Annotated in this window: 57 protein-coding genes and 1 pseudogene (1 of these 58 cut by a window edge); 24 read left to right on the top strand and 34 right to left on the bottom strand. The window is 73.3% G+C overall.

Features of this window, described 5'->3' with window-relative positions; translation table 11 throughout:
• Positions 1 to 467, top strand: the 3' portion of a protein-coding gene (locus ACFZAU_RS39130; RefSeq protein WP_500463671.1) for a YbhB/YbcL family Raf kinase inhibitor-like protein. It extends 67 nt beyond the left edge of the window; the window shows 467 of its 534 coding nt (coding positions 68-534); the start codon falls outside the window, past its left edge; the stop codon is at positions 465 to 467.
• Between the two features lie 411 nt (positions 468 to 878).
• A complete protein-coding gene (locus ACFZAU_RS39125; RefSeq protein ID WP_500556155.1) occupies positions 879 to 1,382 on the top strand; it encodes an HNH endonuclease in 504 nt (167 codons plus the stop codon).
• Between the two features lie 31 nt (positions 1,383 to 1,413).
• Here the strand turns inward: ACFZAU_RS39125 and ACFZAU_RS39120 are convergent, their stop codons facing one another.
• The 4 genes from ACFZAU_RS39120 to ACFZAU_RS39105 form a co-directional block, all read right to left on the bottom strand.
• The gene (locus ACFZAU_RS39120; protein ID WP_500556154.1) at positions 1,414 to 2,181 is read right to left on the bottom strand and encodes a sulfite exporter TauE/SafE family protein; all 768 of its coding nucleotides are present in this window, start codon (positions 2,179 to 2,181) and stop codon (positions 1,414 to 1,416) included.
• A gap of 103 nt (positions 2,182 to 2,284) precedes the next feature.
• Entirely contained in the window at positions 2,285 to 3,226 is a 942-nt protein-coding gene (locus ACFZAU_RS39115; protein ID WP_499606260.1) for an SPFH domain-containing protein, read from the bottom strand.
• 126 nt (positions 3,227 to 3,352) lie between these two features.
• The gene (locus ACFZAU_RS39110) at positions 3,353 to 3,763 is read right to left on the bottom strand and encodes an NfeD family protein (protein WP_500556161.1); all 411 of its coding nucleotides are present in this window, start codon (positions 3,761 to 3,763) and stop codon (positions 3,353 to 3,355) included.
• Between the two features lie 162 nt (positions 3,764 to 3,925).
• Positions 3,926 to 4,717 (bottom strand): ABC transporter ATP-binding protein, encoded by a 792-nt coding sequence (locus ACFZAU_RS39105; RefSeq protein ID WP_499606259.1) that lies wholly within the window; start codon positions 4,715 to 4,717, stop codon positions 3,926 to 3,928.
• A 115-nt stretch (positions 4,718 to 4,832) separates the two neighbouring features.
• Between ACFZAU_RS39105 and ACFZAU_RS39100 the strand changes: the two genes are divergently transcribed.
• Positions 4,833 to 5,630: an Rv1486c family protein gene (locus tag ACFZAU_RS39100; RefSeq protein ID WP_499606258.1), complete on the top strand. Its 798-nt coding sequence runs from the start codon at positions 4,833 to 4,835 to the stop codon at positions 5,628 to 5,630.
• A 64-nt stretch (positions 5,631 to 5,694) separates the two neighbouring features.
• Here ACFZAU_RS39100 and ACFZAU_RS39095 read toward each other — a convergent pair whose 3' ends face one another.
• The 4 genes from ACFZAU_RS39095 to ACFZAU_RS39080 all read right to left on the bottom strand — a co-directional run bounded on the left by ACFZAU_RS39095 (position 5,695) and on the right by ACFZAU_RS39080 (position 8,461).
• A complete protein-coding gene (locus tag ACFZAU_RS39095) occupies positions 5,695 to 5,934 on the bottom strand; it encodes a chaplin (RefSeq protein ID WP_499606256.1) in 240 nt (79 codons plus the stop codon).
• A gap of 247 nt (positions 5,935 to 6,181) precedes the next feature.
• A complete protein-coding gene (locus ACFZAU_RS39090) occupies positions 6,182 to 6,430 on the bottom strand; it encodes a chaplin (RefSeq protein ID WP_361795778.1) in 249 nt (82 codons plus the stop codon).
• 239 nt (positions 6,431 to 6,669) lie between these two features.
• Positions 6,670 to 7,314, bottom strand: a complete 645-nt coding sequence (locus tag ACFZAU_RS39085) for a response regulator (protein WP_500463668.1) — start codon at positions 7,312 to 7,314, stop codon at positions 6,670 to 6,672.
• Positions 7,307 to 8,461, bottom strand: a complete 1,155-nt coding sequence (locus ACFZAU_RS39080; RefSeq protein WP_499606254.1) for a GAF domain-containing sensor histidine kinase — start codon at positions 8,459 to 8,461, stop codon at positions 7,307 to 7,309. The genes ACFZAU_RS39085 and ACFZAU_RS39080 overlap by 8 nt, the downstream gene beginning before the upstream one ends.
• A 188-nt stretch (positions 8,462 to 8,649) precedes the next feature.
• Here ACFZAU_RS39080 and ACFZAU_RS39075 point away from each other — a divergent pair, with 188 nt between their 5' ends.
• The 3 genes from ACFZAU_RS39075 (at position 8,650) to ACFZAU_RS39065 (ending at position 11,452) form a co-directional block, all read left to right on the top strand.
• Complete coding sequence (locus ACFZAU_RS39075; protein ID WP_500556153.1) at positions 8,650 to 9,348, top strand: SDR family NAD(P)-dependent oxidoreductase; 699 nt, start codon at positions 8,650 to 8,652, stop codon at positions 9,346 to 9,348.
• The gene (locus ACFZAU_RS39070; protein WP_500556152.1) at positions 9,345 to 10,403 is read left to right on the top strand and encodes an S-adenosylmethionine:tRNA ribosyltransferase-isomerase; all 1,059 of its coding nucleotides are present in this window, start codon (positions 9,345 to 9,347) and stop codon (positions 10,401 to 10,403) included. The genes ACFZAU_RS39075 and ACFZAU_RS39070 overlap by 4 nt, the downstream gene beginning before the upstream one ends.
• 314 nt (positions 10,404 to 10,717) lie before the next feature.
• A complete protein-coding gene (locus ACFZAU_RS39065; protein WP_500556151.1) occupies positions 10,718 to 11,452 on the top strand; it encodes an aggregation-promoting factor C-terminal-like domain-containing protein in 735 nt (244 codons plus the stop codon).
• Positions 11,453 to 11,540: 88 nt separating this feature from the next.
• Here ACFZAU_RS39065 and ACFZAU_RS39060 read toward each other — a convergent pair whose 3' ends face one another.
• The gene (locus ACFZAU_RS39060) at positions 11,541 to 14,132 is read right to left on the bottom strand and encodes an FHA domain-containing protein (protein WP_500556150.1); all 2,592 of its coding nucleotides are present in this window, start codon (positions 14,130 to 14,132) and stop codon (positions 11,541 to 11,543) included.
• 222 nt (positions 14,133 to 14,354) lie between these two features.
• On the opposite strand from ACFZAU_RS39060, the gene ACFZAU_RS39055 reads away from it, so the two are divergent.
• Both ACFZAU_RS39055 and serB read left to right on the top strand, forming a co-directional pair.
• A complete protein-coding gene (locus ACFZAU_RS39055; protein ID WP_500556160.1) occupies positions 14,355 to 16,088 on the top strand; it encodes a streptophobe family protein in 1,734 nt (577 codons plus the stop codon).
• A 70-nt stretch (positions 16,089 to 16,158) separates the two neighbouring features.
• On the top strand, positions 16,159 to 17,400 hold the full coding sequence (gene serB / locus ACFZAU_RS39050) for a phosphoserine phosphatase SerB (RefSeq protein ID WP_499606248.1): 1,242 nt from the start codon (positions 16,159 to 16,161) through the stop codon (positions 17,398 to 17,400).
• 117 nt (positions 17,401 to 17,517) lie between these two features.
• On the opposite strand, the gene ACFZAU_RS39045 is transcribed toward serB, so the two are convergent.
• From ACFZAU_RS39045 to ACFZAU_RS39030, 4 genes are all read right to left on the bottom strand, one after another.
• The gene (locus ACFZAU_RS39045; RefSeq protein ID WP_499606247.1) at positions 17,518 to 18,039 is read right to left on the bottom strand and encodes a SixA phosphatase family protein; all 522 of its coding nucleotides are present in this window, start codon (positions 18,037 to 18,039) and stop codon (positions 17,518 to 17,520) included.
• Positions 18,040 to 18,111: 72 nt separating this feature from the next.
• Positions 18,112 to 18,354, bottom strand: a complete 243-nt coding sequence (locus ACFZAU_RS39040; protein WP_499606246.1) for a hypothetical protein — start codon at positions 18,352 to 18,354, stop codon at positions 18,112 to 18,114.
• Between the two features lie 189 nt (positions 18,355 to 18,543).
• Positions 18,544 to 18,666, bottom strand: coding sequence for an SGM_5486 family transporter-associated protein (locus tag ACFZAU_RS39035; RefSeq protein WP_500556149.1), 123 nt, complete (start codon positions 18,664 to 18,666; stop codon positions 18,544 to 18,546).
• A gap of 46 nt (positions 18,667 to 18,712) precedes the next feature.
• Positions 18,713 to 19,987, bottom strand: a complete 1,275-nt coding sequence (locus ACFZAU_RS39030; protein ID WP_500556148.1) for a CynX/NimT family MFS transporter — start codon at positions 19,985 to 19,987, stop codon at positions 18,713 to 18,715.
• Between the two features lie 43 nt (positions 19,988 to 20,030).
• On the opposite strand from ACFZAU_RS39030, the gene ACFZAU_RS39025 reads away from it, so the two are divergent.
• Positions 20,031 to 20,711, top strand: a complete 681-nt coding sequence (locus tag ACFZAU_RS39025) for a FadR/GntR family transcriptional regulator (RefSeq protein WP_500463660.1) — start codon at positions 20,031 to 20,033, stop codon at positions 20,709 to 20,711.
• On the opposite strand, the gene ACFZAU_RS39020 is transcribed toward ACFZAU_RS39025, so the two are convergent.
• From ACFZAU_RS39020 to fabG, 3 genes are all read right to left on the bottom strand, one after another.
• Positions 20,692 to 21,015 (bottom strand): hypothetical protein, encoded by a 324-nt coding sequence (locus ACFZAU_RS39020; RefSeq protein WP_500556147.1) that lies wholly within the window; start codon positions 21,013 to 21,015, stop codon positions 20,692 to 20,694. The genes ACFZAU_RS39025 and ACFZAU_RS39020 overlap by 20 nt on opposite strands.
• 185 nt (positions 21,016 to 21,200) lie before the next feature.
• Positions 21,201 to 21,968, bottom strand: coding sequence for an enoyl-ACP reductase FabI (gene fabI / locus ACFZAU_RS39015; protein ID WP_499606241.1), 768 nt, complete (start codon positions 21,966 to 21,968; stop codon positions 21,201 to 21,203).
• A 4-nt stretch (positions 21,969 to 21,972) separates the two neighbouring features.
• Positions 21,973 to 22,677: a 3-oxoacyl-[acyl-carrier-protein] reductase gene (gene fabG / locus ACFZAU_RS39010; protein ID WP_500463657.1), complete on the bottom strand. Its 705-nt coding sequence runs from the start codon at positions 22,675 to 22,677 to the stop codon at positions 21,973 to 21,975.
• Between the two features lie 194 nt (positions 22,678 to 22,871).
• On the opposite strand from fabG, the gene ACFZAU_RS39005 reads away from it, so the two are divergent.
• From ACFZAU_RS39005 to ACFZAU_RS38995, 3 genes are read left to right on the top strand one after another with little or no spacing between them, the layout of a single operon-like run.
• Positions 22,872 to 24,395, top strand: coding sequence for a TldD/PmbA family protein (locus ACFZAU_RS39005; protein WP_500556146.1), 1,524 nt, complete (start codon positions 22,872 to 22,874; stop codon positions 24,393 to 24,395).
• On the top strand, positions 24,392 to 25,783 hold the full coding sequence (locus ACFZAU_RS39000; RefSeq protein ID WP_500556145.1) for a metallopeptidase TldD-related protein: 1,392 nt from the start codon (positions 24,392 to 24,394) through the stop codon (positions 25,781 to 25,783). Before ACFZAU_RS39005 ends, ACFZAU_RS39000 begins: the two co-directional genes overlap by 4 nt.
• A gap of 20 nt (positions 25,784 to 25,803) precedes the next feature.
• The gene (locus tag ACFZAU_RS38995; protein ID WP_500556144.1) at positions 25,804 to 26,355 is read left to right on the top strand and encodes an RNA 2'-phosphotransferase; all 552 of its coding nucleotides are present in this window, start codon (positions 25,804 to 25,806) and stop codon (positions 26,353 to 26,355) included.
• Between the two features lie 34 nt (positions 26,356 to 26,389).
• Here the strand turns inward: ACFZAU_RS38995 and ACFZAU_RS38990 are convergent, their stop codons facing one another.
• Positions 26,390 to 26,671, bottom strand: coding sequence for a GlsB/YeaQ/YmgE family stress response membrane protein (locus ACFZAU_RS38990; RefSeq protein WP_499606235.1), 282 nt, complete (start codon positions 26,669 to 26,671; stop codon positions 26,390 to 26,392).
• 178 nt (positions 26,672 to 26,849) lie between these two features.
• Between ACFZAU_RS38990 and ACFZAU_RS38985 the strand changes: the two genes are divergently transcribed.
• The gene (locus tag ACFZAU_RS38985) at positions 26,850 to 27,221 is read left to right on the top strand and encodes a DUF3099 domain-containing protein (RefSeq protein WP_500556159.1); all 372 of its coding nucleotides are present in this window, start codon (positions 26,850 to 26,852) and stop codon (positions 27,219 to 27,221) included.
• A gap of 182 nt (positions 27,222 to 27,403) precedes the next feature.
• Positions 27,404 to 27,637: a hypothetical protein gene (locus tag ACFZAU_RS38980; protein WP_500463652.1), complete on the top strand. Its 234-nt coding sequence runs from the start codon at positions 27,404 to 27,406 to the stop codon at positions 27,635 to 27,637.
• On the opposite strand, the gene moaA is transcribed toward ACFZAU_RS38980, so the two are convergent.
• The 3 genes from moaA to ACFZAU_RS38965 all read right to left on the bottom strand — a co-directional run bounded on the left by moaA (position 27,620) and on the right by ACFZAU_RS38965 (position 30,734).
• Entirely contained in the window at positions 27,620 to 28,609 is a 990-nt protein-coding gene (gene moaA / locus ACFZAU_RS38975; RefSeq protein ID WP_500556143.1) for a GTP 3',8-cyclase MoaA, read from the bottom strand. The two genes, ACFZAU_RS38980 and moaA, sit on opposite strands and share 18 nt — an antisense overlap.
• A 92-nt stretch (positions 28,610 to 28,701) precedes the next feature.
• The gene (locus ACFZAU_RS38970; protein ID WP_499606230.1) at positions 28,702 to 30,339 is read right to left on the bottom strand and encodes a monocarboxylic acid transporter; all 1,638 of its coding nucleotides are present in this window, start codon (positions 30,337 to 30,339) and stop codon (positions 28,702 to 28,704) included.
• On the bottom strand, positions 30,336 to 30,734 hold the full coding sequence (locus ACFZAU_RS38965; RefSeq protein WP_500556142.1) for a DUF485 domain-containing protein: 399 nt from the start codon (positions 30,732 to 30,734) through the stop codon (positions 30,336 to 30,338). The genes ACFZAU_RS38970 and ACFZAU_RS38965 overlap by 4 nt, the downstream gene beginning before the upstream one ends.
• A 302-nt stretch (positions 30,735 to 31,036) precedes the next feature.
• Here ACFZAU_RS38965 and ACFZAU_RS38960 point away from each other — a divergent pair, with 302 nt between their 5' ends.
• The gene (locus tag ACFZAU_RS38960; RefSeq protein WP_500556141.1) at positions 31,037 to 32,569 is read left to right on the top strand and encodes a S8 family peptidase; all 1,533 of its coding nucleotides are present in this window, start codon (positions 31,037 to 31,039) and stop codon (positions 32,567 to 32,569) included.
• Positions 32,570 to 32,652: 83 nt separating this feature from the next.
• On the opposite strand, the gene ACFZAU_RS38955 is transcribed toward ACFZAU_RS38960, so the two are convergent.
• The 3 genes from ACFZAU_RS38955 to ACFZAU_RS38945 are packed head-to-tail and all read right to left on the bottom strand — an operon-like array spanning position 32,653 to position 35,209.
• Complete coding sequence (locus tag ACFZAU_RS38955) at positions 32,653 to 33,696, bottom strand: zinc-dependent alcohol dehydrogenase family protein (protein WP_499606227.1); 1,044 nt, start codon at positions 33,694 to 33,696, stop codon at positions 32,653 to 32,655.
• Positions 33,681 to 34,364 carry a lysoplasmalogenase family protein gene (locus ACFZAU_RS38950; protein ID WP_500556140.1) on the bottom strand — a complete coding sequence of 228 codons (684 nt, stop codon included), beginning with the start codon at positions 34,362 to 34,364 and terminating at the stop codon, positions 33,681 to 33,683. The genes ACFZAU_RS38955 and ACFZAU_RS38950 overlap by 16 nt, the downstream gene beginning before the upstream one ends.
• Positions 34,361 to 35,209: a sterol desaturase family protein gene (locus tag ACFZAU_RS38945; protein ID WP_500556139.1), complete on the bottom strand. Its 849-nt coding sequence runs from the start codon at positions 35,207 to 35,209 to the stop codon at positions 34,361 to 34,363. The genes ACFZAU_RS38950 and ACFZAU_RS38945 overlap by 4 nt, the downstream gene beginning before the upstream one ends.
• A 270-nt stretch (positions 35,210 to 35,479) precedes the next feature.
• On the opposite strand from ACFZAU_RS38945, the gene ACFZAU_RS38940 reads away from it, so the two are divergent.
• From ACFZAU_RS38940 to ACFZAU_RS38920, 5 genes are all read left to right on the top strand, one after another.
• Positions 35,480 to 36,466: a DEDDh family exonuclease gene (locus tag ACFZAU_RS38940; protein WP_500463646.1), complete on the top strand. Its 987-nt coding sequence runs from the start codon at positions 35,480 to 35,482 to the stop codon at positions 36,464 to 36,466.
• Positions 36,467 to 36,546: 80 nt separating this feature from the next.
• A complete protein-coding gene (locus ACFZAU_RS38935; protein ID WP_431963558.1) occupies positions 36,547 to 36,801 on the top strand; it encodes a metallothionein in 255 nt (84 codons plus the stop codon).
• Between the two features lie 109 nt (positions 36,802 to 36,910).
• Positions 36,911 to 37,741 carry an SURF1 family cytochrome oxidase biogenesis protein gene (locus ACFZAU_RS38930; protein ID WP_500556138.1) on the top strand — a complete coding sequence of 277 codons (831 nt, stop codon included), beginning with the start codon at positions 36,911 to 36,913 and terminating at the stop codon, positions 37,739 to 37,741.
• Positions 37,742 to 37,800: 59 nt separating this feature from the next.
• Complete coding sequence (locus tag ACFZAU_RS38925) at positions 37,801 to 39,594, top strand: glycoside hydrolase family 15 protein (protein ID WP_500556137.1); 1,794 nt, start codon at positions 37,801 to 37,803, stop codon at positions 39,592 to 39,594.
• Positions 39,595 to 39,597: 3 nt separating this feature from the next.
• Complete coding sequence (locus ACFZAU_RS38920) at positions 39,598 to 40,359, top strand: SDR family oxidoreductase (RefSeq protein ID WP_500556136.1); 762 nt, start codon at positions 39,598 to 39,600, stop codon at positions 40,357 to 40,359.
• Positions 40,360 to 40,495: 136 nt separating this feature from the next.
• Here the strand turns inward: ACFZAU_RS38920 and ACFZAU_RS38915 are convergent, their stop codons facing one another.
• Genes ACFZAU_RS38915 through ACFZAU_RS38895 form a run of 5 tightly spaced genes read right to left on the bottom strand, consistent with a single transcriptional unit; the run spans position 40,496 to position 42,782 of the window.
• Complete coding sequence (locus ACFZAU_RS38915) at positions 40,496 to 41,065, bottom strand: alkaline shock response membrane anchor protein AmaP (RefSeq protein WP_500556135.1); 570 nt, start codon at positions 41,063 to 41,065, stop codon at positions 40,496 to 40,498.
• A 6-nt stretch (positions 41,066 to 41,071) separates the two neighbouring features.
• On the bottom strand, positions 41,072 to 41,683 hold the full coding sequence (locus ACFZAU_RS38910) for a DUF6286 domain-containing protein (RefSeq protein ID WP_500556134.1): 612 nt from the start codon (positions 41,681 to 41,683) through the stop codon (positions 41,072 to 41,074).
• Positions 41,680 to 42,069 carry an Asp23/Gls24 family envelope stress response protein gene (locus ACFZAU_RS38905; protein ID WP_500556133.1) on the bottom strand — a complete coding sequence of 130 codons (390 nt, stop codon included), beginning with the start codon at positions 42,067 to 42,069 and terminating at the stop codon, positions 41,680 to 41,682. Before ACFZAU_RS38905 ends, ACFZAU_RS38910 begins: the two co-directional genes overlap by 4 nt.
• A 9-nt stretch (positions 42,070 to 42,078) precedes the next feature.
• Positions 42,079 to 42,261 (bottom strand): hypothetical protein, encoded by a 183-nt coding sequence (locus ACFZAU_RS38900; protein WP_499606216.1) that lies wholly within the window; start codon positions 42,259 to 42,261, stop codon positions 42,079 to 42,081.
• Positions 42,262 to 42,293: 32 nt separating this feature from the next.
• Positions 42,294 to 42,782, bottom strand: coding sequence for an Asp23/Gls24 family envelope stress response protein (locus ACFZAU_RS38895; protein WP_499606215.1), 489 nt, complete (start codon positions 42,780 to 42,782; stop codon positions 42,294 to 42,296).
• A gap of 157 nt (positions 42,783 to 42,939) precedes the next feature.
• Between ACFZAU_RS38895 and ACFZAU_RS38890 the strand changes: the two genes are divergently transcribed.
• Entirely contained in the window at positions 42,940 to 43,650 is a 711-nt protein-coding gene (locus ACFZAU_RS38890; RefSeq protein WP_500556132.1) for a hypothetical protein, read from the top strand.
• Between the two features lie 293 nt (positions 43,651 to 43,943).
• Here the strand turns inward: ACFZAU_RS38890 and ACFZAU_RS38885 are convergent, their stop codons facing one another.
• The 3 genes from ACFZAU_RS38885 to ACFZAU_RS38875 all read right to left on the bottom strand — a co-directional run bounded on the left by ACFZAU_RS38885 (position 43,944) and on the right by ACFZAU_RS38875 (position 47,052).
• On the bottom strand, positions 43,944 to 44,735 hold the full coding sequence (locus ACFZAU_RS38885) for an enoyl-CoA hydratase/isomerase family protein (protein ID WP_500463638.1): 792 nt from the start codon (positions 44,733 to 44,735) through the stop codon (positions 43,944 to 43,946).
• Between the two features lie 119 nt (positions 44,736 to 44,854).
• A complete protein-coding gene (locus ACFZAU_RS38880) occupies positions 44,855 to 45,076 on the bottom strand; it encodes a helix-turn-helix domain-containing protein (RefSeq protein ID WP_499606212.1) in 222 nt (73 codons plus the stop codon).
• 377 nt (positions 45,077 to 45,453) lie between these two features.
• A complete protein-coding gene (locus ACFZAU_RS38875) occupies positions 45,454 to 47,052 on the bottom strand; it encodes an ABC-F family ATP-binding cassette domain-containing protein (RefSeq protein WP_500463637.1) in 1,599 nt (532 codons plus the stop codon).
• Positions 47,053 to 47,281: 229 nt separating this feature from the next.
• On the opposite strand from ACFZAU_RS38875, the gene ypfJ reads away from it, so the two are divergent.
• Positions 47,282 to 48,184 (top strand): KPN_02809 family neutral zinc metallopeptidase, encoded by a 903-nt coding sequence (ypfJ, locus tag ACFZAU_RS38870; protein ID WP_500556131.1) that lies wholly within the window; start codon positions 47,282 to 47,284, stop codon positions 48,182 to 48,184.
• Positions 48,185 to 48,312: 128 nt separating this feature from the next.
• On the top strand, positions 48,313 to 48,723 hold the full coding sequence (locus tag ACFZAU_RS38865; RefSeq protein ID WP_500556130.1) for a VOC family protein: 411 nt from the start codon (positions 48,313 to 48,315) through the stop codon (positions 48,721 to 48,723).
• Positions 48,724 to 48,729: 6 nt separating this feature from the next.
• Here ACFZAU_RS38865 and ACFZAU_RS38860 read toward each other — a convergent pair whose 3' ends face one another.
• The 3 genes and pseudogenes from ACFZAU_RS38860 to ACFZAU_RS38850 form a co-directional block, all read right to left on the bottom strand.
• On the bottom strand, positions 48,730 to 50,112 hold the full coding sequence (locus ACFZAU_RS38860) for a hypothetical protein (RefSeq protein ID WP_499606208.1): 1,383 nt from the start codon (positions 50,110 to 50,112) through the stop codon (positions 48,730 to 48,732).
• Positions 50,113 to 50,237: 125 nt separating this feature from the next.
• Positions 50,238 to 51,350, bottom strand: a complete 1,113-nt coding sequence (locus ACFZAU_RS38855; protein WP_500556129.1) for an alpha/beta hydrolase — start codon at positions 51,348 to 51,350, stop codon at positions 50,238 to 50,240.
• A gap of 230 nt (positions 51,351 to 51,580) precedes the next feature.
• Positions 51,581 to 52,231: pseudogene (locus tag ACFZAU_RS38850) on the bottom strand (class II aldolase/adducin family protein); the annotation flags it as partial.
• A gap of 118 nt (positions 52,232 to 52,349) precedes the next feature.
• Between ACFZAU_RS38850 and ACFZAU_RS38845 the strand changes: the two are divergent.
• The gene (locus ACFZAU_RS38845; RefSeq protein ID WP_500556128.1) at positions 52,350 to 53,741 is read left to right on the top strand and encodes an NAD(P)/FAD-dependent oxidoreductase; all 1,392 of its coding nucleotides are present in this window, start codon (positions 52,350 to 52,352) and stop codon (positions 53,739 to 53,741) included.
• Positions 53,742 to 53,833: the final 92 nt, after the last annotated feature.

The raw sequence follows: 53,833 nt of genomic DNA, 5'->3' as shown, positions 1-53,833 counted from the left end.
TGAGCGACGACATCGAGCCGGGTGGCACGCTGAAGGACGCCCAGGTCTACGCCGAGGGCAACGTCTCGCCGCACCTGCGGTGGGAGGGCTTTCCCGAGGGGACAGGGAGCTTCGCCGTCACGTGTTACGACCCCGACGCGCCCACGGGCAGCGGTTTCTGGCACTGGGTGCTCTTCGACATCCCGGCGTCGGTGACGGAGCTGCCCGCGGGCGCCGGCAGCGAGGGGTTCAAGGGGCTGCCCGAGGGTGCGGTGCACGTGCGCAACGACTACGGCGGCAAGGACTTCGGCGGTGCGGCGCCGCCGCCCGGGGACGGGCCGCACCGGTACGTCTTCACCGTGTACGCGGTGGACCAGGAGAAGCTGGGTCCGGACGGGGACGTGTCGCCCGCCGTGGTCGGCTTCAACCTGCGGTTCCACGCGATCGCACGGGCCAACCTGATCGGCGAGTACGAGAACCCGCAGTAGCAGTGGGGCTCCCGGCTGCGGCCGGGGGTCCGAAATTCCGTTGCGCCCCGGCGCTCCCGCATCGCACTGTGGTGTCTGCCTGGTGACCTGACCGTCACCGGGGGTCGGCACCGCAGTGGCGGGGGCGGCGGGGCGTTCGCGTTGTGCGGTTCTCGCCGCGCGATCCGCCTGCCGTCCGCCGGAGCCCGGTCATGCGCCCGGGTGTCCACGCCGATCGCCGCGCTCCGGGCGCCCGGGCCCCACGGGGGAGGGCGCCCGGGGTGGCCGGCCCCGGGCGGGGGCCACCGTTTCGTTCCCTGTTTCCTCCTGTTCGCTTTGACGTGCGGAAATTGCGTTGTCCGCGCGGGTATGGCCCGGTCACAGTGGAGCCACCTCGCCACGGGGCGGGGACGGACCCGAGGGGTGGGCGACGTGCGTGAGACGCTGGTGCTGAATGCGACCTTCGAGCCGCTGTCGACTGTGTCGCTGCGGCGTGCGGTGGTGCTGGTGATGCAGGACAAGGCCGTGGTCGAGCAGGCTCATCCCGGGCTGCGGATCCGCGCGGCGGCGGTGGAGGTGCCGGTGCCGCAGGTGATCAGGCTCTGCAGGTACGTGCGGGTGCCCTTCCGACAACGGGCCGCGTGGTCGCGGCGGGGTGTGCTGGTCAGGGACCGGCACCGGTGCGCGTACTGCGGCCGGAGGGCGACGACCGTGGACCACGTGCTGCCGCGGTCGCGCGGTGGCGGGGACACGTGGCTGAACACGGTGGCGTCGTGCGCGGAGGACAACCACCGCAAGGCGGACCGTACGCCGGAGCAGGCGGGGATGCAGCTGCTGACCCAGCCGTTCGAGCCGACCCCGGCGGACGCGTTGCTGCTGGCGCTGGGTCTGAAGGACCGTGAGGACGTGCCGGGCTGGATCGCGCTGCCGGCCTGAGCACCGACCGGGGCCCCGGGCGGTCGTCCGGCTACTTCAGCAGGAGCTGGGCGATCGCCACGAGGCCGACGACGACGACGACTGCGCGCAGGGCGACGGGCGGCAGGCCCCGGCCGATGCGGGCGCCGAGGACGCCGCCGAGGGCGGCGCCGGCGGCGATGAGCGCGACGGCGGTCCAGTCGAAGTCGGCGACGAAGAGGAAGAACAGCGCGGCGACGCCGTTGACCGTGAGCGCGAGGACGTTCTTCACGGCGTTGATCCGCTGCCAGGACTCCTCGAGGAGGACGCCCATCAGGGAGAGGTAGACGACTCCCTGGGCGGCGCCGAAGTAGCCGCCGTACATGCTGGCGACGAGGAGTCCGCCGATCAGGGCGGGGCCGCCGTGCTCGGGGACGTGGGTGCCGTTGCCGGAGCGGCGGGCCTGGAGGGCGCGGGAGAGCCGGGGCTGGACGACGACGAGGACGAGGGCGACTCCGATGAGGACCGGCACGATCGTGTCGAAGGCCTCGGAGGGCAGGGTCAGCAGCAGGAAGGCCCCGATGAGTCCGCCGATGAGGGCGGCGGCGCCCAGCCGCAGCAGGCGGGGGCGTTGTCCGGCGAGTTCGCGCCGGTAGCCGATGGCGCCGCTGACGGAGCCGGGGACGAGTCCCAGGGTGTTGGACACGTTGGCGGTGACGGGGGGCAGCCCCACGGCGAGCAGGACGGGGAAGGTGATGAGCGTGCCCGAGCCGACGACGGTGTTGATGGTGCCGGCGCCGACTCCGGCGGCGAACACGGCCAGGGCTTCCCAGTAGGTCATAGGCGTCTCCATGGTCGGTGCGGCTCTTCTCCCCCCGACGGGACCGGGGGGAGCCGGAGCGCACGGATCATGTCATACGCGTTCGCGGTGGTGGCCGCGGTGCTCAGTCCTTGTCGAGCCGGGGGGTCTCGCGGCGGGTGCCGGTCTCGGCGTTGCCGGGGCCGCTGCCGGGAGCGCCGGGGAGGTTGACGATGCCGCCGAGGCCCTTGAGTGCGTCGTTGAGTTCGCTGGGGATGATCCAGAGCTTGTTGGCGTCGCCTTCGGCGATCTTGGGGAGCATCTGCAGGTACTGGTAGGCGAGCAGCTTCTGGTCGGGGTCGCCCGCGTGGATGGACTCGAAGACGGTGCGGATGGCCTGGGCCTCGCCCTCGGCCTTGAGGGCGGCGGCCTTGGCCTCGCCCTCGGCGCGCAGGATCGCGGACTGCTTCTCGCCCTCGGCGGTGAGGATCTGGGACTGCCGGATGCCCTCGGCGGTGAGGATGGCGGCGCGCTTGTCGCGGTCGGCGCGCATCTGCTTCTCCATCGAGTCCTGGATGGAGGTGGGCGGCTCGATGGCCTTGAGCTCGACGCGGTTGACGCGGATGCCCCACTTGCCGGTGGCCTCGTCGAGAACGCCGCGCAGGGCCGCGTTGATCTCCTCGCGGGAGGTCAGGGTCCGTTCCAGGTCCATGCCGCCGATGATGTTGCGGAGGGTGGTGACGGTGAGCTGCTCGATCGCCTGGATGTAGCTGGCGACCTCGTACGTGGCGGCCCGCGCGTCGGTGACCTGGTAGTAGATGACGGTGTCGATGTTGACGACCAGGTTGTCCTGGGTGATCACCGGCTGCGGCGGGAACGGCACGACCTGTTCGCGCAGGTCGATGCGGTTGCGGATGGTGTCGATGAACGGGACCACGATGTTGAGGCCCGCGCTCAGGGTCCTGGTGTAGCGGCCGAAGCGCTCGACGATCGCGGCGCTGGCCTGCGGGATGACCTGGACCGTCTTGATGAGCGCGATGAAGACGAGCACCACCAGGATGATCAGGACGATGATGATCGGCTGCACGTCCACTCCCACGCCGTTTGCCTGTGCCTACCTGTACGAAGACATGATCAAGTCTGGCAGACCCCGCGGGGAGGCGGGCCGGGTTCGGCGAATTCCCGTGCCGTCTCGGGTGCGGGGCGCGCAGGATCACATCACGACGGCCGTCGCGCCTTCGATCTCGACGACGTCCACGCTCTCGCCGGGTTCGAAGGCCCGTCCCGTGTCGAGGGCGCGGGCCGACCAGACCTCGCCGTTGAGCTTGATCCGGCCGCCGTGCCCGTCCACCCGTTCGAGGACGACGGCCTGGCGGCCCTTGAGCGCGTCGATGCCGCTGCGCAGCTCCGGGCGCTGCGCGCGGCTCCTGTTGGCCAGCGGGCGTACGACGGCGATGCCCGCGACCGAGACGATGACGAAGACCAGCACCTGTCCGGTGATGCCGAGGCCGAGGCCGGCAGCGACAGCGGCGGCGACGGCTCCGACCGCGAACATGCCGAACTCGGGCATCGCGGTCACCACGAGCGGAATACCCAGCCCCACGGCGGCGATCAGCCACCACAACCAGTCGTCCACAGGCCCATGGTAGGGGCCCGCAGTGGATCTGTGACAGGGTGCGACGGCTCTGCCGGGCGCTTTCGTCGCGGGACCGGGTGCGCGGGTGTCCTCGGCGGGTCGGTTCGCGGGGTGACGTCACCGGTCGCGCCGGGGGTCACCCCGGGAAGGTCACTTCAGGGGCAGGCCGTTGGCGGTCCAGCGGTCGCCGCGGCGCTCGACGACGAGCGGGAGGCCGAAGCAGAGGGAGAGGTTGCGGGAGCTGAGCTCGGTCTCCATGGGGCCGGCGGCGACCACCTTGCCCTGGCGGATCATCAGGACGTGGGTGAAGCCCGGGGCGATCTCCTCGACGTGGTGGGTGACCATCACCATGGAGGGGGCGATCGGGTCGCGGGCGAGCCGTCCCAGGCGGCGGACGAGGTCCTCGCGGCCGCCCAGGTCGAGGCCGGCGGCGGGCTCGTCGAGCAGGAGCAGCTCGGGGTCGGTCATCATGGCGCGGGCGATGAGGGTGCGCTTGCGCTCGCCCTCGGAGAGGGTGCCGAACCTGCGGTCGAGGTAGTCGCTCATGCCGAGGCGGTCGAGGAAGGCGCGGGCGCGGTCCTCGTCGACCTGCTCGTAGCTCTCCTGCCAGTGCGCGGTCATGCCGTACGCGGCGGTGAGGACGGTCTCCAGCACGGTCTGCTTGCGCGGCAGCTTCTCGGCCAGGGCGACGCCCGCGATGCCGATGCGGGGGCGCAGTTCGAAGACATCGACGCCGCCCATCTTCTCGCCGAGGATCTGGACGGTGCCGGAGGTCGGGAAGAGGTAGCTCGAGGCGATGTTCAGCAAGGTCGTCTTGCCGGCGCCGTTGGGGCCGAGGATGACCCACCGCTCGCCCTCGGCGACCGACCAGGAGACCTGGTCCACCAGAGCCCGGCCGTCTCGGACCACGGATACGTCCACCAGCTCCAGAACATCGCTCATGAGCGTGTTGTCTCCCACTTCCCGATCGCACGTCTGCCGTCGCGAGCACCTGTAGGCGCCGCCCCCAAGGAAATCTACGCCACGCCCGGGCCGCCCCAGTCCTTAGGCTGGGGGGATGCTCGACGAACCTCGCTCAGGACGGCTGGCCGCCTGGGGAAATGCCCTGATTGCCGGACTTGCCGCGCCGGATGACGCCGCTCAGGAAGTGCTCGCCGACGACTCGGTGCACCGGGTCTCCGGACTCCCCGGCGAGGAGGGCCCGGTGGGGCTGACGCTGGGGCTGGGGCGGCTGCGCGCGCTCGGTGTGCGCGGGCTGCGGATCGCGCTGCCGGTGCCGGGGCACCCGCTCGGACTCAGCGGGCCGCCGGAGTTCAACGCGCGGGCCCTGGCGGCGGGCGAGGCGGTCATCGCCGTGGGCGGGCCGGCCGTCGGGCTGGTTCCGGAGGTCACGGAGGCCGGGCCGCGGGGCGACGTGCACGTGTCGGTGGAGTGGCACTGCCTGGAGGTGCGGGACGCGCCGCCGGCGGACGTGCCCTCGCTGGGGGAGGCGGAGCGTGAGCTCGCCGAGGCGTTGCGGGACGCCACGGAGGCGCTGGCGCGGCTGGACGTGGCCGGCGCGGGGCCGACGGCGCAGGCGGCTCTGGAGGCGTACCGGGCGCGGGCGGCGCGTGGGCGCGAGGTGCTGGCGCCGGGGTATCCGCCGCGGGCGGTGCGGGTGCTGGAACTGGCCCAGCGGGTGGGCGCGCTGATCGGGATCGCGACCGGTGCGGGGGCCGGGCACGGGGCGGCGGTCAGCGCCTCGGAGATCGCCGCCCGGGCGGAGTTGCTGCGGCCGGTGGAGCGCACGGCGCGGCGGGCGCAGGTGGCGGCGTACAACGCGTACGTCGAGGAGACGGAGCGGCGCCGGGGCTGAGACCGGCCGGGGACGGGAGAAGGCCCCGCGGACGACGCTGTCCGCAGGGCCTTCCGCGCGCACGTCAGTTGTTGAAGCAGACGTTGCCGACGGCCGGGTTGAGGATGCCGACGGCGTCGATGGTGTTGCCGCAGAGGTTGACCGGGATGTTCACCGGAACCTGGATCACGTTGCCGGAGATCACACCGGGCGACCCGGCGGCCACGGCGCCCGCGTGGGAGTCGGCGAGCGCGGTACCGGCCGAACCGGCGGCGGCCGCACCGGCGGCGGCGATGATCAGGGCGGCCTTCTTGGCGCTGTTCATGAAACTGTTCCTCCTGTGATGGCACGGCCCGGTTCGAGGAGCCGCACTGTGAGGAACGCGGAGCCCGGGGCGTTGACACGGGGAGGGCGCCGGAAACCTTCGTACGGCGGAATCCGCGTGTCGTACCGGCGTGTGCCGCCCGTCGTGCGGGAAGGCGCCGTGGGCCGCACGAACGGACCGGCCCCGGGGCGGCGGAGCGCTCCGGGGCCGGTGGTCACGGCCTTGCCGTGGGGGGTGACGTCCTGGGTCAGCGGTTGACGCAGACGTTCCCGATGGCCGGGTTCAGCAGGCCGATCACGCTGATGGTGTTGCCGCAGACGTTCACCGGGACGTGCACCGGGACCTGGATGACGTTGCCCGAGACCACACCGGGGCTGTTCTTCGCGCCACCGTGGGCCTGGGCGCCACCGGTGTGGGCGGAGGCGGCACCCGCGCCGACCATGGCGAGGCTTCCGGCGACCATGGCGACGGCGGCGGCCTTGTGCAGGTTCTTCACGTTCTTGACCCTCCTTGCATGGGTGCCGCGGCAGTCGCCGCAGCACGCCATGGAGAACGGCCCACGCCCGGCCAGGTTGCGCCATCCGGGCGACATACACCCGACGGTATGAATCTCACTCCGGACCGAGACGATCCGCTTGTCCTACCGCTAAGCGCCCCGGCTTTCGCGTCGGTGGCCCTCTGTATCGGTGGCCTTTCGCGCCGGTGGCCTTTCGCGGCGTCGTCGGCCGCTTCCGTTCAACTCCCGATACCGTGCCGGACCGCCCACAGGGCCGCCTGGGTGCGGTCGGAGAGATCCAGCTTCATCAGGATGTTCGACACGTGGGTCTTCACGGTCTTCTCCGAGAGCACCAGGGCACGGGCGATCTCCCGGTTGGAGCGGCCCTCGGCGATCAGGGACAGCACCTCGCGCTCGCGTTCGGTGAGGGTGCCCCCGCGGCCCTGGCCGGGGGTGGAGTCCTCCTGGGAGAGCAGGGCCTCGGCGACCTCCTGCTGCAGCAGCACGTGTCCGGCGTGCACCGAGCGGATCGCGCCGGCCAGGGCGTCCGGGTCCACGTCCTTGTAGACGTAGCCGGCCGCGCCCGCGCGCAGCGCCGGGACGACCGTGCGCTGCTCGGTGAAGCTGGTGACGACCAGCACGCGGGCCTTGCTGCCGTTGTCGCGCAGCCGCCGCAGGGCCTCGATGCCGTCGACACCGGGCATGCGGACGTCCATGAGGATCACGTCGGGCGCGAGTTCGCCGGCGCGCTCGACGCCCTCCTCACCGTCCCCGGCCTCGCCCACCACCTCGATGTCGGGCTGCACCTCCAGGAAGGTCCGCAGGCCGCGGCGGACCACTTGGTGGTCGTCGACCAGCAGCACGCGAATGGGGCCGTCAGCCACCGGGCACCTCCATCTCGATCACGGTGCCCCTGCCGGGCGCCGAGTCCACCGTCAGTCCGCCGCCGACCCCGTCGGCCCGGTCCCGCATGGAGACCAGTCCCAGGTGGCGGCCGGCCCGGCGCACCGCGGACGGGTCGAAGCCGCGCCCGTCGTCGCGCACCGTGAGCACTGCTCCCCTGCCCCGGCCCTCCAGGCGCACCGTCACCGTGGCGGCGTCCGCGTGGCGCAGCGCGTTGTGCAGGGCCTCCTGGGCGACCCGCAGCACCGCCTCCTCCTGGGCGGCGGGCAGGGCGCGTACGTGGCGGTGGCCGAAGGAGATGTGCGCCGAGTGCGCGCGGTCCAGGACGTCGACCTGGGTGCGCAGGGTGGCCAGCAGGCCGTCCTCGTCGAGCGCGGCGGGGCGCAGCTCCACCACGACCGCGCGCAGTTCGTCGGCGGCCTCGGCGGCGAGCGCGGCGACCTGCCGCAGCTCCTCCCGGGCGCGTTCGGGATCGCGGGCCACCAGGGCGGAGGCCGCCTGGGCGGTGAGCCGCAGCGAGAACAGCTTCTGCGAGACGGCGTCGTGCAACTCGTGGGCGATGCGGGCCCGTTCCCCGGCGAGGGTCAGCTCCCGGCTGCGCTCGTACAGGCGGGCGTTGGTGAGGGCGATGGCGGCGTGCGCGGCCAGGGTGCGCAGCAGTTCCTCGTCCTCCTCGCTGAAGCCGCGGCCGTCCCGCGCGGGGCCGGTGGCGCAGCGCTTGTTGGCGAGGAAGAGGGCGCCCAGGATCTCGTCGCCGTCGACCACGGGCATGCCGAGGAACTCGGCCATGTCGGGGTGGGCGGACGGCCAGCCGCCGAAGCGCGGGTCGCCCTTGACGTCGGTCAGCCGCTGGGGGGTGGCCTCGTGGAGCATCGCGGCGAGGATGCCGTGCTGCCGGGGCAGCGGGCCGATGGCCTTCCACTGCTCGTCGCTGACGCCGTCGACGACGAACTGGGCGAAGCCGCCGTGGTCGTCCGGCACGCCCAGGGCCGCGTACTGGGCCTCGAGCAGTTCGCGGGCGGACGAGACGATGGTCTGCAGGACCTCGCGCACTTCCAGGTGCCGGCTCATCGCGAGGACGGCCGCGCTCACCGCCTCGATGCCGCGTCGGGACGATCGGCTGGACATGTGCTCACCGTACCGGCGGGGTGACGGCGGCGGGATCGGCCCGCTGACCGAGCTCCCCCGGTCCGCGGACCTAGGGCGAAGTTCCTTCCGCCGGTGCTGCGGGCGGCCGAGGTGCGGGGGGCGGGCGCGTTCCTACGGTGGGGGCAGCCGCCGGGCGACGGGCCGGGCGGCCGGTGGGAGGACACGTCATGCCGGTGGCAATCATCACGGGAGCGTCGCGGGGACTGGGGCGGGCCCTCGCCGGGGCGCTCGCGGAGCGGGGCTGGGACCTGGTCGTCGACGCGCGGTCGGCCGGGGCGCTGGAGGAGGCGGAGCGGGAACTGGCGGGCCGGGCCCGGGTGGCCGCGCTGCCGGGTGACGTCACCGATCCGCGGCACCGGGTGGGGCTGGTCTCGGCGGCCTGGAACTTCGGCGGGCTGGACCTGCTGGTGAACAACGCCGGCGCGCTCGGCGCCGAGCCGCTGCGGCCGCTGTCCGAGCATCCGCTGGAGGGGCTGCGGGAGGCGCTGGAGACCAACGTGGTGGCCGCGCTGGGCCTGGTGCAGGAGGCGCTGCCGCTGCTGCGCCGGCGGCGGGGTGCGGTGCTCAACATCAGCTCGGACGCCGCCGTCGAGGCGTACCGCACGTGGGGAGGGTACGGCGCGAGCAAGGCGGCGCTGGAGCGGTTGTCGGCGGTGCTGGCGGTGGAGGAGCCGGAGCTGCGGGTGTGGTGGCTGGACCCGGGGGACATGAGGACGGCGATGTACGCGGCGGCGGTGCCCGGCGACCCTGACGCTGACGCGCGCCCGGAGCCCGCGTCCGTGGTGCCGGCCGTGCTGGGTCTGATCGACGGTGGCGCGGCCAGTGGCCGCTACGTCGCCCCGGCCCTGCTGGAGACCGGGCGGTGACCGCGCTGGGCGCGCTGAGGGTGCCGGCGGAGCTGGCGGCGCGGGTGCCGGCGGAACAGCGCGCGGACGGGGCGGCGGGCCGCGACGGGGTGCGGATGCTGGTGGGCCGGCGGACCCGGGGCGAGGTCGCGCACCACGCCTTCGGTGACCTTCCGGAGTTGCTGCGGGCCGGGGACGTGCTGGTGGTGAACACCTCCGCGACGCTCCCGGCGGCGGTGGACGCCACCCTCGGGGAGTCCGCGGTGGTGGTGCACTTCTCGGGGCTGCTGGACGACGGGCGCTGGGTGGTGGAGCTGCGGACGCCCGACGGGCGGGGCACGACCCGGCCGCGCGCGGGTGGTCCGGCGGGGGTGGCGGTGGCGCTGCCCGGCGGCGAGCGGCTGGTGCTGCAGGAACCGCTGAGCCCCCGTGGGGAGCGGCTGTGGGTGGCGCGGGCGTCGGCGGCGGACGCGGCCGGCTTCCTGCGCCGGCACGGGCGGCCGATCCGGTACGCGTACACCGAGCGGGACCAGCCGGTGGCGGCGTACCGGACGGTGTTCTCGGTGCCGTCGGCGGACGGTCCCGGCTCGGCGGAGATGCCCAGCGCGGCCCGCCCCTTCACGGACGGGCTGGTCACGGCGCTGGTGAGCCGGGGGGTGCAGATCGCGCCGGTGGTGCTGCACACCGGGGTGTCCTCCGGCGAGGCGCACGAGCCGCCGTACCCGGAGCGCTTCTCGGTGCCGGAGAGCACCGCGTGGCTGGTGAACGCCGCCCGGGTGGGCGGCGGGCGGGTCGTGGCGGTGGGCACCACCGCGGTGCGCGCCCTGGAGACGGCGGCCGACGCCCGGGGGCGGGTCACGGCGGCGGGCGGCTGGACGGACCTGGTGGTCACGCCGGAGCGGGGCGTGCGGGCGGTGGACGGCCTCCTCACCGGGCTGCACGACCCGGCGGCCTCGCATGTGCTGATGCTGGAGGCGGTCGCCGGCCGGGAGCTGCTGGGGCGGGTCTACGACGCGGCAGTGGGGGCGCGTTACCTCTGGCACGAGTTCGGGGACGTGAACCTGCTGCTGCCCTGACGGGCCCGCGCGGGGCACCAGGCGTCGCCGGGTGGTCGCGGTGCGCGACACGTCTGTGAGGCGGCGCATAGGGCGTACGTCACGTACGAAGGCGCGTAGTAGGAGGCGGGGCGGCCGGATCGGCAGGGGGCACGGCGTGTGCCGTGCCCGGCCGGTCCGGTCGCTACGACTTCGGGTAGTAATGCGCGGGTTTGGTCGGCGAGTTTCCCGCGGCTAAGAATGCTCGGGTCGCTCCGCGCCGTGTTCGACGCACGGCGCTTCTCCTTGCCCGAGGGCGGAGTGGGGCGCAGCCGAATGGAAGAGGTCACTCCCCCATGCAGCTCCCGACGATCCCGAGGTTCGACCGTCTGACCAAGGCCCACAAGTACTCCGCCGCCGGCATCGCCGCGGCCGGTGTGGGCGTCCTGGCCATCACCGGTGTGACCGGGACCAGCGGGACGGCGCAGGCCACCGGCAAGGCGGCGGAGCAGGTCTCCCCGCAGGCCCGGTCCGCCGCGGCCGAGCGGCACGCCGCGCACGTCGCCCACGTCGCGCACCGGAAGGTGCTCGCCGGGCGGCACGCGGCCCACGTCGCGCACCTGGCCGCCGAGCGCAAGCGCCAGGCGGACGAGCGTGCGCGCGAAGCCGCGCGGGAGGCGCGCGAGCGCCGGGCCGCCGCCAACCGCAGCCACGAGCGCGAGGCCCTCGTCCCGCAGCAGCGGCACGAGGCCTCGGCCCCCGCTCCGCGCGCGGCCGCCCCGAAGGCGCCTGCGGCGCCCTCCGGCACCCCGCAGCAGATGGCGCGGCAGATGATCGGCGACGCGGCGCAGTTCGAGTGCTTCGCCAACATCGTGATGCACGAGAGCACCTGGAACCCGTACGCGGTGAACCCCTCCTCCGGTGCGTACGGCCTGGTCCAGGCGCTGCCGGGCTCCAAGATGGCCTCCGCGGGCGCCGACTGGCGCACCAATGCGGCCACGCAGATCAAGTGGGGCCTCGACTACATGAACGGGCGCTACGGCAGCCCCTGCGGCGCCTGGTCGTTCTGGCAGGCCAACCACTGGTACTGAGCCGTCCGGCGCGGGCCGCGCGGACGTGCGGAAGGCGGCGGTTCCCCTCCTGGGGAGCCGCCGCCTTCCGTTGTCGTACGCGGGGCCGCTACTTGCGCATGACCTCCGGCTCGTGGCGGCGCAGCAGGCGCAGCACGAGGATGCCGCAGACGAGGGCGATGCCGAGCAGGATCCCCATGTCGAAGCCCCACTGGCTCGCGGTGTGCTCCCACAGCGGGTCCAGGTTGTGGGGCTTGGCCTGGTCCCACGGCGGCATCAGGTGAGACAGGTCGAGGGTGGCCCCGATGGCACCGACTGCCCAGCGGGAGGGCATCAGCCAGGCAAACTGCTCCAGGCCGACGGTGCCGAAGATCTGGAAGAGCACGCCGGTGAAGACGACCTGGACGATCGAGAACATCACCAGCAGCGGCATGGTCATCTCGGCGGTCCTCACCAGGGAGGAGATGACCAGGCCGAACATCATCGAGGTGAAGCCCAGGGCGATGACCGCCAAGGTGACCTCGGCCGCGGGGAAGCCCTTGATGACCAGGCCTTCGTCGGGCAGCTTGCGCGCCGACAGGCCGATGGCGCAGATGATGACGCCCTGCAGGGCGCTGACCAGTCCGAGGACGAAGACCTTGGAGAACAGGTACGCCGAACGGGACAGGCCCGTCGCGCGTTCCCGTTCGTAGATAACCCGTTCCTTGATCAGTTCGCGGACCGAGTTGGCGGCTCCCGAGAAGCAGGCGCCTACGGCGATGATCAGCAGGACGGTGCCCGCGTCGGTGTTGAACTTTCCCGGCTCGCCGGGGAGGGTCAGACCGTACTTCGCGGGGATGACGGCGCTCACCAGGCCCAGAACGGCCGGCAGCAGGATCATCAGCCCCATGTACCCCTTGTCGGAGGCGATCACCGACAGGTAGCGGCGGACGAGGGTGACGAACTGCGCCGGCCAGCTCTGCGGCTTGGGAGGCTTGGCCCGCTGCGGGGCCGCGCCTACGGACTGCGGGGCGACCGCGTCCAGGTCCGCGGCGTAGATCTGGTAGTGCTGGGAGCCGCGCCAGCGCCCGGACCAGTCGTAGTCGCGGTAGTTCTCGAAGGCGGAGAAGACGTCGGCCCAGGTTTCGTAGCCGAAGAAGTTCAGCGCCTCCTCGGGCGGGCCGAAGTAGGCCACGGCGCCGCCCGGCGCCATCACCAGCAGCTTGTCGCACAGGGCGAGTTCGGCCACCGAGTGGGTCACGACGAGCACGGTGCGGCCGTCGTCGGCGAGGCCGCGCAGCAGCTTCATGACGTCCCGGTCCATGCCCGGGTCGAGGCCGGAGGTGGGCTCGTCCAGGAAGATCAGCGAGGGCTTGGTCAGCAGTTCCAGGGCGACCGAGACGCGCTTGCGCTGACCTCCGGAGAGCGAGGTGACCCGCTTGTCGGCGTGGACGTCGAGCTTGAGCTCGCGCAGCACCTCGTCGATGCGGGCCTCGCGCTCGGCGGCCTTGGTGTCGCCGGGGAAGCGGAGCTTGGCCGCGTAGCGCAGGGCTCTGCGGATCGTCAGCTCCTTGTGCAGGATGTCGTCCTGCGGGACGAGGCCGATACGCTGCCGCAGCTCCGCGAACTGCTTGTAGAGGTTGCGGCTGTCGTACAGCACCTCGCCCTCCTCGGCCGGCCGGTAGCCGGTCAGGGCGCGCAGCAGCGTCGACTTGCCGGAGCCGGAGGGGCCGATGACGGCGACCAGCGACTTCTCGGGGACGCCGAAGGAGACGTCGTTGAGGATCGTCTTGGTGCCGCTGCCCTGCGGCACCTTCACCGTCAGCCGGCGGGCGGAGAAGGAGATCTCGCCGGTGTCGACGAACTCCTCCAGCTGGTCGCCGACGAGCCGGAAGGTGGAGTGGCCGACGCCCACGATGTCGTTGGGGCCCAGCAGATGACGCTGTATGGGCTGGCCGTTGACGTACGTGCCGTTGTGGCTGCCGAGGTCGACGATCTCGTAGCGGCCGTCGGGGTGCGCCCGGAACTCCGCGTGGAAGCGGGAGACCTGGAGGTCGGAGACGACCAGGTCGTTCTCCAGGGCGCGGCCGATCTTCATGACGCGGCCGAGCACCAGATGGTGGAAGGTGGTCGGGCTGCGGTCGCCGTAGACGGGCGGCGCGCCGGCGCCGCCGGACGGCCCGTGCGGGGCCGGGATGTGCGCCTGCGGCGTCCGCCCGTCGGGGCGCGGGGACGGCTGCGGCACGTGGGCGGCCGGCGCCCCGTTCCCCCAGCCGCCCTGCCGCGGCGGGGCCACGGAGTTCGGCCTCGACTGCGCCGCCGGGCCGGACTTGTGGGCCTGCTGCGGGTTCGCCAGCGCGGTGTCGGCGCTGTAGAGGTCACCGCCGGCCGCGGCGCCGCTGAAGCTCAGGCGCGGGCCGTCGGCGGCGTTGCCGAGGCTGACGGCGGCCCCGGCGGCGACGTCGTAGGCGTGGACGCGCTGGCCCTGGACGTAGGTGCCGTTGGTGCTGCCCAGGTCCTCGATGACCCAACCGCGTTCGCCACGGCGGATGGTGGCGTGCCGCCAGGAGACCCGCGCGTCGTCGAGGACGACGTCCGACTGCGGATCCCGGCCGAGGCTGTACGACCTGGCCGGATCGAGCGCCCAGGTCCGACCGTTCAGTTCGAGTACGAGTTCAGGCACCCCAAGCCCCACAAAGTTGTCCCCCGGGTTGTCCCCCATGAGGGGAGTCTAGGGATTGCGAACACCGGGAGGAACCATTCCCGGCACGCCGACCCGTCAGGACGCCACACCGTTGCGGTGATGTGAACCGTCTTCCGAGAAGCCGTTGACGGCGCCGAAACACCACCGGAGAGTGGTAACCGCCCATGAACCGTGCGGATCATGACGGATCGGGGCACCATGCGGCGCAGGCGGTTCGGACGCGAGACCTCGGGGGCGGGCATGACCGCGTACACCTCCACACCTTCGAACGCGCCCGCGCGCCCGGTCCCGTGGGGCGGCGTGCTGCTCTCGGCGATCGCCGCGGTGAGCTGGGCGTACCTGGGGATGGCGGGGGCCGCCGCGCTGGGCCTGCACCTGCTCGGCGCCGACACCGCGGGCTCCCTGGGGCCGATGACGGCGGCCGTGGTCGCCATGGCGGTGGGCGGCAAGGTCGTCCCCTCGGGTGACGTCGCGGTGTTCGGTCTGGGCGGCGCGGGTGGCGAGGGCCGGCTGGACCTCATGCCGCTGGGCGTCGGCCTGGTGGGCGCCCTGCTGCTGTCCTGGGTGTTCCTGCGGTCGCTGCGCGGGGCCGGACTGACCGTCCCCGGGGGCGAACTCGCCGCGCGGGCCGGTGCGGTGGTGGCGCTCTTCGTGGCGCTGCTGGGCGCCCTGGCGTGGGCCGGGGAGGACACCCTCGCCCTCGACGGCGCCGCGCTGGGCGGGGACGGGGGCGGCGGCCTCACGGACCAGCTGCCGGGCATCGGTGACATCGGCGGGGGGCTCGGGGACGGGCTGCAGGACCTGATCGACGCCAAGGCCTCGGTGAGCTTCCACGTCGCGACCGGCCGCACCCTGCTGGGCGGTCTGCTGTGGGTGCTGGTCGTCCTGCTGCTGGCGCTGCTCACCTCGCGCCGTTCGCCGCTGCCGCCCGCCCTGGAGCCGCTGCACCGGATCGTGCGGCCCGCGGCGTCGGCGCTGCGCTGGGTGCTGCTGCTGGCCGTCCTCGCGGGCTGCGCGGCCGCCGGGTACACGGCGGTGACCGGTGACGAGCCGGGCCGGATCGCCGGGGCGGCCCTGCTGGGGGCGCCCAACGGGGTGTGGCTGGCGGTGCCGCTCGGGCTGTTCGTGTCCTGGCGGGGCACGGCCACCGGGGAGCTGGCCCAGGTGCTGCCGGACCCGCTGGACCGGCTGCTGTCGACCAGCGTGCAGGAACCCGTGACGCCCGCCCGGCTGGCCGAGTACGACCAGCGGGTGTGGCTGCTGACCCTCGCCGCGGCGCTGATGATGCTGGCCGCGGGGGCGCTGGCGGCGGCCCGCACCCCGCTGTGGGGGTCGACGCGGGCCGGGTTCGCGGGCCGCTGCGCACTACGGCTCGGCCTGGTCACCGCGCTCGCCTTCCCGCTGCTGGTGTGGGTGACCGGCGTCTCCGTGGACGCGGGCGTCTCGGTCTTCGGCTTCGACGCGGTGGGCGCCGGGGTGGACCTGCACGGCAGCCTCCCCCTGGCGTTCCCGCTGGGCGCCGCCTGGGGGGCGGCGGCCGGCGGCGCGGGGGCGCTGCTGGCACTGCTGACGGGCACGGCCGGGCGCCGGGTGTCGCCGTACGCGCTGCGCCGGGCGGCCGAGGCGGCGGCCGGGGAGAGCAGCTCGCGCACCTACCCGGGCATCGCCTGCCAGCCCGGTCCCTACCTCCCGAGCCCCGGCTACGGCCCGCCGGAAGCCGGGCCCAACCCCTATCGGCAAACCCCGCACGGCAGGGCGCCGCAGGGCCAGGTGCCGCAGGGCCCGCCGAACGGCGCCCCGCCGCAGGGCCGCGGGCCGCACTCCGCCCGGACCGTCACCGGGGCGCCGCTGCCCCCGCCGCCCGGGCCGCCGCCCGGTCCTCCTCCGGTGCCTCCGCCGGTGCCTCCCCCGGGACCGCCGCCCGGCCCCTCGCGCGGGGGCCCGCCGCCCGGCGCGCCCGGGGGCCGCCGCTGACCACGGACGGTGTCCGGCAGGCGGAACACATGTCCGTCCCCGGCACGGTGCCCGATACGGTGGAGGCACCATGAACGACGCATCGCAGGCGACCGCTGCCACCGCCGCCAATGTGCCGACTCTGCTGGTCAAGATCTTCGGTAAGGACCGGCCGGGGATCACCGCCGGGCTCTTCGAGACGCTGGCCCGCTTCCAGGTGAACGTCATCGACATCGAGCAGGTCGTCACCCGGGGACGCATCGTGCTCTGCGCCCTGGTACCCGCCCCCGCCGGCCGTCCCATGGAGGGCGAGCTGCGTGCGACGGTGCACGCGTGGGCGGAGTCGATGCGCCTGCAGGCCGAGATCATCTCCGGCATCGGTGACAACCGGCCGCGCGGTGAGGGCCGCTCCCATGTGACGGTGCTGGGGCACCCGCTGACGGCGGAGTCCACGGCGGCCATAGCGGCCAGGATCACCGGCGCGGGCGGCAACATCGACCGTATCTTCCGGCTCGCGAAGTACCCGGTGACGGCGGTGGAGTTCGCCGTCTCCGGCGTCGCCACCGACACGCTGCGCCCGGCGCTGGCCCTGGAGGCCCACGAGCGCGGCGTCGACGTGGCCGTGGTGTCGGCGGGCCTGCACCGCCGGGCGCAGCGCCTGGTGGTCATGGACGTGGACTCCACCGTCATCCAGGACGAGGTGATCGAGCTCTTCGCGGCGCACGCGGGCTGCGAGGACCAGGTGGCCGAGGTCACGGCCGCGGCGATGCGCGGCGAGCTGGACTTCGAGCAGTCCCTGCACGCGCGGGTCGCCCTGCTCGAGGGGCTGGACGAGTCGGTGGTGGACAAGGTCCGCCAGGAGGTGCGGCTGACGGCCGGGGCGCGCACGCTGATCCGTACGCTCAAGCGGATGGGTTACCAGGTGGGCGTGGTCTCCGGGGGCTTCACGCAGGTCACCGACGACCTCAAGGAGCGGCTGGGGCTGGACTTCGCCGCCGCCAACACCCTGGAGATCGTGGACGGCAGGCTCACCGGGCGGGTGACCGGCGAGATCGTGGACCGGGCGGGCAAGGCCCGGCTGCTGCGGCGCTTCGCGGCGGAGGCCGGGGTGCCGCTCAGCCAGACCGTCGCCATCGGCGACGGCGCCAACGACCTGGACATGCTCAACGCGGCGGGCCTCGGGGTCGCCTTCAACGCCAAGCCGGTGGTGCGCCGGGCCGCGGACGCCGCCGTCAACGTGCCGTTCCTGGACACCGTGCTCTACCTGCTGGGCATCACGCGCGAGGAGGTCGAGGCGGCCGACGCCGACGACGGCTCCGCCGCCGGGGACTGACCGGCGCACCCACGGGCACCCCACGAGCACGGCGAGGGCCCCGGAGCACCGGCTCCGGGGCCCTCGCCGTGCCGTCCCGGGCCCCGCGGCGCCGCCGGACCGCGGCCGGGATGCGGCTCAGTCGTGCGGCGACCAGAAGTCGACGAGGCGGCCGACGCCGTGCTCGACCGTCTTCCACGGGCCCGAGAAGGTGATCACGGCGATGGCCGCCGTCGGGAAGCCGGTGCGGTTCATCCGCGCGCGGGCGTCCCCGTCGCTCTCCCCCGCGAGCGCGTCGGCGAGCGCGTGGATGGCCGGGTTGTGGCCCACCAGCAGCACGTCGTCGACGTCCTCGGGGGTCTCGTCGAGCAGGGCGATCAGGTCACCGAGGGTGGCGTCGTACAGACGCTCCTCGTAGACGGTGCGGGGGCGGTGCGGGAGTTCGTGGGCGGCCAGCTTCCACGTCTCGCGGGTGCGCGTGGCCGAGGAGCAGAGGGTGAGGTCGAACGGGATCCCCAGTTCGGCGAGCCTGCGGCCGGCGACGGGGGCCTCCTTGCGTCCCCGTTCCGCCAGCGGTCGCTCGTGGTCGGGGACGTCGGGCCAGTCGGCTTTGGCGTGCCGGAGCAGGACGATCCGGCGGGGCGATGCAGCTGCGCTCATGACCCTCAGCTTTCCAGAAATCCGGCCGTCAGGCGCGGGCTGCGGGACGGATCACGCTTCGCCGCAGGAGGGTCACAGCAGGTACTGCAGCAGCCCCGGGAGCCCTTCGCCGACCGTGTGCAGGAGCTGTCCGACGGGCTCCGCAGCCGAGGCCTCCGCCGCCCCCGGGCCCGCGACCAGGGCGAGCAGCGCGGCGAAGGCGAGCGCGGGCAGGGCGAGCGCCCACCACGGCAGGCGCGTCTGCGTGCCGCGTCCGGCCGCCGGGCGGGCGGCGCGGGTCCGCCGGGTACGCGAGGGAACAGCCTGCGTGGACACGTGTCGCCTCCGTGGGTCGGCCGCGGTGCCGGAACGTCGTCCGACCTTGCACCACGACGCTACGGAAGGGCGGCTGCCGGGCCCATCGGGTGGCCCACCCACTTGACCCTGACCCTGGCCCCCTAGGGGAGGTGGGGTTGTCCCTACCCCCGCTCTCGGGGTGGCGGGTGCGGGTCTGCGGGGCGCGGGTCAGCCGAACTTCGCGCCGATGACGGCGATCACCGCGACGAGTGCGGGCACGGCCATCATGAGACCGAAGATGATCAGGAACTTCTTCTGCGGCTGCGGGGGGTTCGGCTCGAGCACGGGCATGCCGCCCAGTCTCGCATCCACCCGCGGCCCCCGCGTACCCGGGTGGTCAGAGTTCGTCCTCCACGGCGCGGTCACGGCCGGCGACGACGCCCGCGGCGATCTGCGGCACCAGCAGGGCGAGCATGAAGGCCACCGGCAGGTCCCAGCCGCCGGTGTGCTGGTAGAGGGTGCCGACGAGGATCGGACCGGGGATGGAGATCAGGTAGCCGGTGCACTGCGCGAAGGCCGAGAGCCGCACGACGCCGCCGCCAGTGCGGGAGCGCATCCCGATCATGGTGAGGGCCAGCGGGAACGAGCAGTTGGAGATGCCCAGCAGCACCGCCCACACCCAGGGCGCGCCGGCCGGGGCCGCCCACAGTCCGCCGTAGCCGACGATCCCGAACAGGCCGAGGCCGACGGCGAGTCCGCCCTGGTGCCGCATGCGGCCGGCGAGCGCGGGCAGCACGAAGGAGAGCGGCACGCCCATCACCATGGTGACGGCGAGCAGCACACCGGCTGTGGAGGCGGAGACCCCGGCGTCGCGGAAGATCTGCGGGAGCCACCCCATGGTGATGTACGCGCCCGTGGCCTGGAGCCCGAAGTAGACGGCGAGCGCCCAGGCGGTACGGCTGCGGGCGATGCTGCCGGTCCGGTTCCGCCCCTCCCCGGCGGGGGCCGCCGGCACGGCCGCGGCGGCGGGGGCCCGGTCGCGGACGAGGGCGAGCCAGGGCACCACGGCGACCGCGGCGATCACGCCCCAGGCCGCGAGGCCGAACCGCCAGTCGCCGCCGAGCGCACGGGTCGCCGGGACGGTCGCCGCGGCGGCGACGGCGGTGCCCAGGGACAGGGCCATCGAGTAGAGCCCCGTCATGGTGCCGACGCGGTCCGGGAACCAGCGCTTGACGACGACGGGCATCAGGACGTTGCCGACGGCTATGCCGCCCAGGGCGAGGGCGCTGGCGGCGAGGAAGGGCACCGTGCCGCCGGTGAACGGCCGCAGGAAGAGCCCCAGGGTGATGGCGACCAGGCCCGCGCAGACGACGGCACCGGGGCCGCGCCGGCGGGCCAGCCGGGGCGCGGTCACCCCGAACACGGCGAAGCACAGCGCGGGGACGGAGGTGAGCAGGCCGGCGACGCTGCCGCTCATCCCGAGGCCGTCGCGCACCTCCTCGAGGAGCGCGCCGAGGCTGGTGATGGCGGGCCGCAGATTGAGTGCCGCGAGCACCAGTGCGACCGCTACCAGCGTCCGGGCGCGCCGTGTGCCGGGCACGCTGTTGGGCAGGTGTGCGGGCACGGAGGCCCGTTCCGTGGCAGGGTCGAGCGTCGCTTCGTCGTCACGCATGCCGACCATCATAGAATGATGGGATGAATGTTGAGGAGAGCCCATGCCCCTGACCTCGCCCCGGCGCTCCGCCCTGGCCGACCAGGTGATCGCGCAACTGCGCGCGCAGATCACCTCCGGTGAGTGGCCGGTGGGGTCGCGGATCCCCACCGAGACCCAGCTGGTCGAGCAGCTCGGGGTGGCCCGCAACACCGTCCGCGAGGCGGTCCGGGCGCTCGCGCACAACGGGCTCCTCGACATCAGGCAGGGATCCGGCACCTATGTGCTGGCCACCAGCGAGCTGGCCGGGGTGATGCACCGCCGCTTCGCCGACTCCGACCCCCGGCACGTGGCCGAGCTGCGCAGCGCCCTGGAGGCGTCAGCGGCGGCGCTCGCCGCGCGGCGTCGCACGGAGCGCGACCTGAAGCAGCTGGACGCCGCCCTGGCCCGGCGGGAGAGCGCCTGGGAGTCGGGCCGGGCCGAGGCCTTCGTCGACGCCGACGCGGCTCTGCACCTGTCGGTCGTGGCGGCCTCGCACAACGACGTCGTCGTCGAGCTCTACGCCGACCTCGGCGAGGTGCTGCGCGCCTTCCTGCGCGCGGACGTCGGCGAGGAGCTGCGGCCCGAGCAGTACGTGGACCACGCGCGGCTGGTCGAGGCGATCCGGGCCGGTGATCCGGAGGCGGCCTCGGGCGAGGCCTCCGCGCACGCCTTCAGCTGCCGCTTCAGCCCAGCTGCCCGGTGACCCAGACGTCCTGGATCTCCTTCCAGCAGCGGTCGCTGAGGGTGACGGTCTCGGCGGGGCCGACCGGGACGGACGCCCCGTCGACGTCCGGGTCCCACCACTGGCGGCACTCGATGTGCAGCTGGACGCTGTCCAGGTCGGGGTCGGGGTTGAAGCAGACGGCGACGCCCTCGCTGCCCTGTACCGAGGTCCGGCACTGGGCGACGTCCGGCAGCCGTGCCGCGGCCCCCGGCGTCGCGGCCGCCGGGCCCACGCCCGCGACGAGCGCCGCGACGGCCGCCGCGGCGCACACGTAGGCACGCACGATGCACACCTCCCTCCGCTGACCCCCGGCTCACCCCCGCACGGCCATCCTCCCGGCCCGCGGGGCCCGGCCACCCGGTCTGCTGGGCCGAACGGGGGACACGGCCCCGAACGCGCGTACGGCCCCGGCGCCGTCCGAGGGCGGCACCGGGGCCGTACGCGAAGGGGCCGGAGCGGCCCGTACGATCAGGCGCCCACCGCGTGCAGGCCGCCGTCGACGTGGATGATCTCGCCCGTCGTCTTGGGGAACCAGTCGCTCAGCAGCGCCACGACGCCGCGGCCGGCCGGCTCGGGGTCGGCGAGGTCCCACTCGAGCGGGGCACGGTGGTTCCAGACGTCGGCCAGCTCACCGAAGCCCGGGATGGACTTGGCGGCCATGGAGCCGATCGGGCCGGCCGAGATCAGGTTGCAGCGGATGTTCTGCTTGCCCAGGTCACGCGCCATGTAGCGGGAGGTGGCCTCCAGCGCCGCCTTGGCCGGGCCCATCCAGTCGTACTGGGGCCAGGCGAACTGCGCGTCGAAGGTGAGGCCGACGACCGAGCCGCCCTCCTGCATCAGCGGCAGGCAGGCCATGGTGAGCGACTTCAGCGAGTACGCGGAGACGTGCATCGCGGTGGCGACGGACTCGAACGGCGTGTTGAGGAAGTTGCCGCCGAGGGCGTCCTGCGGCGCGAAGCCGATGGAGTGCACGACGCCGTCGAGCCCGCCCAGCTCCTCGCGGACGACGTCGGCGAGCCTGCCGAGGTGCTCGTCGTTGGTGACGTCGAGCTCGATGACCTTGACCGGCCTGGGCAGCTTCTTGGCGATGCGCTCGGTCAGCGTGGGCCGCGGGAACGCCGTGAGGATGATCTCGGCACCCTGCTCCTGGGCGAGCTTCGCGGTGTGGAACGCGATGGAGGACTCCATCAGCACGCCGGTGATGAGGATGCGCTTTCCAGCGAGGATTCCGCTCATGTGCTCAGTGACCCATGCCCAATCCGCCGTCGACGGGAATGACGGCTCCGGTGATGTATGCGGCCTCGTCGGAGGCGAGGAAGCGGACCGAGGCGGCGATCTCCTCGGGCTGCGCGTAACGGGCCAGCGGCACCTGGCCGACGATGCTCTCCCGCTGCTCGTCGGTGAGCACGCGGGTCATGTCGGTGTCGACGAAGCCGGGGGCGACCACGTTGACCGTGATGTTGCGCGAGCCGAGCTCACGGGCCAGCGAGCGCGCGAAGCCGACGAGGCCGGCCTTGGACGCGGCGTAGTTCGCCTGTCCCGCCTGGCCCGTCAGGCCCACCACGGAGGAGATCAGCACGACGCGGCCCTTGCGGGCGCGCAGCATCTTCCGCACCGCGCCCTTCACCACGCGGAAGGTGCCGGTCAGGTTGGTGTCCAGGACGGACGTGAAGTCGTCGTCGGACATCCGCAGCAGCAGCTGGTCGCGGGTGACGCCGGCGTTGGCCACCAGCACCTCGACCGCGCCCTGCTGGGCCTCGATCTCCTTGAAGGCCTGCTCGACCTGCTCACCGTCGGTGATGTCGCACTTGACGGCGAAGAAACCCTCCGGGGGCTCGCCCGAGCGGTAGGTGACGGCGACCTTGTCGCCCGCGTCGGCGAACGCTCGGGCGATGGCGAGGCCGATGCCCCGGTTTCCTCCGGTGACGAGAACCGAGCGGCTCAACGGATCACCCTTTCCCTAGAGGTCTGGTACTCCAGAAAACTATCTGCCTACGTCGCGGTACGGGGAATCGACCCCCGACAGGGGCATGTGCGAGTCGCTGTCGAGTCCCTACAGAAAACCGCAGGCGGGCGGATTGTCGGAGCGGCATGATTCACTGCGGAGACACTGACGATTGGACAGAAGGGGAGGCCCTCGTGCCCCACGAGGTCGATCAGTCATTCCTGGCGCTGCCGCTCAGGGCGCTCGCCGACGCGGCACTGGCACGCGCCCGCGCGCTGGGCGCCGAGCACGCCGACTTCCGCTTCGAGCGGGTGCGCGGCGCCTCGTGGCGGCTGCGCGACGGCAGGGCCTCCGGCTCGTCGGACACCACGGACGTCGGCTACGCGGTGCGCGTGGTGCACGGCGGGGCGTGGGGCTTCGCCTCCGGGGTCGACCTGTCGATGGACGCCGCGGCGCGCGTGGCCGGGCAGGCCGTGGCGATGGCGAAGCTGTCGGCCAAGGTGATCGCGGCGGCGGGCTCCGACGAGCGGGTGGAGCTGGCGGCCGAGCCGGTCCACTCGGACCGGGTGTGGGTCTCCTCGTACGAGGTCGACCCCTTCCAGGTGCCCGATGCCGACAAGACGGGTCTGCTGTCCGAGTGGAGCGGGCGGCTGCTGGCCGCCGACGGCGTGTCGCACGTCGACGCCTCCCTGATGACCGTCCACGAGAACAAGTTCTACGCGGACACCGCGGGGACGACCACGACCCAGCAGCGGGTGCGGGTGCACCCGGAGCTGACCGCCGTCGCGGTGGACCCGCGGACCGGTGAGTTCGACTCGATGCGGACGCTGGCGCCGCCGGCCGGCCGCGGCTGGGAGTACCTGACCGGCACCGGCTGGGACTGGGACGCGGAGCTCGCGGAGATCCCCGGGCTGCTCGCCGAGAAGATGGCGGCGCCCTCGGTGCAGGCGGGGGCGTACGACCTGGTGGTCGACCCGTCGAACCTGTGGCTCACCATCCACGAGTCGATCGGCCACGCCACCGAGCTGGACCGCGCGCTGGGCTACGAGGCCGCCTACGCCGGCACCTCCTTCGCCACCTTCGACCAGCTGGGCACGCTGCGGTACGGCTCCGCGCACATGAACGTCACCGGCGACCGCACCGCCGAGCACGGCCTGGCGACCGTCGGCTACGACGACGAAGGCGTCGCCGGGCAGTCCTGGGACCTGGTCAAGGACGGCGTCCTGGTCGGCTACCAGCTCGACCGCAGGATCGCGCGGCTCACCGGCTTCGAGCGCTCCAACGGCTGCGCCTACGCGGACTCCCCCGGCCACGTCCCCGTGCAGCGGATGGCGAACGTGTCGCTGCAGCCGGCACCGGACGGGCCGTCGACGCAGGAGCTGATCTCCGGCGTGGAGCGCGGCATCTACGTCGTGGGCGACCGCTCCTGGTCGATCGACATGCAGCGCTACAACTTTCAGTTCACCGGTCAGCGCTTCTTCAGGATCGAGAACGGCCGCCTGGCCGGGCAGCTGCGCGACGTCGCCTACCAGGCCACCACCACCGACTTCTGGGGCTCCATGGAGGCCGTCGGCGGGCCGCAGACCTACGTCCTCGGCGGTGCCTTCAACTGCGGAAAGGCCCAGCCGGGCCAGGTCGCCGCCGTCTCGCACGGCTGCCCCTCCGCGCTCTTCCGCGGCGTCAACATCCTCAACACCACGCAGGAGGCCGGTCGATGAGCTCCGTTTCGAAGCCCCACGAGATCGTCGAGCGCGCCCTGGAACTGTCCCACGCGGACGGCTGCGTGGTCATCGCCGACGAGGACTCCTCGGCCAACCTGCGCTGGGCGGGCAACGCCCTGACCACCAACGGCGTGACGCGCGGCCGCAGCCTGACCGTGGTCGCGACGGTGGACGGCTCGCAGGGCACCGCCTCGGGCGTGGTGTCCCGTGCGGCGGTCACCGCGGACGAACTGGAGCCGCTGGTACGGGCCGCCGAGGCGGCCGCACGCGCCGCCGGTCCCGCCGAGGACGCCCAGCCGCTGGTCGAGGGGGTGCCGGCGAGCGCCTCCTTCACCGAGCCGCCGGCCGAGACCTCCTCCGAGGTGTTCGCCGCCTTCGCGCCCGCCCTGGGCGAGTCCTTCGCCGCGGCGCGGGCCGGCGGCCGGAGGCTGTACGGCTTCGCGTACCACTCGGTCACCTCGACCTACCTGGGCACGTCCACGGGGCTGCGGCTCCGTCACGACCAGCCCAGCGGCACCCTGGAACTCAACGCCAAGTCCGAGGACATGTCCCGCTCGGCGTGGGCGGGAGCCGCCACCCGCGACTTCACCGACGTCGACCCGGCCGCCCTCGAGGCCGACCTCGCGCAGCGCCTGGCCTGGGCCGAGCGCCGGGTCGACCTGCCCGCCGGGCGGTACGAGACGCTGCTGCCGCCGTCCGCCGTCGCGGACCTGGTGATCTACCAGCAGTGGAGCGCCGCGGCCCGTGACGCGGCGGAGGGCCGTACGGTCTTCAGCCGCCCGGGCGGGGGCACCCGGGTCGGCGAGAAGCTCTCCGAGCTGCCGCTGACGCTGCGCAGCGACCCGGCCGAACCGGGTCTGGAGTCGGCGCCGTTCGTCATCGCGCACGCCTCGGGCGACGTCGCGTCGGTCTTCGACAACGGGCTGCCCGTCGAGGCCACCGACTGGGTGCGCGAAGGCGTGCTCAACCGGCTGTCCACCACGCGGCACAGCGCCGGGCTGACGGGCCTGCCGTTCGCGCCGTCCGGGGGCAACCTGGTCCTGGACGGCGGCGGCAAGCGGTCGCTGGAGGAGATGGTGGCGGACACCGAGCGCGGCCTGCTGCTGACCTGCCTGTGGTACATCCGCGAGGTGGATCCGGCCACGCTGCTGCTGACCGGGCTGACCCGGGACGGGGTCTACCTGGTGGAGGGCGGCGAGGTGACCGGTGTGGTGAACAACTTCCGGTTCAACGAGTCGCCGGTCGACCTGCTGGGCCGGGCCACCGAGGTGGGCCGCACCGAGCGCACGCTGCCGCGCGAGTGGAGCGACTGGTTCACCCGGGCCGCGTTCCCGGCGATGCGGGTCCCGGACTTCAACATGAGCTCGGTCAGCCAGGGCGTCTGACCAGGACGACGGGTGGGGCGATGAACGAGAAGCAGACGGTCAAGGTCTCGAAGTTCCTGGCGCGGGTGCTGCGGCACGACCCGGCCTCGATCGGGATCACCCTCGACCCGGCCGGCTGGGTGGACGTGGACGAGCTGATCGCCGCGTCCCGCCGGTCGGGCCGGCACTTCTCGCGCGCCGACCTCGACCACGTCGTGGCCAACAACAACAAGAAGCGCTACGCCTTCTCGGAGGACGGGCGGCGGATCCGGGCCAGCCAGGGGCACTCGGTGGAGGTCGACCTCGGGCTGTCCCCGGCGGACCCGCCGGCCGTCCTCTTCCACGGCACGGCGAGCACCACCCTGCCGGTGGTGCTGCGCGAGGGGCTCAAGCCGATGTCCCGGCAGGACGTCCACCTCTCCGCGGACGTCGAGACGGCCGTGCGCGTCGGTACGCGGCACGGCCGTCCGGTGGTGCTGGAGGTGGACGCCGCGGGGCTGGCCGCCGTAGGTCACGTCTTCCGGGTGAGCGCCAACGGGGTGTGGCTCACCGATCTGGTGCCGCCGACGCATCTGCGGCAGCACGTCCTCTGAGCCGCACGCCTCCGTCGGGAGGCCGGACGCCCCGTCAGGTGGCCGTCCGCCGGCGCCTGCCGCGGATCGAGGCCCACAGCGGTGTGATCACGGCGACCACGAGGATCGCGCCCAGGATCTGCAGCACGTGACGGGTCCAGTCGACGCCGCTGGTGTGCCGCACCCCGACCCATCCGGCGACCGCGTTGCCCAGGAAGGCGCCGAGGATGCCGCAGATGATGGTGAGCCACCAGGGGATGTCCTGCTTCCCCGGCAGGAGCAGCTTCGCCAGGAAGCCGAGCACGATGCCGACGATGATCGCCCAGAACCAGTTCATGCGGCCAGTCTCGGTGCGGCCGGGGTACGACGCATGCGGAAGGCGGCCATACGCCGTACGGCGGGTGCTGTCACACACGGGCGGCCTCCCCGGTCTCCACTGTGACAGACCCGCGGCGTAACGTGGACCGTGCCGGAACCGGGTGGCTTCCGGCGTTTCGAGCAGGTGGTGGAACGTGATGCGGAAGCGGAGCGGTACCGAGGTCTTCCGGATCACCGGGACCGCGGCGGGGCTCACCGAGGACGTCCGCGGAAGGCAGCGGCGCTACATCATCTCGATGTCGGTCCGCACCGTGTCCTTCATCCTGGCGGTCGTGCTGTGGCACGTCTCGGCGCCCCTGGCCTGGATCGCGCTGGTCCTCGGCCTGGTGATGCCCTACGTCGCGGTCGTCATCGCCAACGCCGGCCGGGAAAACGCGCCCGGGCTGCCCTCGGCGCGGGTAGCGCCGCCGGCGCCGCCGGCGCTCGGCCCCGGCGGGACCGGGGAGACGCACCTGCCGGCGGAGCGGATCCCGGAGGACGACGGACGCCCGCGTTCCGGTCAGGTCTGAACCTTTGCACCGGTTCATCCCCCGCTCCGAAGCTCAGGAAAACCTCAGATCAATCATGAGGATCCCCTGCACTGCGGGCCATGGTGCGTGACATACTGCGTACGCGCTCCGCATCCCCCGTCGGAGCGACGGACCGACGCCGGGCGGCTCCCCCCGTGGCTGCCCGGCGTCGCCATGTTTGGATGGGGTTCGTGAACGACGAATCGCCGATCTGCTCCGCCAAGGGTTGCCGCGCCCCCGCCGTGTGGGTGCTCGCCTGGAACAACCCGAAGATCCACACGCCCGAGCGCCGCAAGACCTGGCTGGCGTGCGAGGAGCACCGCGAACACCTGTCGTCGTTCCTGGGCGTCCGCGGCTTCCTGAAGGACGTCGTGCGCTTCGAGGAGTGGGAGAAGAGCTCAGCCGCCGATGGCTGACATGGGCCGCTCGGGCTGCAGGAACGTGGGGTCGTCGAGGCCGGAGCCGGCCTTCTTGCCCCACATCGCCTTCCGCCAGAGCTCGGCGACCTCCTCGTCGGAGCCGCCGGAGCGCAGCGCGGCCCGCAGATCGGTCTCCTCGCGCGCAAACAGGCAGTTGCGCACCTGACCGTCGGCGGTGAGGCGGGTGCGGTCACAGGCCCGGCAGAAGGGCCGGGTGACGGAGGCGATCACACCGACCCGGGCGGGGCCGCCGTCCACCAGCCAGCGTTCGGCGGGGGCGTGTCCCCGGGCCCCGTCGGGCTCGGGGGTCAGTGTGAAGCGGGTCCGCAGACTCTCCAGGATCTCCTCGGCGGTGACCATGTCGCTGCGCTGCCAGCCGTGCTGGGCGTCCAGCGGCATCTGCTCGATGAAGCGCAGCTCGTAGCCGCGCTCCAGGGCCCAGGCCAGCAGCTCGGGGGCCTCGCCGTCGTTGACGCCGCGCATCAGCACGGTGTTGACCTTGACCGGGGTCAGACCCGCGGCGTGGGCGGCCTCGAGGCCGCGGACGACGTCCTCGTGCCGCTTGCGGCGGGTCAGGGTCTGGAAGACGTCGGGACGCAGGGTGTCCAGGGAGACGTTGACCCGGTCCAGCCCGGCCCCGCGCAGCGCCGCCGCGGTCCGGGCGAGGCCTATGCCGTTGGTGGTGAGGGAGAGCTTGGGGCGGGGCGCCAGCTCGGCGCAGCGCTGCACGATGCCGACGAGGCCGGGACGCAGCAGCGGCTCGCCGCCGGTGAAGCGGACGTCCTCGACGCCGAGCAGGGTGACGGCGATCCCCACCAGCCGGACGATCTCGTCGTCGGTGAGCAGGTCGGGCTTGCCGAGCCACTGCAGGCCCTCCTCGGGCATGCAGTAGGTGCACCGCAGATTGCACCGGTCGGTCAGCGAGACCCGCAGGTCGGTCGCGATCCGGCCGTAGGTGTCGATCAGCACGGCGCGCCTCCCTGTGCGGGTCGGTGGTGGGACGACAGTGCCGTCCCGTTACTTCGCAGCCTACGGGACGGCACTGACGTTCAACAGTCTGTTTAATGCGCCCCGGCTCCGGTGAGGGACCGGACCTCCAGCTCCGCGTACTTGCGGTCGGCGTCCTCCTCCGGCTTGGACAGGAGCGTGCCCACCACACCGAGCAGGAAACCGACGGGGATGGAGATGATCCCGGGGTTCTCCAGCGGGAACCAGTGGAAGTCGACGCCGGGGAACATCGCGGTCGCCTTGCCCGAGACCACGGGCGAGAAGACCACCAGGAACACGGAGGTGATCAGACCGCCGTAGATGCTCCACAGCGCGCCGGTGGTGTTGAAGCGCTTCCAGAACAGGCTGTAGAGGAGCGTCGGCAGGTTCGCGGAGGCCGCGACGGCGAAGGCCAGGGCGACCAGGAAGGCGATGTTGAGCTTGCCCGCGAAGATGCCGAGCAGGATCGCCACGGCCCCGATGGCGATTGCGGCGATCTTCGCCGCCGCGACCTCCTCCTTCTCGCTCGCCGTGCCCTTGCGGATGACGTTGGCGTACAGGTCGTGCGCGAAGGACGACGAGGAGGCGAGGGTGAGTCCCGCGACCACCGCCAGGATGGTGGCGAAGGCCACCGCGGAGATCACCGCGAGCAGGATCGCGCCGCCCGTGGAGTCCGCGCCGCCGCCGATCTCCTGGGCGAGCAGCGGGGCCGCGGTGTTGCCGGCCGCGTTGGAGGTGGTGATCGTCTCCGGGGTGAGCAGGGCGGCGGCCCCGAAGCCCAGCGCGATCGTCATCAGGTAGAAGCAGCCGATGATGCCGATCGCCCAGTTCACCGAGGTACGGGCGGCCCGGGCGGTGGGCACGGTGTAGAAGCGGATCAGGATGTGCGGCAGGCCGGCCGTGCCGAGGACGAGGGCCAGGCCCAGCGAGATGAAGTCGATCTTCGAGGTCGCCGTGACGCCGTACTTCAGCCCCGGCTCCAGGAAGGCCGCCCCCTTGCCGCTCTTCTCCGCGGCCGCGCCCAGCAGCGAGGACAGGTTCCAGTTGAACTTGGCGAAGACCAGGAAGGTGATCAGCAGGGTCCCGCCGATCAGCAGCACCGCCTTGACCATCTGCACCCAGGTGGTGCCCTTCATGCCGCCGATGGTCACGTACAGCACCATGACGACGCCGACGAGTATGACGATCAGACGGCGCGGTCCCTCGCCGGTGATGCCGAGCAGCAGGGCCACCAGCGCGCCCGCGCCCACCATCTGGGCCAGCAGGTAGAAGATGCTGACAACGATGGTCGAGATGCCCGCGGCCGTTCGCACCGGGCGCTGCCGCAGCCGGAAGGCGAGGGCGTCCGCCATGGTGAACCGGCCGGAGTTGCGCAGCGGTTCGGCGACCAGCAGCAGCGCCACCAGCCAGGCGACGAGGAAGCCGATCGAGTAGAGGAAGCCGTCGTAGCCGACGAGTGCGATGGAACCGGCGATGCCGAGGAAGGACGCGGCCGACATGTAGTCGCCGGAGATCGCCAGGCCGTTCTGGAAGCCGCTGAAGGAGCGTCCGCCGGCGTAGAAGTCGGTGGCGTCCTTGGTCTGGCGGCCCGCCCAGACGGTGATGCCGAGCGTCGCGACGACGAAGACCGAGAACAGGGTGATGATCAGCGGCCGGTGCTCACTCGCGCCGACCGCGACCACCTGGACTCCCGTGGTGTGCAGCGCGGTCATGCGGTGGCCTCCGTGCTCTCGGTGTCGTCGGTGTCGTCGGCGCCCCTGGAACCAGTGCCTTCCAGGCGCGCCTTGAGGGCGTCCGCGCGGGAGTCGAGCTTGGCGTTCGCGTGCCGGGAGTACCAGACGGCGATGCCGAAGGTGGTGGCGAACTGCGCGAGCCCGAAGACGAGGGCGACGTTGATGTGGCCCACGACCTTGGTGTCCATGAAGCCGCCGGCGTAGTTCGACAGCAGGACGTACAGCAGGTACCAGGTGATGAACGCGAACGTGAGCGGGAACGCGAACGAGCGGTAGGAGCGGCGCAGTTGGGCGAACTCCGCGCTCGCCTGCACCTCGGCGTACGAGTCGGCAGACGGCGGACCGGAGCTTGCCGAAGGTCGTGCGGGGTCCACGATGCCTCCTGTGGGGCGGAGCTTGAGCGGGCACGAGCGGGCGACGCGACCCGCGTCGGCGCATGCGGCGCCGACGTGAGCTACGTCACGTAAAGATCGGACCCGCGCATGGTAGAGGCGCGACCACGGCCTTCGACAGAGGGCGGTAGTTGAAAACTGGTTCTTCTTCGGCAACCGGAACTTGAGCTTTCTTTACCAATCCATTGATAGCGCGTGGACGGCGGCGATAGCTTCCAGCGTCATGTACCCGTCCAAGGGCAACCCTGCCCGCCAGGACGGGTGTTTGGACGATTGGAGATCCCATGGCTCCACTGCCCGGACGGCGCCGCGCCTTCGCGCTACCCATCGGATTCGCCGTGGCGAGTGCCCTCGCCTTCCTGCCGAACGCCGCCTCGGCCGCCACCGCCGGATCCGCCTCGGGCGGCGGCGGTGCCGTGTACGACGGCCCCTCGCTGTCGTACGTGGTCAACACCAGGACCGACCGGGGCACCGTCAAGTCCGTCGAGCGGGCCGTGTCCCGCAACGGCGGTGACGTCGTCACCACCTACGACCGGATCGGCGTGATCGTCGTCCACTCGGCCAACCCCGCGTTCGCGAGCGAGATGCGCAAGGTCCGCGGTGTGCAGACGGCCGGGGCGACCCGTACGGCCGCGCTGTCCACGGCGTCGACGACGGAGCTGGGCGCGGTGCAGGAGATCACGGCCGCCGACGCCGCGCGGGCGAAGGCCGCGGCCACCGCCGGGCAGGAGCCGATGGAGCCGGACCAGTGGGACCTGCCGGCCATCCGGGCCGACAAGGCCGCCCGGATCAACCCCGGCAGCCGCAAGGTCACCGTCGCCGTCATCGACACCGGCGTGGACGACACCCACCCGGACCTGACCGCGAACTTCTCGGCCGCACAGTCCGCCAACTGCGTGGGCGGCAAGGCCGACACCAGCCCGGGCGCCTGGCGTCCGTACACGCCGGACGCCTACCACGGCACGCACGTCGCGGGTGAGATCGCCGCGGCGCGCAACGGGATAGGCGTGGCCGGCGTCGCCCCGGGTGTGAAGGTCGCCTCCATCAAGGTGGCCGACCCCGTCACCCAGTTGTTCTTCCCGGAGAGCGTGGTCTGCGCCTTCGTCTTCGCCGCCGACCACGGCGTCGAGATCACCAACAACAGCTACTACATCGACCCGTGGCTCTACAACTGCTTCGGCGACCCCGACCAGCGGGCCATCGTCGACGCCGTCAACCGGGCCGCGCAGTACTCCCACAAGAAGGGCGTGCTGAACGTCGCCTCCGCGGGCAACTCCAACCACGACCTCGACTCCGACGCGATCGTGGACGCGACGAGCCCCGACGACACCACCCCGGTCACCCGGACGATCGACCCGCACGTCTGCTGGGACATCCCGACCCAGCTGCCGGGCGTCGTCACCGTGTCCGCGACCGGCGTGCAGAAGCTGAAGTCGTACTACTCCAGCTACGGCCTGGGCGTCGTCGACGTCGCGGCCCCCGGCGGCGACCGCTACCAGATCCCCGCCACGCCCTCGGCCAACGGACGCATCCTGTCCACCCTGCCCGGCAACACCTACGGCTACCTGCAGGGCACGTCGATGGCCAGCCCGCACGTGGCCGGCGTCGCCGCGCTGATCAAGAGCCGCCACCCGCACGCCTCGCCGGAGCAGCTGCAGTGGATGCTCAAGGCCCAGGCGGACGACCCGGGTTGCCCGACGGGACTGTACGACCCGGACGGCAACGGCGTGCAGGACGCCACCTGCACCACCGGGCGGCACGTGAACAGCTTCTACGGCCACGGCGTCGTCGACGCCCTGGACGCCGTCACCAGGTGACGCCTCGCGGGTGACGCGTCGTACCCGGCACAAGGGAGCGCCCGGCGGGATACCCGCCGGGCGCTCCGCCGTCCCGGACCGGGTCAGGCCCTGACGAGGACCTTCAGCGCGATCCGCTCGTCCATCGCCTTGTAGCCGCCCGGGACTCCGTCCAGGCCGACGGTGAGGTCGAAGACCGGGGACGGGTCGATCGTCCCGTCGAGGATGTCGGGGAGCAGTTCGGGGATGTAGGTGCGGACCGGGGCGACGCCGCCGCGCAGGGAGACGTTGCGGTCGAACATGTCGCTCAGGTCGAGGCCGGTGCCGCTGCCGTGCGGGACGCCGACGTAGCCGACGGCGCCGCCGTCGCGGGTGACGGCGACCGCGGTACGCATCGACTGCTCGGTGCCGACGGCCTCGATGACGGCGTGGGCGCCGTGGCCGCCGGTCAGTTCGCGGACCGCCGCGACGGCCGCCTCGCCGCGCTCGGCGACGACGTCGGTGGCCCCGAAGGCGCGGGCGACGGCGGTGCGGTCCTCGTGCCGGCCGAGTGCGATGATCCGCTCCGCGCCGAGCCGCCGGGCGGCGAGCACCCCGCACAGGCCCACCGCGCCGTCGCCCACCACCGCGACGGTGGCGCCGGGCCGCACACCGGCGCCGACCGCGGCGTGATGTCCGGTGCCCAGCACGTCGGAAAGGGTGAGCAGACCGGCCAGCAGGCGCTCGTCGGACAGCGCCTCCGCGGGCAGCCGCACCAAGGTGGCGTCCGCGAACGGCACGCGTACGGCCTCGCCCTGGCCGCCGTCGGAGCCGACCTGGCCCCAGAAGCCGCCGGCCGGGCAGGAGGTCGTCAGGCCCTCCGCGCAGTAGGCGCACGTGCCGTCGGACCACACGAAGGGCGAGACGACCAGGTCGCCCGGCTTCAGCCCGGACACCTCGGAGCCGGTCTCCTCTACGACGCCCAGGAACTCGTGCCCGATGCGCTGTCCCGGCTGCCGGGCCGACTCACCGCGGTACGCCCACAGGTCGCTGCCGCAGACGCAGGCCAGCACCACGCGCACCACCGCGTCGGTGGGCTGCCGGACCGCCGGGTCCGGCACCTCCTCCACGCGGATGTCGTGGGGGGCGTGGATCACGGTGGCGCGCATACGGAGGTCGTCCTCGCTGCTGGTGCGAATGGGGTCGTACCACCGTACCGGCCGGTAGCGAGCAGGAACTGCGCGCCGAGGTAGGTGAGCATGATCCAGAAGCCGGCCGCCGGCAGCTGCGGCAAGTCGGCGAGCCGGGTCGCGAGCAGGGTGTCCGAGAGCAGGAAGAGCGCCCCGCCCAGCGCGACCGCCCGCCGGCCGGACGCGGCCGCGGCGGTCGCCGTGGCCGTCAACAGCAGGCTGTACGCGGCGACCGGGATCCGCAGTCCGGAGGGCAGACCGGACCACACCACGAGGAGCACGGCGAGCCAGACGACCGCGTAGCAGGCCGCCGTCGCGGCCGCTCGCCGCCGGTCGGCGAAGGCCCCGCGCGCGGTGAGGAGTGTGAGGTAACAGACGTGCCCGGCCGCGAAGGCGACCATCCCGGCGAGGAAGGACGTGTCCCCGCCGAGCTGCAGCAGCACGTCCCCGGCCCAGCCGCACAGCAACGCCGCGACCAGCAGCCGGGGGCCGCCGCGCAGCGCAGCGCAGGCCGCGAGCAGCGGCACCAGGACGGGCTTGGTGAGGTGGTCGGCCGTCACGGAGCCCGCGAGCTGCGCGGCCAGGTGCACGGCGGCGGCCACCGCGAAGACGGCCAGGACCGCGCGGGCGGCCCGCGCCCGCGTCACGCCGCCGGCTCCTCTCCCCGCGGACTCCAGCCGGGGCCGCGCAGGACGTGGCCCGCGCGGTCCCGCCAGCCGCGGGCGCCGGCGACGTCGCGGGCGATGGCGGCGTACTCGTGGGTGGCCACCCGCAGCGGGTTGAACGTGGTGATGTTCTTGGTGAGGCCGAAGACCGGACGCTCCCCCTCCGCCGCGAAGGACCCGAACAGCCGGTCCCAGACGATCAGGATGCCGCCGAAGTTGCGGTCCAGGTAGCCGCCCTGCGAGGCGTGGTGGACGCGGTGGTGCGAGGGGGTGTTGAGGACGTACTCGACCGGGCGGGGCAGCCTGTCGACGCGCTCGGTGTGGATCCAGAACTGGTAGACGAGGTTGAGCGAGGAGCAGAACGCCAGTGCCGCCGGGTGCACCCCGCAGGCGATCATCGGCAGGTAGAACACCCACGACGTCATGCCGGTCCACGGCTGCCGCAGCGCGGTGGAGAGGTTGAAGTTCCGGCTGGAGTGGTGCACCACGTGGCTCGCCCACAGGATGCGGACCACGTGGTGGCCGCGGTGCTGCCAGTAGTAGAAGAAGTCCTGCGCCGGCAGCATCAGCGGGATCGTCCACCAGTGCACGGGCACCCGGAGCGGGGTGAGCTCGTACACGGCGGTGTAGACCGCGACGATCGGGATCTTCCAGAGGAAGTCGAAGAACAGGCTGCCGAGTCCCATCGACAGGCTCGTCGCGGTGTCCTGGGCGGTGTACCCGGCGGCGTCCTCGTCCGGATGGATCCGGTAGCTGATCAGCTCCAGGACGGTGAGCAGCACGAACGCGGGTATGGACCACATCACGGCATCGGGGAGTTGCGGCATGCGCGCACCTTAAGGGCGCGTGGCGGCCCCGGCCAGGGGTCGTTACCGATCGGTTCTACCCGGGGGTACCGGCGGGGATCCGCCCGGCCGGCCGGCCCCGCCGGGGCGGTTTCCCAACCAAGCCCGTGGGGCGGGTGGTTGACGCGGCGGACGGCCGCGTCACGCCTCCGGCACGCCGCCCCGGGCGGCCCGTCCGCGGAGTCATCCGACGGTGCGCCAGGGCCGGGTGGCGGCGGGCACTGTCGGTGGCCGCCCGTATTGTGTTCCTCCATGCACGCGCCCCAGCTTCCGCAACCGTCGTGGCCAGAGGCCTACCCCGACGGATACGCCGTCGTGGACGTCGAGACCACCGGCCTCGGCCGCGACGACCGGATAGTGTCCGCGGCCGTCTACCGGCTGGACGCGCACGGCGAGGTGCAGGACCACTGGTACACCCCCGTCAACCCGCAGCGGGACCCGGGCCCGGTGTGGATCCACGGCCTCACCTCGGAGATGCTCGCCGACGCCCCGCTCTTCGGCGAGGTCGCCGCCGAGCTGGCGGAACGGCTGTCGGACCGGGTGTTCGTCGCCCACAACGCGGTCTTCGACTGGTCCATGCTCGCCCGGGAGTTCGCGCGGGCCGGCACCGTGGCGCCCGTGCAGCACCGGCTGTGCACCATCGTGCTCTCCAAGGCGCTCGCGCTGCCGCTGGCCAACCACAAGCTGGAGTCCCTGGCCGCGCACTTCGGCGTCGTCCAGCAGCGCGCCCACCACGCGCTGGACGACGCACGCGTGCTGGCGGAGGTGTTCCGGCCCAGCCTGCGCCAGGCCGCGGCGGGCGGACTCCAGCTGCCGCTGCACGCCTGCCGCCCGCTGACGGAGTGGATCGACACGGCCGCCCCCGCGCAGTCGGCCGCCGCGGGCTACCGCAGCACGTACCGGCCGATGAGCTGGCGCCCCTCGCGGCGGCGCCCGGCCTGCCCCTACCCCAACCCGGGGCGGCTGGAGTCCGGGGGACCCCTCGTCCAGGGGATGCGGGTCGCCTTTTCGGGCGACACGAGCATCGACCGGGAGCTGCTGGAGGACCGCGCCACCGAGGCGGGGCTGCACGTGTCGTCCTCGGTGAGCCGGCTGACCAGCCTCCTGGTGACCAACGACCCCGACTCGCTCACCACGAAGGCCGTGCGGGCCCGGCAGCTCGGCACCCCGGTCGTCGACGAGCGCCGCTTCGCCCGGTTGCTGGGCGACGTCGCCCCCGCGCCGGACGTGCACGGCTGACGCCGCCGTTCGAGTGGTGCGCCCGCGACGCACCCGGTCACCGATTGCCGCACCAGGGCCCGGCCCGCACCCTGGGCCTCATGGCCCGATGCGAAGTATGCGGAAACGACTACGTGATGAGCTTCGAAGTGCACGCCCAAGGGGCCGTGCACGTCTTCGACAGCTTCGAGTGCGCCATCCACCGGATGGCGCCCATCTGCGAGCACTGCCGGGTGCGGATCGTCGGCCACGGGGTCGAGGTCGACGGCCACTGGTACTGCGGCGGTCACTGTTCGAAGGCGGAGGGCCGCAGCGGCATCGTCGACCGGGTCGGCTCGCTGCCCGGTGGCGGCTGACCGCGGCGCTGCCGGCGACCGACGGTCCCGGTGACGGCCGGTGACCCCGGCACGGCAACCGCCCGACCCCTCCGGAGAGCGCCCCGCGACCGAGTTGTACGGTCATGGGGTGTACCGCTTCCTGTTGTCCCGGCAGTGGGTGATCCTCACCCTCATCGCACTGCTCCTGATGCCCGTCATGGTCAAGCTGGGCTACTGGCAGTTGCACCGGCACGAGCGCCGGGTGGCCAGCAACCACCTGATCGCGGACAACCTGGAGGCGAAGCCCGTCCCCGTGGAGTCGCTGACCGCCCCCGGCACGGCCGTGCCGAAGCGGGAGGTCTACCGCACGGTCACCGCGACCGGGCACTACGACACCGCGCACGAGGTCGTCGCCCGCCAGCGCACCGCCGCCGACGGGGACAGCATCGGCTACCACGTGATCACCCCGCTGGTCCTGGCCGACGGCCGGTCGGTGCTGGTCAACCGGGGCTGGATCCCGGCCGGCACCGACCTGACGAGGGTCCCGAAGGTCCCGGCGGCCCCGTCGGGCGAGGTCACCGTCACCGGCCGGCTGCGCCCGGACGAGACCACGGCGGCGACCGGCATCCGGAACAAGGGCGGACTGCCCGACCGCATGATCATGCTGATCAACAGCACGCTGGTGGCCGAGGAGCTGCCCGCGTCGGAGCGGCCGGTCGGCGGCTACGTCGAGCTGACGACGACCTCCCCCAAGCCCTCGGGGCGGCAGCCCGAGCTGATCCCGGACCCCGACCACGGCAGCATCGGCATGCACATGGGGTATGCGATCCAGTGGTGGCTGTTCACCGCCATGGTGCCGGTCGGCTGGGTCATCCTCGTCCGCCGGGAGCGGCGGGAGCGGCTCGCCGCCCTCGACGCGGCTCCGGAGGAGACGGGCGGTACGGCGGAGCCTGCCGCCGCTGCGGTCGCGTCGCCTTAGCGCCAGGGGCACCCTCGTAGAGCGGGGACCCTCGTACGAGGGAGAGACGGAGGCCGACCGTGGCGGCACTGATCGAGGACTACGCGATCATCGGCGACCTGCAGACCGTCGCGCTGGTCTCCCGGAGCGGCTCCCTCGACTGGCTCTGCCTGCCGCGCTTCGACTCCCCCGCCTGCTTCGCCGCGCTGCTGGGCGACGAGGACAACGGCAACTGGCGGATCGCCCCGGCCTCGGCCTGGCGCGAGGAGCCCTGCACGAGCCGCGCCTACCGAGACGGCACCCTGGTGCTCGAGAGCGTGTGGGAGACGCGGGACGGCGCCGTCAAGGTGATCGACTTCATGCCGCAGCGCGACCGCGCCCCGGACGTGATGCGCATCGTCGAGGGCGTGCGCGGAAGCGTCGCGATGACCAGCGAGCTGCGGCTGCGCTTCGACTACGGGCGGGTCGTCCCCTGGGTGCGCCGCACCGACGGCCACCGCGTCGCCATCGCCGGGCCCGACTCGGTGTGGCTGCGCAGCGAACCCCAGGTGCCCATGTACGGCAAGGGCTTCGCGACGCACGCCGACTTCACCGTCGCCGAGGGCGAGCGGGTGGCCTTCGCCCTGACCTGGCACCCCTCCCACGAGAGCCGGCCCCGCCTGATCGACCCCGTCCGGGCGCTGGAGCAGAGCTGCGCCGACTGGGAGTCCTGGTCGGCCAAGTGCCGCTACGAAGGTCCCTGGCGGGACGCGGTGCTGCGCTCGCTGATCACCCTCAAGGCGCTCACGTACGCGCCCAGCGGCGGCATCGCCGCGGCGGCGACCTCCTCGCTGCCCGAGGAGATCCGCGGGGTGCGGAACTGGGACTACCGCTTCTGCTGGCTGCGCGACGCGACGCTCACCCTGAACGTGCTGGTGGAGACCGGCTACCTCAAGGAGGCCTACCACTGGCGTGACTGGCTGCTGCGTGCCGTCGCCGGCGACCCGGCCGACCTGCAGATCATGTACGGGCTGGCGGGCGAGCGCCGGCTGCCGGAGGAGGAACTGGACTGGCTGACGGGATACGAGGCGTCCCTGCCGGTGCGGACCGGCAACGCCGCGGCCAAGCAGCTCCAGCTCGACGTCTACGGCGAGGTCCTCGACTCGCTCTTCCTCGCCCGCAGCTTCGGACTGCGTGACGAACCGCACGCCTGGGCGGTGCAGCGCACGCTGATGGACTTCCTGGAGAGCAAGTGGCACGAGCCCGACGAGGGCCTGTGGGAGGTGCGGGGCGAACGGCGGAACTTCGTGCACTCCAAGGTGATGGCGTGGGTGGCGGCCGACCGGGCGGTGCGCACCCTGGAGAACCAGCCGCACCTGTCGGGCGACGCGGACTCCTGGCGGGCGATGCGCAGCGAGGTGCACCGCGAGGTGTGCCGCAAGGGCTTCGACCGGGAGCGCAACACCTTCACCCAGTACTACGGCTCCAAGGAGCTGGACGCGGCGACCCTGCTCATCCCGCAGGTGGGCTTCCTGCCCGTCACCGACAGCCGGGTGGTGGGCACGGTGGAGGCGGTGCGCCGCGAACTGGACCACGGCGGCTTCGTCCGGCGCTACACCCTGGAGGACAGCAGCGTGGACGGGCTGCCCGGCGGCGAAGGCGCCTTCCTGGCCTGCTCGTTCTGGCTCGCGGACGCGCTGCACCGGATCGGCCGCGTCGACGAGGCCCGCGAGCTGTTCGAACGGCTGCTGGGCCTGCGCAACGACGTCGGCCTGCTGGCGGAGGAGTGGGACCCGGTCGAGCGACGCCAGTTGGGCAACTTCCCGCAGGCGTTCAGCCACATCGGCCTGGTCAACACCGCGCTCACGCTGTCCGGTCGCGACGGAGGACGATGACGCATGGACCTCGGGTTGAAGGACAGGGTGTACGTCGTGACGGGCGCGACCCGCGGGCTGGGCCTCGCCGCCGCGCGGGAACTGGCGGCCGACGGTGCGCGGGTGGTCGTCGGCGGCCGCGGCGAGGCGTCGGTGGCCGGCGCCGTCGCGGCTCTGGGCGGCGCGGATCGGGCGACCGGCGTCGTCGCCGACAACGCCGAACCGCAGGCGCCGGAACGGCTGGTCGCCGCGGCCCGGCGGGCGTTCGGCAGGCTCGACGGCTTCCTCATCAGCGTGGGCGGTCCGCCCGCGGGCCACACCGACGTCATCGGGGACGACCAGTGGCGGGCCGCGTTCGAGTCCGTCTTCCTCGGTGCCGTACGGCTGTCCCGGGCGGCCGCCGACGAGCTCGGCGAGGGCGGCGTCATCGGTTTCGTGCTCTCCGGCTCGGTCTACGAGCCGATCCCCGGGCTCGCGGTCTCCAACGGGCTGCGGCCGGGCCTGGCGGGCTACGCCAAGAACCTCGCCAACGAGCTGGGGCCGCGCGGCATCCGCGTGGTGGGGCTGCTGCCCGCCCGGATCGACACCGACCGCGTGCGCGAGCTCGACGCCCGCACCGGCGACGCGGAGGCCGCCCGCGCCCGTCTCAGCGAGCGCATCCCGCTGCGCCGCTACGGCACCCCGGAGGAGTTCGGCCGTGCCGCGGCGTTCCTGCTGTCGCCCGCGGCGTCCTACCTGACGGGGATCATGCTCCCCGTGGACGGCGGGGCCCGGAGCGGCTTCTGAGCCCCGTCCCGGCGAGGACGCCGCACGGTGGCTGACGGCGGGCCTCGGCAGGAAGCGGGAGAAGGCCGGCGCTGACGCCCGCACGGACCCGCACCGCGGAGCCCCGTCCCGCCGCGGACGCCCGCCCCCGGGGCGGTCAGGTGACGCGGGCCGCGCGGTGGCTGACGGCGCGCAGGCGGGCCTCGGCGGGGAGCAGGGGGAGGCCGGCGCTGACGCGTGCGCTGTCGAGGACGGCGGAGTCGAGCGCGGCGAGGACGTCGCCGGGGACGGCGTGCGGGGACAGGGCGAGCTGGAGCCGGGCGCGGGGTGCGGTGGGCGTGCCCATGAGCGCGGTGGTGGCGTGCTCGACGCCGTGGAGCTGCTCGGCGTCGGCGGCGATGATCTCCTCCAGGGCTCGGCCGCGCAGCAGGACCAGGCCGTCCTCGTCGGCGTCCACCGCAAGCCGGCGCAACCTGCGGTCGCGCACCTGGGCGAGCAGCCACCACAGGGCGCACAGCAGACCCAGGGCCAGCACGCCGATCACCACCGGCCACCACCACGAGGTGCCCTCGTAGCGGGTCCGGTCGCCCTCGCTGAGCAGCACGTCGTCCCGTCCCGTGTACGGGCGGTGCAGCAGTCCCGTCGCGGAGCACAGCACGACGGCGCCGCCCAGCACCAGGAGCAGCCCGGTGAGGGCGAGGACGACCCGGTTGACAGTGGCGCGCACGGCGCCTCACCCCTCTCCGACACGGCGGACGTGCAGCGCGAGGCCGAGCGGCCGGGCCAGGCCCAGCTGCTCCACGGCCTGGTTCAGGGCCGCCACGAGGTCGGCGTGGACCGCCTCCGTCTCGCGGAAGGCGATCACGGCACGCACCGTCGCGGTGCGGCGGGTGACCGTGACACGCGCCGAGCGCACCCCGGAGACCTCCACCGCTCGGTCCCGCAGGGTGAGTTCGGCGGCGTGGCGGTCGAGTCCGGCCCGTACGGGCGCCGTTCCGGCGCGCATGGGGAGGACGTCGCGGAGCCCGGGGGTGACGGCGAGGACGAGCAGCCACAGCCCCAGCACGACCGCCACGCAGGCCCCGGCAAGGATCCACGGGTCGTCCAGCGGGCGGGTGGCCAGTTGCTCCGTGAGGGCCCGGCGCCAGGCCGTCCCGGGCCGTCCGGCGCGTACCGCGGCGATGTCGTAGAGCAGCAGCCCGGCCAGGAGGGCCAGGAGCCCGGCGGTGACCGCGGCCGGGAGCCGGCGCGGGGACCAGAAGCGCCGCGCGCGGGAGCGGCGCCGCGCCGGTGCGGGCGGCGGGGGCTCGGCCGGCGGGAGGGGCGCCGGGGCGGGTTCGTTCACCGGACCCTCGCCTCCTGCGCAAGGTGGACGGCCCGCGAGTGCAGGCGTTCGACCTCTACGGTCACCCCGAGGACCGCGACGCCCGTCAACTCCTGGACGCGGGACGTGACATGGCGGCTTACCGACCGGCACACCGCCGCGATGTCCACCGGGTAGCCGAGTTCGACGGAGAGCCGTACGTACACCTGCTCGCGGTGGACGGAGACGCCGGCCTGGGGGCGCGCGCCGCGCGGCACGTACTCCCGTCCGGGGGCGTCGGCGAGGGCCTCGCGGGCCGCCTGGGAGGCGATCTTCGCCAGCACGCGGTCGGCGAGGCGCAGCGAGCCGCGCTCCGCGGGGGCGTGTGGCGGTGAGGGGGGCGTCGGCGCCGGCACCGCGGCCGTCATCTTCGTGGCTCACCGCCTCCGGTCACGGCTGCGGAAGAACTCCCCGGGCTCCAGGTCGCCGTCGAGGAACCGGCCGACGACGAACCCGACGGCGCCGAGCGCCGCCACCAGCAGGAAGGCCGCGAACCCGCCGAAGAACCCGGCGAATCCGAGCGCCATCCCGACGATCAAGCCGAGCACGGCCATGCTCATCGTTCCGCTCCCTGTGTCCCACCCGGGGCCCGTCACTGGACCCGCTGCTCCTGGTCGTCGTCGTCCGTGTCCTCGGGGAGCTTGACGTCGCCCACCGCGATGTTGACCTCGATGACCTCCAGGCCGGTCATCCGTTCCACCGCCGCGATGACGTTCTCGCGCACCCCGTGCGCGACCGCCACGATGGAGACCCCGTAGTCGACGACGATGTCCAGGTCGAGGGCTGCCTGCACCTCGCCCACCTCGGCCCGCACCCCCCGGGTCACGGACCTGCCGCCCGGCACCCGGTCGCGGACCGCGCCGAAGCCGCGGGAGACGCCGGAGCCGAGGGCGTGCACGCCCTCCACGTCGCGCGCCGCGAGCCCGGCGATCTTCTCGACCACGCCGTCCGCGATGGTGGTGCGCCCGCGTGTCGCGGGATCCCCCAGGGGCGCGCGCCGCCCTGACGTGCCGTTTCCGGCCGGGCTGCTCCCCTTCTCCAGGGTCCGGCCCCCCTCCGCCTGCGGAGCGGTCTCGGTCATCGCACCTCTTCCCTTCGGGTTTCCGACGGCGGGAGCGGTACGGGCTGCTCCGTGCACCACACTATGTGGGCATGCCCCGTCGCGCCGTGAGGATGCAGCGATCAGGGACAGGATGGCGGCACGCGCGCACGCGCGCGGCGGAGGGAGACGAGGGCCGATGACCGCGGACCGGCTGGCTCGTGCGGTGCGCCGGCAGCTCGGGCACGGCCGGGTCCTCCCCCTGGGCGGGCCCGCGGACACGGCGTGGGTCACCGAGCGGGCGGCGGCCGGGATGCTGCGCGCGGCCGCCGAGGCGGTGCCCGGGATCCGCCTGGGCACACTGCGCGTCGGCACGGTGGACGGGCCGGACGGCCCGGACGGCGAACCGGGCGACGTGGCCGGGACGCTGCCGGAGTCGGCGCCCTCCGGGGCCCTGCCGAGGCGGCCGCTGCGCGTGGAGGCCCGCTTCGAGGCCACCCCGGAGCACCCGTTGCCGGAGTCGGCCGGGCGGCTGCGCGACGCACTGTGGCGGGCGGCCACCGAGGGCCTCGGGCTGGAACCGGAGGCGATCGACCTGGCGGTCACCGGGCTGCTCGACGGCGACGTCGGCCCGACGGGGCACCCCGCGCAGGCCGCCGAACCGCCGGAGGACACCGGCCCCCCGGAGGGCGCGGTGCCCGCCACCACCGCGGGCCGCGCCGCGATGCGGGTCCCCGGGGTCGCCGGGCTGACCTCACGGCTCGGCGGGCAGCGCCATCCGTCGCAGGTGCAGATCGCGGTGGCCGCGGGTCACCGCGCCCTGGACGTCGCGCGGGCGGTGGCCCTGGCGGTGACGGCCGTGACGCAGGACGTCACGACCGTCGTGGTCACCGACATCGCCGCAGGCTGAGCACGCCGCGGCCGGGCGCGGCACCCGGCTGTCCGGGGCCGTGCGGTGCCCGGCCGGCGGCGTGATCCTGTCGGCGACGGCCGGTCGGCCCACCGCCACCACGGCGGCGTGGTCGCAGCTGCTGCGCTGATCGCGGAGACACACGAGCGTCCCGGGCCCGCGCGTCGGCGGACTGGCGTCCCGGTCGCGAGGCCGGGCTCGCGGCGCGGTGCCCGCGCACCCGGATCCCGGAGTGCGCCGGCCCCGCGCTCGGGCGCCCCGGCGACGTACGACGCGCGAACCCGGCCGGGCGGCTACTCCCCCACGCCCGCCAGGTCCCGCAGGCGGCGGCCCTGGGCGGCGCGCTCGGCCACGCGCTGCTCCTCGTACGTACGGCCGGAGGCCTCGCGCAGCAGGGCCTTCGTCTCGATCACGGCGTCGCGGGGTGCGGCCAGCAGCGCGCCCGCCAGGTCCTTGACCGTGGCGTCCAGCTCGGCCGCGGGGACGGCGACGTTGGCCAGACCGGTGGCGCAGGCCTCCTCGGCGCCGACGTAGCGGCCCGTGGCGCAGATCTCCAGCGCCCGGGCGTAGCCGACCAGTTCGGTCAGCGGCTTGGTGCCGGCGAGGTCGGGGACCAGGCCCAGGCTGGTCTCGCGCATGGCGAACTGCACGTCGTCGGCGACGACGCGCAGGTCGCAGGCGAGGGCCAGCTGGAAGCCCGCCCCGATGGCATGCCCCTGGACCGCGGCGATGGTGACGAGGTCGTTCCGCCGCCACCAGGTGAAGGCCGACTGGTACTCGGCGATGGTCGCGTCGAGTTCGCCCTCGGGAGCGCGCGCGAGGTCGATGAACGACGGCTCGCCGTCGAAGCCCTCGGGCGTGAAGGCCTGCCGGTCCAGCCCCGCGGAGAAGGACACGCCCTCCGCGCGGAGCACGACGACCCTGACGCTGCCCGGGAGCAGCCGGCCGGCCTCGACCAGCGCCCGCCACAGGGCGGGCGACTGGGCGTTGCGCTTGGCCGCGTTGCACAGCGTGACGGTTGCGACGGAATCCTCCGTCACAAGTCGTACGCCGTCACGTTCCAGCAGCACAGTGGGGTCGGACATCGGGCACCTCCTGGCGATCCGCAGTCTGGATTACCGAAGAGTAACCACCCGGTCGGCCGTTCCCGCGACCGGGTGGTTCTGCCACGACTCCGAGCCGCTGCGCAAGGAGCCCGGCCGCGTCAGGCCGTGGAAACCTTCTTGCCCCGTGTCGCTCCGCCGCGACCGCGCAGGGTCACGCCGGACTCACTGAGCATCCGGTGGACGAAGCCGTACGAGCGGCCGGTCTCCTCGGCCAGCGCCCGGATGCTTGCTCCGCCGTCGTACTTCTTCTTGAGGTCTGCCGCGAGCTTTTCGCGCGCGGGGCCGGTCACCCGGCTGCCCTTCTTCAGAGTCTCGGCCACCCGTGCCTCCTCTAGGGAAGTGCGCTCTGTGACTCTCATGATCACCCCTAGGAGACTTCCTGGCCACCCATTCGGCAAGGTCCGTGCGACAACATTTGGCGCCCCGTTGACGCGAACACGCGGTGCCGGAGGGGTGGAATCCGGCATTCCGCACGACCTTCCCGGGCCGCTTCCCGAGCGCCGCGGAGAAAGAGCAGGTCATCCGGGCCGGTAAGGAGTTCTCCCATGTGACGCGGCTGATCCGCTCGTACGTCCGGTATTTCGCACGTTCCCGCGCCGGAGTACGAGCCCATCTCACACAGATGAAGGATCACCCGTCGGCCGAATGATCCAGTGGAGTGATCCACACGGATGATCGGCCGCGGGCCCCGGAAGGATCAGGCGAGCGCGACGAGGTCGGCGTAGTCCTGGCCCCAGAGGTCCTCGACGCCGTCGGGCAGGAGGATGATCCGCTCGGGCTGGAGGGCCTCCACCGCGCCCTCGTCGTGGGTGACGAGGACGACCGCGCCCGTGAAGGTGCGCAGCGCGCCGAGGATCTCCTCGCGGCTGGCCGGGTCGAGGTTGTTGGTGGGCTCGTCGAGCAGCAGCACGTTGGCGCTGGAGACGACGAGGGTGGCAAGGGCGAGCCGGGTCTTCTCGCCGCCGGACAGCACGCCTGCGGGCTTGTCGACGTCGTCCCCGGAGAAGAGGAACGAGCCGAGGATCTTGCGGACGGCGACCAGGTCCATGTCCGGGGCCGCGGAGCGCATGTTCTCCAGCACGGTGCGGTCGGCGTCGAGGGTCTCGTGCTCCTGGGCGTAGTAGCCGAGCTTGAGGCCGTGGCCGGGGACGACCGCACCGGTGTCCGGCTGCTCCACGCCCGCCAGCAGCCGCAGCAGCGTCGTCTTGCCGGCGCCGTTGAGGCCGAGGATGACCACCCGGGAGCCCTTGTCGATGGCCAGGTCGACGTCGGTGAAGATCTCCAGCGAGCCGTACGACTTGGACAGCCCCTCGGCCGTGAGCGGGGTCTTGCCGCACGGCGCGGGATCGGGGAAGCGCAGCTTGGCGACCTTGTCGGACTGCCGCACCGCTTCCAGGCCCGACAGCAGCTTGTCCGCGCGGCGCGCCATGTTCTGGGCGGCGACCGTCTTGGTGGCCTTGGCGCGCATCTTGTCGGCCTGGGCGTTGAGGGTCGCGGCCTTCTTCTCGGCGTTGGCGCGCTCGCGCTTGCGGCGCTTCTCGTCGGCCTCGCGCTGGGTGAGGTACTGCTTCCAGCCCATGTTGTAGACGTCGATCTGGGAGCGGTTGGCGTCCAGGTAGAAGACCTTGTTGACGACCGTCTCGACCAGGTTGATGTCGTGGGAGATGACGATGAAGCCGCCGCGGTAGGTCTTGAGGAAGTCTCGCAGCCACAGGATGGAGTCGGCGTCGAGGTGGTTGGTCGGCTCGTCGAGCAGCAGGGTGTCGGCGTCCGAGAAGAGGATGCGGGCCAGCTCGACGCGGCGGCGCTGACCGCCGGAGAGGGTGTGCAGCGGCTGGGCCAGGACGCGGTCGGGCAGGCCCAGGGCGGCGGCGATGGTGGCGGCCTCGGCCTCGGCGGCGTAGCCGCCCTTGGTGAGGAACTCGGTCTCCAGGCGCGCGTACTTCTTCATCGCGTTGTCGCGGGTGGCGCCCTTGCCGTTGGCCATCCGCTCCTCGTTCTCGCGCATCTTGCGCAGGACGGTGTCCAGGCCGCGGGCGGAGAGGATGCGGTCGCGGGCCAGGACGTCGAGGTCGCCGGTGCGCGGGTCCTGGGGCAGATAACCGACCTCACCGGAACGCGTCACGGTGCCGGCGGCGGGCAGGCCCTCGCCCGCGAGCACCTTGGTGAGGGTGGTCTTGCCGGCGCCGTTGCGGCCGACCAGGCCGACGCGGTCGCCGCGGGCGATGCGGAAGGAGGCGGACTCGATGAGGACGCGGGCTCCGGCGCGCAGCTCGATGCCGGTGGCAGTAATCACGGGAAGAAACTCCTGGGCGTGGCGGACGGCAGTCGGACGGGGGGTCGCGGTGGTCGCGGTCGGACGCCGTCTAATGCGTGCGGATCACTGCCATGCCTCCAGTCTACCGGGGGCGGCACGGGTGCCCGGCAAGCGGTTTTCGGCCGGTGGGCCGGGGCGGGCCCGGGGCGGGGGCCGCCCCACCGGCCGCGACGGGCCGGGAGGGACACGACGGCCGATAATCGGAGGTATGCAGTTCGACGACGACGCATCGCTCGACACGTCCCAGGTGGAGGACCAGCGGAGCGGCGGACGGTTCGGCGGCAGGCCGCGGGGCAAGGCGGTCGGTGGTGGTCTGATCGGGCTGATCGTCGTGGTGATCGGGCTGATCTTCGGCATCAGCCCCGACCAGCTGGGGCTCTCCTCGGATCCCCCGCGTCAGGCCCCGGGCACCACCTCGGGCTCGGACCTCGCCGAAGGCTGCCGCACCGGCGCGGACGCCAACGCGCGCCAGGAGTGCCGCATGGTCGCGGTGATCAACAACGTGCAGGCGTACTGGTCCTCGGAGTTCCGCAAGCGCGGCATGACCTACGAACCCGCGCCGACCGTCTTCTTCGACCAGCCGATCCGCACCGGGTGCGGGGTCGCGGACCCCGCGTCGGGGCCGTTCTACTGCCCCGTGGACCGCAAGGTCTACCTGGACCTCGACTTCTTCTCCACGCTGACCAGCCGCTTCGGCGCGGAGGGCGGGCCGTTCGCCGAGAGCTACGTCGTCGCGCACGAGTACGGGCACCACGTGCAGGACCTGGTGGGGACGCTGGGCAAGGCGCAGGACCGGCTCACCGGCCCGAGCAGCAACTCCGTGCGCGTGGAGCTGCAGGCCGACTGCTACGCGGGCGTGTGGGCGCACAACGCCACCCGGACCCTGGACGAGGACACGGGCGGCCCGATGATCAGCGCGCTCGACGAGGACGACATCCGGCGGGGGCTGGACGCGGCCGCGGCGGTCGGCGACGACGCGATCCAGTCCCGGGTGCAGGGCCGGGTGACCCCGGAGTCCTGGACACACGGCTCGTCGGCGCAGCGGCAGCAGTGGTTCACCACCGGGCTGGACAGCGGCGATCCCGGCGACTGCGACACGTTCGCGCGCTGACGGGTGACGGGTGACGGGTGGCCTGACCGGGTGCTTTGTCCGTGCGCGGGGCCATTGTCGGACCCCCCTGCCAGACTGTGATCCACGTCGCACAGGACGTCAGGTCCCGGAAGGGGAGAGTGATCGTCATGGCCCGCGAGGCAACCGCACCCACCGTCTGCCCGACGCTGCGCTTCAAGGACGCGAAGGCCGCCGTGGCCTTCCTCGTGGAGGCCTTCGGCTTCACCGAGATCGCGGTGCACGAGGGCGAGGACGGCGTGGTGGAGCACGCGGAACTCGCGTACGGCAACGGCGTGGTGATGCTCGGCAGCGAGCGGTCGGGCACCGCCTTCAGCCGGATCGCCGCGGGCCTGGGCGCCGCGTCGGTGTACGTCGTCGTGGAGGACGCCGACGCCCACCACGAGCGTGCCCTCGCCGCCGGGGCCGAGGTCGTACTGCCGCTCACCGACCAGGAGTACGGGTCGCGGGACTACACGGCCCGCGACCCGGAGGGCAACCTCTGGTCCTTCGGCACGTACGTGCCGCGGATACCGGGGTAGCCCCGGTCACTCTCCCCCGGTGTGCACCTGGAAGGCGGCCCGGCGGATCATCTTGGACAGCGCCGGGTCGGGGTGCGCGGCGGCGAGGGCGACCAGCACCTGGACGGTGCGGGGGTGGCCGGCGTGGCGCAGCTCCTCCAGCAGACGGGTGACGGAGCCCTGGACGGCCGTCTCGAGGTGGCTCACCAGCAGGTGGCTCTCGCCGTGGTCGGCGACGGCCGCGGCGGTGTCGACCCAGAGCCAGGTGGACTCCTCGCGGGTGAGCAGCGCGGCGACGTCCTCGGGGTCCGCCCCCTCGTGCTCGGCGAGCCACAGCAGCGCGTAGGGCCGCAGGCCGGCCTCGTCGACGACGGCGCGGACGGACGGCTCCGCGGGGCCGCCGACGACGCGCAGCGCCTCGAAGGCCAGGGCGCGCAGCAGTGCGTCGTCACCGCGGGCCACGTCCAGGAACTCGCCCACCGCCTGGGCCACCGGGCGGGCGGCCAGCCAGGCCTTGTACTCGTCGCGGGCGGCGCCGGGCGGCATCCCGATGCAGGCCTTGAGCATCTCCTCGGCGGAGTGCTCGAAGTGCCCGGCGGGGCCCTGCGCGGCCACGCAGATCTGCTCCAGCTTCACCCACACCGCCCAGCTGCCGAGCGCGGTGATGGTGACCTCGCCGGGGCGGGCCGGGTCACGGGGCCGGAGGGCGCCGACGCGGGCGAGCGCGTCCAGCGTCCAGTCCAGCAGCGCGGGCAGCTCGTCGCGGCCCCCGCCGGCCGGGGGCTCGTGGCGCTCCGCGCGTAGCTCGGCCACACGCTGCCGCAACAGGTCCAGCAGTACGGCCACGGCGACCGGACCGGAGGAGAGGTGGAGCAGGGAGAGCAGCTGCGGAGCGGCCTCGACGACCTCGGCGACGAGCGAGGGGTCGGCGTCGGCGCACTCCGGCTCGAGCGCCGCGGGGTGCGCCAGCGACCAGGCGTCGAAGAGCGCGACCCAGCCGCGCAGCACGGCGGTGTCGTCGCGGTCCCAGGCGCGCAGTCGCCAGCCGGGCCGGGCGGCGCCTCCTTTGTGCAGCTCGATCAGGCCGGTCAGCCGGGCCCGGTCCCAGGCGGCGCGCACCTTCCGCTCCGTCAGGCCCAGGGCGGCGACGGCCCGCAGCACGTCGGGGTCCCGTAGTATCCCGGCGGTCCCGGGGGCGGCGGCGCCGGTCTCCGCCTCGGCCCAGCGGGCCAGCCGTACGGCGTCCGAGAGTTCGGTGCGCGCCCTGCGGGCGAGCTCGGGCAGTGCCGGGATTCCCTCCGGCGGCCGCGGCGGGCGGCTTCGCCGCGTGGTGGCGGCACGGCGCGCGGTGGCGAGTGGCCTGCGCGGGACAAGACGCAGCGGAGTGTCTCGCGGGATACGGGACGTCACGGGAGCAGTCTTGCGGGTGAGCACCCGGAAACCCAAACGAGCGTCCCCGTAGCGTGATGGACGGCGCCCGAATTGGGGGGAGAGATGCGCTTTTGTCGAGACATAAGGACCAGGTAGGGAAGGCCTCAGAGGAGGGGGGTGAGGAAGCGCCGGAGGGCCTCCTCGTATGTTGAGGGGTTCGCGTTCCACATGGCCGCGTGCGAGGCGCCGCTGACGGCGTGCAGCGTGACCAGGTCCGGGCGCTCCCGGGCCAGTTGGCGGGACGGACCCCACGGGGCGAGCGAGTCGTCGGGCCCGTGGAAGACGAGCGCGGGCACGTCCAGCCGTTCCGGGTGGGCGGCCTCGGCGATCCGCTCCGCGTGCAGGCCCGTGCGGCCCTCGGTGGCGCGCACGCCCAGCGGCAGCAGCGCCCGGGGCGCGCCCCGCGCGGTGGCGGCGGCTCGGACCGTGTCCTGCCAGTCGAGCACCGGGGAGTCCAGGACCATCCCGGACACCAGGGCGCGCAGCGGGGAGTGGCAGGCGGCCCGGAGCGCCATCGTCGCCCCGGTCGACCAGCCGTGCAGCACCAGCCGGCGCGCGCCGTGCCGGACCGCGTAGCGCATCGCCGCGTCGAGGTCGCGCCATTCGGAGTCGCCGAGGTGGCCGATGCCGTCCCAGGAGGGGGGCGCCCCGGCGTCGTTGCGGTAGGAGAACGCCAGGACGGGCAGCCGCAGTTTGGCAAGGAACGCCATGAGGTTCATGCCGAGCTCGCGGGAGGTGCCGAGGCCGTGCGCGAGCACCACCCAGGTGTCACGGGCGCCGGGCACGAACCAGGCAGGCAGCAGGCCGAGTTCGGCGGGGATCTCGGCGTCCCGGTACTCCAGGCCGAGGGCTGAGCCCGGGGTGCCGATGTGCACCTGCGGGGTGAGCCGGACCTGGTCACCCGGCGCGACGCCGCCGCGGTTGATGCGCACCAGACGGCGGGTCACCGAGTCGGGGGCCGTGGAGAGCACTTCGCCGACGGTGACGTGCACCCCGGCGGCGATCAGGCCGTGCACACCGCGCCGGGCCGTGCCGAGGGTCCGGGTGAGGGTGATGTCCCGCCCGGTCACGGCGTGGACGGTGAGCGGGTCCGGGTCGATGCCGTAGGCGGTCGGCCGCAGGGCAAGCTCGGAGACGTGCCGCCCGGCCGCCACGGCGGCCGCCCCGGCACCGAACGCTGTCGTGGCGGCGAGGGCCGCCGCGGTGGTGAGGCGCATCCCCTCCAGTGTCCGCGCGCGCACCCGGGGCGGCCAGTGGGCGGGACCGTCCGGGCTCAGTCGCGCTCGTCCTCGTGGGCCTCGCGGGGCCGCGGGACGTCGGCGCGGGCGGCCCGGTGCCCGGCGCGCTCCCCCCGGGCCTCGTGGGCGTCGTGCTCGTCCTGGAGCTCGTACGCGTCGCCGGCCCCGCGGACCCCGTGCCCCTCGGGCTCCTCCGCCGCCTCGTCCCCGGGCTGGCCGTACTGGCGCAGCCGCTCGGCGACGCGGGCGAGTTCGCGCTTGGAGAGCAGCGACGGCGAGAACCCGGCCACCGAGCGGGCGGCGAGCCAGACCTGGCACATCCACTCCAGCTGGGCGGTGCGGTCGTAGGCCTGCTCGAGGTCGTCGCCGTAGACGATGGTGCCGTGGTTGCGCAGCAGGCAGCCCGTACGGTCGCGGAGCGCGCGCAGGACGTTGGCGGCCAGTTCCTCGCTGCCGTAGGTCGCGTAGTCGGCGACGCGTATCCGGCCACCCAGCGCCGCGGCCATGTAGTGGATGGCGGGCAGTTCGTAGAGGAGCGTGGAGACGGCGGTGGCGTGCACGGCGTGGGTGTGCACGACGGCGCCCGCGTCGGTGTGGCGGTAGATAGCCAGGTGCATCGCCAGCTCGCTGGTCGGGCGCAGCGCGCCGAGCACCTGCTTGCCGTCCAGGGCGACCCCGACCGTGTCCTCCGGGCCGAGGCGGTGGTACGGCACCCCGCTGGGGGTGACGAGCACGAGGTCGTCGCCCACCCGCACCGAGACGTTGCCGGAGGTGCCGACCACGAGGCCGTCGTCGACGGAGCGGCGGGCCGTGTCCACCAGCTCCGTCCAGGCCCGCGCCACCGTGTTCCGCACCGACATCCGTGCCACCTCCGAGCGCTGATCCTGACAGGTTGGCCGTTGCCGCCCGCTCTCGGGGCACAGTAACGTCCCGGCACACCCTTACGGACCGATCACGCATACGAATTGCAGGGGCACCATGACCACCGTCAACGGCGGCATCTCCTTCTGGTACGCGAAGTCAGGGCTCCCGGTGCCGCGTGAGCCGCTGCCCGGGGACACCACGGCCGACGTGTGCATCGTCGGGGGCGGCTACACGGGGCTGTGGACCGCCTACTACCTGAAGAAGGCCGTGCCCTTCCTGCGGATCGTCGTCCTGGAGCAGCGCTTCTGCGGCTACGGCGCCTCCGGACGCAACGGCGGCTGGCTGTACAACGGCATCGCCGGCCGCGACCGCTACGCCGCGCTCCACGGCCGTGAGGCCGCCGTGGCCTTGCAGCGCGCGATGAACGGGACCGTGGACGAGGTGATCCGGGTCGCCGCCGAGGAGGGCATCGACGCGGACGTCCACAAGGGCGGGGTGCTGGAGGTCGCCCACTCCCCCGCTCAGTTGGCCCGGCTCAGGGCCTTCCACGAGACCGAGGTCGCCTTCGGCGAGAAGGACCGCGTGCTGCTGGGTGCCGCCGAGTCCGCCGCGCGGATCCGGGTCGCCGGGACGGCCGGCGGCACCTGGACGCCGCACGGGGCGCGCGTCCACCCCGTGAAGCTGGTGCAGGGGCTGGCCCGGACGGTGGAGGCGCTCGGCGTCGTCGTCCACGAGTCGACCCCGGTGACCGAGATCCGGCCGAAGCACGCGGTCACGCCGTTCGGGACCGTGCGCGCCCCCTACGTGCTGCGCTGCACGGAGGGCTTCACCGCCTCCATCAAGGGCCAGAAGCGGGCGTGGCTGCCGATGAACTCGTCGATGATCGTGACGGAGCCGCTGCCCGCGGAGGTCTGGGACACCATCGGCTGGGAGGGCCGGGAGGCGCTCGGCGACATGGCGCACGCGTACATGTACGCGCAGCGCACCGCCGACGACCGGATCGCCATCGGCGGCCGGGGGGTGCCGTACCGCTTCGGTTCGCGCACGGACAACGACGGCCGCACACAAGCGGCGACGGTGGAGGCGCTGCGCGAGATCCTGGTGCGCTTCTTCCCGGCGACGGGACGGGTGGCGGTCGACCACGCCTGGTCCGGCGTGCTCGGCGTGCCGCGCGACTGGTGCGCGACCGTCGAACTGGACCGCTCGACGGGCCTCGGCTGGGCGGGCGGCTACGTCGGCAGCGGCGTCGCGACGGCGAACCTCGCGGCGCGGACGCTGCGGGACCTCGTCCAGCTGGACTCCGGCCAGGCGCACGGCACGGAGCTGACGGCCCTGCCCTGGGTGCACCACCGCGTGCGCCGCTGGGAGCCCGAACCCTTCCGGTGGATCGGGGTGCACGGGCTGTACGCGGCCTACCGCGGCGCCGACCGCCGCGAGCAGGCCGGACGCAGCGCGGAGACCGACCGGGTGGCGCGTATCGCGGACCGCATCTCGGGCCGCCACTAACTGATCGTTTCAGAATGACGTGCGGAGTCGTCGCAGGCAGATGATGCTGCAGGCGAGTTCCAGGAGGCCCTGGTGGAGGTCGGCGCGGCGTT

The organism is Streptomyces sp. NPDC008238, assembly GCF_042956445.1.
Taxonomy (GTDB): domain Bacteria; phylum Actinomycetota; class Actinomycetes; order Streptomycetales; family Streptomycetaceae; genus Actinacidiphila.
This window is presented reverse-complemented; position numbering and strand designations above follow the sequence as displayed.

Excerpts from the sequence above, each read along its gene's own strand:
- ACFZAU_RS39120 (WP_500556154.1), bottom strand. The coding sequence starts at position 2,181 with ATGACCTACTGGGAAGCCCTGGCCGTGTTCGCCGCCGGAGTCGGCGCC.
- ACFZAU_RS39105 (WP_499606259.1), bottom strand. The coding sequence starts at position 4,717 with ATGAGCGATGTTCTGGAGCTGGTGGACGTATCCGTGGTCCGAGACGGC.
- ACFZAU_RS39100 (WP_499606258.1), top strand. The coding sequence starts at position 4,833 with ATGCTCGACGAACCTCGCTCAGGACGGCTGGCCGCCTGGGGAAATGCC.
- ACFZAU_RS39095 (WP_499606256.1), bottom strand. The coding sequence starts at position 5,934 with ATGAACAGCGCCAAGAAGGCCGCCCTGATCATCGCCGCCGCCGGTGCG.
- ACFZAU_RS39080 (WP_499606254.1), bottom strand. The coding sequence starts at position 8,461 with ATGTCCAGCCGATCGTCCCGACGCGGCATCGAGGCGGTGAGCGCGGCC.
- ACFZAU_RS39075 (WP_500556153.1), top strand. The coding sequence starts at position 8,650 with ATGCCGGTGGCAATCATCACGGGAGCGTCGCGGGGACTGGGGCGGGCC.
- ACFZAU_RS39065 (WP_500556151.1), top strand. The coding sequence starts at position 10,718 with ATGCAGCTCCCGACGATCCCGAGGTTCGACCGTCTGACCAAGGCCCAC.
- ACFZAU_RS39060 (WP_500556150.1), bottom strand. The coding sequence starts at position 14,132 with ATGGGGGACAACCCGGGGGACAACTTTGTGGGGCTTGGGGTGCCTGAA.
- ACFZAU_RS39055 (WP_500556160.1), top strand. The coding sequence starts at position 14,355 with ATGACCGCGTACACCTCCACACCTTCGAACGCGCCCGCGCGCCCGGTC.
- serB (WP_499606248.1), top strand. The coding sequence starts at position 16,159 with ATGAACGACGCATCGCAGGCGACCGCTGCCACCGCCGCCAATGTGCCG.
- ACFZAU_RS39045 (WP_499606247.1), bottom strand. The coding sequence starts at position 18,039 with ATGAGCGCAGCTGCATCGCCCCGCCGGATCGTCCTGCTCCGGCACGCC.
- ACFZAU_RS39035 (WP_500556149.1), bottom strand. The coding sequence starts at position 18,666 with ATGCCCGTGCTCGAGCCGAACCCCCCGCAGCCGCAGAAGAAGTTCCTG.
- ACFZAU_RS39030 (WP_500556148.1), bottom strand. The coding sequence starts at position 19,987 with ATGCGTGACGACGAAGCGACGCTCGACCCTGCCACGGAACGGGCCTCC.
- ACFZAU_RS39025 (WP_500463660.1), top strand. The coding sequence starts at position 20,031 with ATGCCCCTGACCTCGCCCCGGCGCTCCGCCCTGGCCGACCAGGTGATC.
- fabI (WP_499606241.1), bottom strand. The coding sequence starts at position 21,968 with ATGAGCGGAATCCTCGCTGGAAAGCGCATCCTCATCACCGGCGTGCTG.
- ACFZAU_RS39000 (WP_500556145.1), top strand. The coding sequence starts at position 24,392 with ATGAGCTCCGTTTCGAAGCCCCACGAGATCGTCGAGCGCGCCCTGGAA.
- ACFZAU_RS38995 (WP_500556144.1), top strand. The coding sequence starts at position 25,804 with ATGAACGAGAAGCAGACGGTCAAGGTCTCGAAGTTCCTGGCGCGGGTG.
- ACFZAU_RS38990 (WP_499606235.1), bottom strand. The coding sequence starts at position 26,671 with ATGAACTGGTTCTGGGCGATCATCGTCGGCATCGTGCTCGGCTTCCTG.
- ACFZAU_RS38985 (WP_500556159.1), top strand. The coding sequence starts at position 26,850 with ATGCGGAAGCGGAGCGGTACCGAGGTCTTCCGGATCACCGGGACCGCG.
- ACFZAU_RS38980 (WP_500463652.1), top strand. The coding sequence starts at position 27,404 with ATGGGGTTCGTGAACGACGAATCGCCGATCTGCTCCGCCAAGGGTTGC.
- ACFZAU_RS38970 (WP_499606230.1), bottom strand. The coding sequence starts at position 30,339 with ATGACCGCGCTGCACACCACGGGAGTCCAGGTGGTCGCGGTCGGCGCG.
- ACFZAU_RS38960 (WP_500556141.1), top strand. The coding sequence starts at position 31,037 with ATGGCTCCACTGCCCGGACGGCGCCGCGCCTTCGCGCTACCCATCGGA.
- ACFZAU_RS38955 (WP_499606227.1), bottom strand. The coding sequence starts at position 33,696 with ATGCGCGCCACCGTGATCCACGCCCCCCACGACATCCGCGTGGAGGAG.
- ACFZAU_RS38945 (WP_500556139.1), bottom strand. The coding sequence starts at position 35,209 with ATGCCGCAACTCCCCGATGCCGTGATGTGGTCCATACCCGCGTTCGTG.
- ACFZAU_RS38940 (WP_500463646.1), top strand. The coding sequence starts at position 35,480 with ATGCACGCGCCCCAGCTTCCGCAACCGTCGTGGCCAGAGGCCTACCCC.
- ACFZAU_RS38935 (WP_431963558.1), top strand. The coding sequence starts at position 36,547 with ATGGCCCGATGCGAAGTATGCGGAAACGACTACGTGATGAGCTTCGAA.
- ACFZAU_RS38920 (WP_500556136.1), top strand. The coding sequence starts at position 39,598 with ATGGACCTCGGGTTGAAGGACAGGGTGTACGTCGTGACGGGCGCGACC.
- ACFZAU_RS38905 (WP_500556133.1), bottom strand. The coding sequence starts at position 42,069 with ATGACGGCCGCGGTGCCGGCGCCGACGCCCCCCTCACCGCCACACGCC.
- ACFZAU_RS38900 (WP_499606216.1), bottom strand. The coding sequence starts at position 42,261 with ATGAGCATGGCCGTGCTCGGCTTGATCGTCGGGATGGCGCTCGGATTC.
- ACFZAU_RS38895 (WP_499606215.1), bottom strand. The coding sequence starts at position 42,782 with ATGACCGAGACCGCTCCGCAGGCGGAGGGGGGCCGGACCCTGGAGAAG.
- ACFZAU_RS38890 (WP_500556132.1), top strand. The coding sequence starts at position 42,940 with ATGACCGCGGACCGGCTGGCTCGTGCGGTGCGCCGGCAGCTCGGGCAC.
- ACFZAU_RS38885 (WP_500463638.1), bottom strand. The coding sequence starts at position 44,735 with ATGTCCGACCCCACTGTGCTGCTGGAACGTGACGGCGTACGACTTGTG.
- ypfJ (WP_500556131.1), top strand. The coding sequence starts at position 47,282 with ATGCAGTTCGACGACGACGCATCGCTCGACACGTCCCAGGTGGAGGAC.
- ACFZAU_RS38865 (WP_500556130.1), top strand. The coding sequence starts at position 48,313 with ATGGCCCGCGAGGCAACCGCACCCACCGTCTGCCCGACGCTGCGCTTC.
- ACFZAU_RS38855 (WP_500556129.1), bottom strand. The coding sequence starts at position 51,350 with ATGCGCCTCACCACCGCGGCGGCCCTCGCCGCCACGACAGCGTTCGGT.
- ACFZAU_RS38845 (WP_500556128.1), top strand. The coding sequence starts at position 52,350 with ATGACCACCGTCAACGGCGGCATCTCCTTCTGGTACGCGAAGTCAGGG.